This window comes from Aquabacterium sp. OR-4 (genome assembly GCF_025290835.2).
Taxonomy (GTDB): Bacteria; Pseudomonadota; Gammaproteobacteria; order Burkholderiales; family Burkholderiaceae_C; genus Pseudaquabacterium.
Window position 1 is genome coordinate 340,361 of sequence record NZ_JAOCQD020000003.1, and the last position, 57,671, is coordinate 398,031.

A 57,671-nucleotide genomic window follows, 5' to 3' on the forward strand; every position below is an offset into this window, starting at 1 on the left:
GCGGTAGGCCTGCATGGCGCGCACGTCGTGGCGGTAGATGCGGCCGTTCTCCACGTCGCACCACTTGGTCTGGTGGAAGGTGAGGTTGAAGCGGATGTCCTCGCTCACCGGGCCGTCGTTCTTCTGCGAGGCCCCCACCTTGCGCAGCAGGTCCGACGGCTGGCGAAAGACATAGTGCCGGGCAATGGTGTCGGCGCGGCGGCGGCGGCGGCGCGCCGGGATGTGCGGGCCCACGTCGTTGAGGATCAGCCGCTCCACCAGGCCGGGATGCTTGGCCATCATCGCGATGGTGGCGCTGCCGCCCATCGACGAGCCCAGCACCGTGACCGGCCGGTCGCCCAGGTGGGCGATCATCTGGCGGATCTGCTCGGCATAGGTGGCCAGCGAGTAGTCGCCCTCGGCCGCCAGCCAGCCCGAGCGGCCGCGGCCCAGCCAGTCCATGCACACCACGCGCCAGCGGTCGCTCAGATCGCTGGCCAGGTAGCTGAAGCGCATGGCCACGTTGGCCACGCCGCCGCAGCACAGCAGCACCGGCGCATCGGCCGGGCCCCAGGCGGTGTAGGCCACGTTCACCGGGTAGGGCTTGCGCAGCCGCCGCGGCGTGGCCGGCTGCAGCTTGACCGGATGCACATATTCGAACTGCTCGAGCGCGAACTGGCCATGGAAGCGGCCGACCACCCGGCTGGCCAGCGCCATGTAGTCGTTCCAGTCCGACAGCTCGCGGGCACGCTGGCGCACCGGCGGCTCCCAGGCCACGTCGATCAGCTCGCCGGGCACGGTGTCGCCGGCGCTGTCATCGCGCGGAACAATGGAGAACGCGTGTTTCATGTCAGGCGATCTCCGGCGCCTGGTCAGGCGTGCAAGGGTTGAAGGAGGCGAGGGTGCCGCCGGTGTTCAGGTGGCTGGCACCTGAGGGCGTGCAGGGGCGAGCCAAGGCACCAGCCCTGGACAAGCCGTGTGGAGGGCAAGACGGCAGCAGTTGCGGCATGTGGACGACAGCAGGTACGGCAGGGTGCTGCAGCGGGCTGCAGGGGGTGGGGAAGGCCTGGCGGATGACGCCGGGGCCGTCCGAGGTCGTCATTTCTGACAGCCTGTGTGGCGCATATCGGCCGGCGTTGGCCGCTTCTTTAGCGGTTTCAGCCCTGCTTTTCAGTGCATCGGCCCATTCGTGACGGTGTTCAAGTTGCTGTTGCGGGCGTCGATAACCTCGCACCGAGGCTTTGCCCTTTCTGCCCCGGGCCCCGGGCCTGGTCGTGGAGATGTAGGAATCACATGGAATCAACCCAACGCCGGATGTTCGTGGTGGCTGTGCTGGTCTGCGGCTTTGCCGTCGGCATGGCCGGGCTGCTGAACTTCTTCAAGTACCGCAGCACGGCGCTGAACATCGTCAAGGAGCGCCTGCTGGTCACCGGCCGCAGCGTGGAGAACAGCGTCAACTCCTCGCTGGCGCTGGGCATGCAGTTCGGCGACATCGGCACGCTGCAGGCCACGCTGGAGCGCGAACGCGCCACCGACGACCTGATCGAGGGCATCGACGTGTTCGACACCGATGGCCGCATGCTCTACAGCACCGACCGCCTGCGGGCCAACCGGCCGGTGCCCGCCGCCTGGCTGCGCACTGCGCGCAAGTCGGGCGCGGTGGACTGGTTTGTCGACGATGACCGCGCCGCCGCGGCCGGCATGTCGATCGAGAACTCCTTCGGCCTGACGCTGGGCTATCTGGCGGTGCGCTTCGACGCCGACCGCGTGCGCGACGGCGCCTGGTCGGTGGGCCGCGACATCGCGCTGGCCTCGCTGGGCGTGTTTGTGGTGGCCGCCGCGCTGGCCTCGGCGCTGCTGATGCGGGTGATGCGCGGCCTGGGCCGCGATGTCGAGGGTGTGGAGGCGGCACTGCGCTCGGGCGACGCCGGCCGGGCCTCGGCCAGTGCGGCGCGCGGGCATTTCGGGCCGGCGCTGCGCAAGTTCTTCGACACCGTGCGCCACGCCGAAACCGAGATTGCCGACCTGCAGGCCCGCTTGCAGCGCGGGAGCCAGCCATGAACGCGACCTACCTGCGGCGCATCTACCTCAAGCTGGCCGGCGTGGTGACGCTGGTGGTGCTGCTGGCCCTGCTGGCCAATGCCGCACTCACCCAGCGCACCTTCGAGCAGGCCCTGGCGCCCGAGGTGGCCAAGAAGGCCATGAGCGTGGGCGCCTCGATCCGCGCCCTGGTGCTCAAGGCGGCCGAGAACGGCATCGGCTTTGCCGAGCTGTATGGCGTGGAGCAGCGCTTTGCCGACGTCAAGAACGAGGCCCCCGAGGTGGCCTACCTGGCGCTGACCGATGCCAGCGGCCAGGTGCTGTACCAGCATGCCCGCGCGCCCGAGGGCGCCGAGCGCTACTTCAGCAGCCCGGCTGTGCTGCGCCTGCTGGCCGCGCCCGAGGGCAATTCGCCGCCGATGCGCCTGGGCAACCAGTACATGGTGTCGCTGCCCATCGTGGGCCAGGACGGGCCGCTGGGCCTGCTGCACCTGGGCGTGGACGCGCGCTTCGTCAACGATCTGGTGCTGGACATGCTGTTCGATGTGCTGGTGGTGCTGGTGGTCTCGCTGTTCTTCACGCTGGAGCTGCTGCACTTCATGGCCGGCGCACGCCTGGACGCATCGCTGAAGGCGCTGGGCGAGGCCTTCGAGCGCGGTGCGTCGGGCAACTTCCTGACCCGCCGCGACCGCCGCAACGAGCTGGCCTTTGGCGGCCTGCTGCGCCTGATGGACGCCACGCTGGAGCGCGTCAACGGCGCCTATGCCGCGCTGGGCCGTGCGGTGGACGCCGGCCGCCGCGTGCCGGCACACGAGCGCCAGCCCGGCCTGGCCAAGGCCCAGGCCGGCCTGCAGGCACTGGGCGAGCGCTACCGCTTCGGCACCGAGCCGCCCAGCAACCGGCTGGAAGAGGGCGACCTGGCCAAGATCCGCGCGCCGCTGTTCATGTTCATCCTGGCCGAGGAGCTCACGCGGCCCTTCCTGCCGGGCTATGTGAAAGAGCTGCTGGTGCCGGTGTCGTGGATCTCGCCGCAGATGATGGTGGGCCTGCCGATCGCGCTGTTCATGCTGATCGTGGCCATCGGCCAGCCCTTCTTCGGCGTGTACTGCGAGCGCGTGGGCCACCGCCGCACCATGATGCTGGGCGCCGGCATTGCCGCGGCCGGCTTCGTGGCCAGCGCCATGGCCCACAACGTGCTGGATCTGCTGCTGTGGCGCAGCCTGTGCGCGCTGGGCTACGGCCTGGTGTTCGTGGCCGGCCAGGCCTTCGTGCTCGACCACGCCACCTCGGCCAACCGGGCGCGCAGCTTTGCGCTGTTTGTCGGCGCGATCATGGCCGCCACGGTGTGCGGGCCGTCGATCGGCGGCATCCTGGCCGACAACGTGGGCACGCGCGCGTCCTTCGTGGTGGCCGCGGTGCTGGCGGCGGCCTCGATGATGGTGATCCGCCTGCTGCCCGACTCGCGCGAGGTGCCCAGCAACCGCGGCCCGGCGCGCCTGCCCAGGCTGGTGGACATTGCGGCCCTGGCCACCAATCGCCGCTTCATGACCGTCACCGGCCTGGCCGCGATGCCGGCCAAGATCCTGCTGACCGGCCTGTGCTTCTACCTGGTGCCGCTGTATGTGCTGTCGATCGGCGACAGCCAGGCCATGGCCGGGCGCATCGTCATGATCTACGGCGTGGTGATGGTGGTGATGGCGCCGGTGACGGCCGCGCTGGCCAGCTCGCGCGATCGCATGAACTGGCTGGTGGGTGGCGGCCTGGTGCTGTCGGGCCTGGGCGGCACGCTGATGCTGGCCGGCCAGGACGTGGGCTGGGTGTTTGCCGCCGTGATCCTGGTGGGCCTGGGCCAGTCGCTGTCGATCTCGGCGCAAAGCGCGCTGGTCACCGAGAACTGCGAGGCCGAGATCGAGCGCCTGGGCGACGGCACCGTGTACGGCGTCTACCGCCTGCTCGAACGCCTGGGCAATGCGCTGGGCCCGCTGATCGCCGCCGCGCTGGTCTCCAGCATCGGCTTCCGCCACAGCTTCGTGGCCATCGGTGCCGGCGTGCTGCTGTGCGGCCTGGTGTTTCTGGTGGCCACCCGCCGCAGCCCGCAGCCGCAGCTGGTGCCGGCCTGACCGTCACCCGATCAAGGAGTTTTTCGTGTCGCTCAACAACACCCGCCGCCAATGGCTGACCACCGCGGCCGGCAGCGCCGGCGCGCTGGCCCTGCCGGCCTGGGCCAAGCCGGCCGCCAACCAGGCGCGGCCCTTGCGCATCTACGCCATCACCTTTCGCGGCATGACCGACGTGGAAAAGGGCTTCGAAGACTACTTCGCCACGCGCAAGGTGCCGGTCGACATCACCTACCGCGACCTCAACCGCGAGGCCGGCCGCATGCCGGGCTTTCTGGACGAGATCCGCAGCACCCGGCCCGACCTGGTGTACGCCTGGGGCACCTCGGTCACGCTGGGCGTGGTGGGGCCTTTCGACGCACCCGCGCGCGGGTCGTTCATCCACGACATCCCGGTGGTGTTCACGCTGGTGGCCGCGCCGGTGCTGGCCAAGATCGTGGCCGACACCAAGCTGCCGGGGCGCAACGTCACCGGCGTCACCCATGTGGCGCCCACCGAGGCGCAGATCCGCGCGATGGCCGCGTACCGGCCGTTCCAGACCCTGGGCGTGCTGTACACGCCCACCGAGAAGAACTCGGTGGTGGTGCTGGAAGAAATCCGCCGCCTGGGCCGCGAGCGCGGCTTCCACACGGTGGAGCGCACCTTCCGGCTCGACGCGGGCCGCAAGCCCACGCCCGATGGCGCAGCCGAGCTGGTGCACGAGCTCAAGGAGGCCGGCGCGCAATGGCTGTACCTGCCGCCCGACAGCTTTCTGGGCACGCTGGCCGAGGGGGTGATCATCCCCGCGGCCATGGAGGCCGGCCTGCCCACCTTTGCCTCCACCGAGCAGCTGATGCAGGCTGGTGCCTTGTCGGGCCTGGTCAGCCGCTACTACAACGTGGGCCAGTTCACCGCCTACAAGGCCGAGCAGATCCTGGTGGGCAAGCAGTCGGCCGGCAGCGTGCCGGTGGAAACGCTCAAGCGCTTCTCGTACCAGATCCGCATGCCCGCCGCCCGCCGCCTGAAGCTGCCACCGCCGCTGCCGATGATGGCCTACGCCGAGCTGATCGGGTCGGACACGATCGTTTCGCAGTAGCTGGGGCACCCGGCCTCGCGGGTACGCGAGACCACCCGCCGGGCGGGTTGGCGGGCCGGCTTGGGAGCGGCCCGGCGCTCGGCCCGCTGGGCACCCGGCCTTGCGGGACCGCAGGGCCACCCGCCGGGCGGGTACAGGCCCGCTTAGGAGCGGCCCGGCGCTCGGCCCGCTGGGCACCCGGCCCTGCTGAATCGCAGGTCCACCCGCCGGGCGGGTACGGGCCGGCTTGGGAGCGGCCCGGCGCTCGGCCCGCTGGGCACCCGGACCTGCGGAACCGCAGGGCTGCCCGCCCAGCACAGGCGCGGGCCGGCCAGCCGCATCAATCGGCCAGGTTGACGACGATCTTGCCGGCCACGGTGCGGTCGCGCATGGCCTTCAGCGCAGCCACCGCCTGATCGAAGGCAAACACCGCGCCCACCGGCGGGCGCAGCACACCGGCCTCGGCCAGGCGGGTGACGGCCTGGCGGTGCTGCAGCGCATGTTCGGGGTGCTGGCGGCCGTATTCGCCGGCGCGCACACCGTGCAGCGTGAGGCCCTTGTTCAGCACGCGCTGCAGCTTGACCCGCGGCAACTGGCCGCTGGCAAAGCCCAGTACCAGCAGGCGCGCGCCATAGGCACAGCAGCGCAGCGAGGCGTCGAACACATCGCCGCCCACTGGATCGGCCACCGCATCCACGCCGCGGCCCGCGGTGGCGGCCAGCACGGCCTCGGCCATCGTGTCGTCGCTGCGCAGCACGGTCACGCCTTGCGCTGCCAGGTCGCCCAGGCGCTCAGGCTGGCTGGCACTGGCGATCACCCGCGCGCCCAGGTGCAGGCCCAGCTGCACGCAGGCCATGCCCACGCCGCCGCGTGCGCCGTGCACCAGCAGGGTTTCGCCTGGCAGCAGCCGGCCCACGCGGGCCAGCGCCACCCAGGCGGTGAGGCCGGTGACCATGTGCGCGGCCGCCTCGTCCAGCGACAGGCCGGCCGGGCAGGGCGCCAGTGCGCTGGCCGGCAGCACGGTTTCCTGCGCCAGGCCGCCGGTCTTGCTGCCAAAGCACAGGCGCTGGCCGGGCTGCAGGCCGGGCGCGCCGGGGCCGGTTTCCAGCACCTCGGCCACGCCCTCCATGCCGGGCACGAAGGGCAGGGGCGGGCGCAGGTGGTACAGGCCCTGAGTCATCAGCAGATCAGGAAAGTTCAGCGCCACGCGCAGCACGCGCAGGCGCACCTCGCCCGGCGCCAGTGGCCGGCGCGGCTGCGGCGCCAGGCTCAGGCCCGACAGATCGTCGGCCAGTTGGTGGCACACCAGGGCCTGCGGCAGGCCGGCACCGGCATGGGCGGCGGCAACGGCGGTGGGGCTTGCAGCAGCAGGGGCGGTGGGCTCGGCGGGCATGGGCCAGTCTAGCCAGCCCCCCTGGCCCGGCCTGCGACACCTGCGCGACACCCGGCCTGGGCACTTGCCCCATGGCGGGCAACACCCGGGCCGCGCAGTATCGCGAGCGCTGTCTCGCGTCACTGCCACGCCTGCCCGGCGCCGCACGCACAACCGCACCGCCCACGCCGCCCACGCCGCTCACGCCGCCCACCCCCATGACCCCACCGCCCGCCCTGGCCGCCACCGATCTGCATCCGTTCACCGGCATGGACGTGCCCACGCTGCTGGCCCAGCGCGCGGCCACCCGCGGTGAGCATGCGTTCATCGTCTGGGAGCCCTTCACCGACCAGGGCGCGCTACCCGGCGAGACCTGGAGCTACCGCCGCTTCCACGACCAGGTGGGCCGCATCGCCGGCGGCCTGGCGCGGCGCGGCGTGGTGGCCGGCGAGCGTGTGCTGATCCACCTGGACAACGGCCCCGAGGCCCTGCTGGCCTGGTATGCCTGCACCTGGCTGGGCGCGGTGGCCGTGACCACCAATGCCCGCGCAGCCGACGACGAGCTGGCCTACTACGCCGCGCACTGCGGCGCGGTGGCGGCCATCACCCAGCCGAAATTTGCCGAGCGCGTGGCGGCGAACTGCCGCGCCATCCGCTGGATGGTGGTGACGGCCACCGACAACGGCCTGCCGCCCGCGCAGCCGGTGGAGCCCGGCCAGCGCTTCGACACCCTGATCGCCGCCGAGCCCGCGCCGCGCCGCGCGCCCGACCCGCTCAGCGCCTGCAGCGTGCAGTACACCAGCGGCACCACCAGCCGGCCCAAGGCCGTGCTGTGGACGCATGCCAATGCGCTGTGGGGTGCGCGCATCAACGCCGTGCACGAGGATCTGCAGCCCGGTGACGTGCACCTGGTGCATCTGCCGCTGTTCCACACCAATGCCCAGGCCTACTCGGTGCTGGCCACGCTGTGGGCCGGCGGCACGGCGGTGGTGCTGCCGCGCTTCTCGGCCAGCCGCTTCTGGCCCGTCAGCCTGAAATACCGCTGCACCTGGGTGTCGATGATCCCGTTCTGCATCAAGGCGCTGATGGCGCACGAGGTGCCGGCCGCACACGCCTATCGCCTGTGGGGCGCGGCCGCCAACGAGCTGCCAACCGACCCGCACTTTCGCGTCAAGACCATGGGCTGGTGGGGCATGACCGAGACCATCAGCCACGGCATCGTCAGCAGCCTGCATGTGCCCAGCCCGCCGCCGGCCATCGGCCGCCCGGCGCCCGAGTACGGCATCGCCATCGTCGATGACGATGAAAAGCCGATGGCCCAGGCCCAAGCCATCGGCCCCGGCGGCTCGGGCCAGCTGCTGGTGCGTGGCATCCGGGGCTTGAGCCTGTTCCAGGCATACCTGGGCAATGACGCGGCCACGGCCGCCAGCTACACCGCCGACGGCTGGTTTCGCACCGGCGACCGGGTGGATCTGCTGGAAGACGGCTCGATCCGCTTTGGCGATCGCAGCAAAGGCATGCTGAAGGTTGGCGGCGAAAACGTGGCCGCCAGCGAGATCGAGCGCGTGATCGCCGCCGTGCCCGGCGTGCATGAATGCGCCGTGGTGGCGCAGCGCCACCGCATGCTGGATGAGGTGCCGGTGGCCTTCGTCATCGCCACCGGCCAGGTGCCGCCCGATGCGCTGCGCGCCGCCATCACCGCCGCCTGCACCGCCCAGCTGGCCGACTTCAAGCGCCCGCACGGGCTGCGCCTGGTCGACAGCCTGCCGCGCAGCACGCTGGAGAAGGTGGCCAAGGCGCAGCTGCGGGCGCTGCTGGAAGGCGAGGGGGCTTGAGGACCGCCCCAGCGGGTCACGTGCCCCCCCTACTTGCTCGGTCCTGGCGGCTGGCGCCCGGCATCGGGCAGTGACATGCTGCCGCTCCTTCAGGGGTGACGCGAAGAAGGCGGGGATGCCATGGCTTATGGAAAGATCACATCCGACCGACAAGGCGGCCGCGCTGTGTTGGCCCTGGTGGTGACGGTGATATTGGGCGTGCTGGCTGCGGTTTGCCTGGACCAGTTGCCCAGCCCCGCGTTGGGCATCATCTTCTTGTTCGCCACGTGCTCACAGGCCTTTACCGTGGTGCGCTGCCTCAAGCGTCGCAGCGCCCACCAGTTCAGCGACGAAGATCTGGATCAGGACACGCGTCCGCCCATCCTGTACCTGCGCCCGTTCACGCAGGACAGTGCCGTGCTCAGTTCGGGCCCGCGCATCTTCAACATCATGAACCCCTTTTCGTGGGGCAAGGTGCGGCGCTGGCGCGGGCTGCTGTCGTCCTGGGGCGCGTTCTGGCGCTTCAAGTGGACCTTCGAGCAACTGCTGGAAGACAGGACGCGCGAACTGGGCCCCTTGGTGGCCATCGGCCAGCCCGGCACGCCACCCATCCTGGGTGCGCACAACCTGTTCGTGGGTGACGAGTGGCAGGAGCGCGTGGCCGACCTGGCACGCCGGTCCCAGTTGGTGGTGCTGGCCGCGGGCGACACGCCCGGCATCCTGTGGGAGGTGAAGTTCATGCTCGAGCACCTGGACCCCAGCAAGTGCCTCATCTACGTGGAGAGCGGCCGCTACCGCCTGTGGTGGCCCATGTGGCGCAAGGGCAGCCGCGCCAAGCTGTGGAAGCAGTTTCGCGCGCTCAGCCAGGACCTGTTTCCCGTGCCTTTGCCGGCAGCCCTGGGCCGCGCCTCCTTCGTCGCCTTCGAGGCCGGCTGGGTGCCCAAGCTGATGGACCCTCCGCCACCACCGCCCGAGGCGGCGCCCCGCGAGCGCGTGGCATACCAGCTGACGCAGATGATGTGAGCTGCGCCGCGGCAGCAAGCCGGGCCCGCCGCCACCGCATCCACATGGGTGCCAGCCAGCGCCAGCGGCACCGCGGCCACATGCCAGGCTAGAAGCCTTCGAGCACGATCTTGCCGCGCGCCTTGCCGCTTTCCAGTAGCGCATGGGCGCGGCGCAGATTGGCGGCATTGATGCGCCCGAAGTGCTCGCCCTGGGTGCTGCGCAGGCGGCGGGCATCGACCAGGCGAGCCACCTTGCTGAGCAGCAGGTGCTGCTCGATCATGTCAGGCGTCTCGTACATCGAGCGCGTGAACATCAGCTCCCAGTGCAGCGACACGCTCTTGCGCTTGAGCTTGCCGATGTCGATGCTGCCGGGCGCGGGGTCGTCGATCAGGCCGTAGCGGCCCTGCGGCGCGATCAGCTCGGCCACCTGCGCAAAGTGCTGCGCGCTCTGGGTCAGGCTCACCACGTACTGCGGCGGTGCCAGCCCGGCTTGGTGCCAGGCCTCGGCCAGCGGCTGGCCGTGGTCGAGCACATGGTGCGCGCCCATGCTGCGTGCCCAGGCGGCCGTTTCGGGCCGCGACGCGGTGCCGATCACGGTCAGGCCGGTGAGCTCGCGCGCCAGCTGCGTGAGGATCGAGCCCACGCCGCCGGCCGCGCCGATGATCAGCAGCGACTGCTCGCTGGAGCTCTCGCCCAAGCCCACGCCCAGGCGGTGGAACAGCAGCTCCCAGGCGGTGATGGCGGTCAGCGGCAGGGCGGCCGCATCGGCATTCGACAAGGACTGCGGCGCGTGCGCCGCGATGCGCTCGTCCACCACCTGCTGTTCGGCATTGCTGCCCTGGCGATCGATGGCGCCGGCGTACCACACGCGGTCGCCGCGCTTGAACAGCGTGACCAGCGAGCCGATCGCGCGCACTGTGCCCACGGCATCCCAGCCCAGCACCCGCCACTGGCCTTCTGCGGGTTCGGCGTTGGCGCGGATCTTGGTGTCCACCGGGTTCACCGACACAGCCTGCACATCCACCAGCAGATCGTGCGGGCCGAGCTCGGGTGCGGGCAGCTCCACGTCCTGCAGCGATTCGGTGTGGTGGATCGGCAGGGCCTTGCGGTAGGCAACGGCTTTCATCGTGAGAATTCAGTCTTTCAGCGGTAGAGCCGGCAGTGTGCGCAAGCGCTCGCCTGGAAAACAGGCTTTGCCCGGCGAATCTTTTTCAAAGAAAATCGAACAATGACCCGGCTGGCCGACCTGGAACTGCTGCTGCGCACCGCCGATCTGGGCAGCCTCACGGCCGCCGCACGGGCGCTCGACTGGTCACCTGCCGCGGCCAGCGCCGCCGTCAAGCGGCTGGAAGCGCAGTGGGGTGTGGCGGTGTTCGTGCGCACCACGCGCAGCCTGCGCCTGTCGGCCGAGGGCGAGCGCCTGCTGCCGCATCTGCGCCAGGCGCTGCAGTGCATCGGCGAGGCGCAGGCCGAGGTGGCGGCCCAGCGCAGCACGCTGCGCGGCGGGCTGCAGGTGGCCATGCCGTCCGACCTGGGGCGCAACGTGCTGCTGCCCTGGCTCGAGGCTTTCCAGCAGCGCCATCCCGAGCTGGCCTTGCGCGTGCACCTGTCTGACCGCAACACCGATCTGATGCGCGCGCCCATCGATGCCGCCATCCGCTACGGCACGCCGGCCGATGCCAGCCTGGTGGCGCTGCCGCTGGCACCCGACAGCGCGCGGGTGCTGGTGGCATCGCCGGCCTATGTGGCGGCACATGGTGCGCCCGAGACGCTGGCGCAGCTGTGCCAGCACGAGGCACTGCGCTTCATGCTCAACGGCGAGGTGCCGCGCTGCTGGCGCTTTTGCATCGATGGCCAGTGGCACGAGGCACCGGTGTCGGGCCGGCATTCGGCCAACGATGGCGAGGTGGTCAAGCGCTGGGCGCTGGCCGGCCTGGGCATCGCCTACAAGTCGCGGCTGGATGTGGCCGCCGAGCTTGATTCGGGCCGCCTGCTGCACCTGCGCCCCGACTGGGGCGGCGAGCCTTCGCCGCTGTACATGGTGGTGCCGGGCCGCCGCCAGCTCACGCCCGCGGCACGGGCCTTGCGTGAGTGCTTGCTGCAGCAGCTGGCACCGCTGCAGCCTGCCGCCACGCCCCGCCGCCACGCACCAGGTCGATCATGAGCTACCGCGCCACCGTGGGCACCCAGGTGCACCGCTTCGACACGCTGGCCCAGCTGCTGGCCAAGGCCTCGCCCGAGCGCTCGGGCGACCAACTGGCCGGCCTGGCCGCCAACAGCGCGGCCGAGCGCGTGGCCGCCCGCGCCGCGCTGGCCGATCTGTCGCTGGCCACCTTTGTGCAGCAGCCGCTGCTGCCGGCCGATACCGACGAGGTCTCGCGCCTGATCGCCGAGAGCCACGCCGCCACGGCCTTCGCGCCGGTGGCCCACCTCACCGTGGGCGCGTTCCGCGACTGGCTGCTGTCAGATGCCGCCGACGGTGCCACGCTGGCCGCGCTGGCGCCGGGCCTGATGCCCGAGATGGTGGCCGCGGTGAGCAAGCTGATGCGCAATCAAGACCTGATGCTGGTGGCGCGCCGCATCAGCGTGGTCACGCGCTTTCGCAACACGCTGGGCCTGCCGGGGCATCTGGCCGTGCGGCTGCAGCCCAACCATCCGGCCGACAGCCCGGCGGGCATCCTGGCCAGCATCGTGGATGGGCTGATGTACGGTGCCGGCGATGCGGTGATCGGCGTCAACCCGGCCGGTGACAACGTCGACGCGCTGGTGCGCCTGCTGGCCGAGCTGGACGGCCTGATCCAGCAGCACGCCATCCCCACCCAGGCCTGCGTATTGACCCACGTGACCAACACGCTGCAGGCCATGGCACGTGGCGCGCCGGTGGATCTGGTGTTCCAGTCGATCGCCGGCACCGAGGCCGCCAACCGCAGCTTCGGCATCAGCCTGGCGCTGCTCGATGAAGCCCATGCTGCCGCACTGGCACTGCGCCGCGGCACGCTGGGCGACAACGTGATGTATTTCGAGACCGGGCAGGGCAGTGCGCTGTCGGCCAACGCCCACCATGGCGTGGATCAGCAGACGCTCGAGGCCCGCGCCTACGCCGTGGCGCGCCGCTACCGGCCGCTGCTGGTCAACACCGTGGTCGGCTTCATCGGCCCCGAGTACCTGGCCGATGGCAAGCAGATCATCCGCGCCGGGCTCGAAGACCATTTCTGCGGCAAGCTGCTGGGCCTGCCGATGGGCTGCGACATCTGCTACACCAACCATGCCGACGCCGACAGCGACGACATGGACAACCTGATGGTGCTGCTGGCCACCGCCGGCCTGAACTTCATGATGGGCGTGCCCGGCGCCGATGACGTGATGCTCAACTACCAGAGCACCTCGTTCCACGACGCGCTGGTGCTGCGCCAGCTGCTGGGCCTGAAGCGTGCGCCCGAGTTCGAGGCCTGGCTGCGCCGCCAGCGCATCACCGGCGCCAAGGGCGCGCTGCGCCCGGTAGGCCCCGAGGGGCTGCTGGGGGCCGGTGCACCCGCGCTGGCCCGCGCCATCGGCCTGCGGCTGGGGGCGTCAACCGGCGCGTCGGGTTCGGGGCACTGACGGGCGGGCAGCCGCGGCGATCCACCGAAAACGAGCCCAACATGCCAGATACGCGACCATCCGACCTATCCGCCAGACCTGCGCCGCCCGCGGATGCCGCTGCGGGCACCGCTGCGAAAGCCGCGGTGGACATCGCCGCAGACCACGCCGTAGACCAGGCCGCTCAGCACGCCGCGCAGGTGCCGGTGGTGCCGGTGGTGCCGGTGGTGCCGGCCGGCGCGGGTTCCACCATGGCGGCGGCGGTGCCGGCCGATCCCTGGTTGGCCCTGCGTGCGCACACGCCGGCCCGCATTGCCCTGGGCCGTAGCGGCGCCAGCCTGCCCACACGCGAATGGCTGGGCTTTGCCGCCGCACATGCGCTGGCGCGCGACGCGGTGCAGGTGCCGCTCGACACCGCCGCACTGCGCCGCCAATTGAGTGCCGATGGCTGGCCGCTGCTGCCCACGCTGCGCAGCCGCGCCCCCGACCGCGCCAGCTACCTGCGACGGCCCGACTGGGGCCGCCGGCTGCAGCCAGACAGTGCCGCGCTGCTGCAGCCGGCGCCGGCCCGGGCTGGCGACCCGGCGGCGCTGCCGCCCGCGCCCGATCTGGCCATCGTGCTGGGTGACGGGCCGTCGGCTCTGGCCCTGCAAAGCCACGCGGCGCCCTTGCTGGCGGCGTTGCGCGAGGCCCTGGGGGTCATGCCCGGCCGGCCGGCGCCGGTGCTGGCGCCGCTGGCCATTGCCGAGCAGGCACGGGTGGCGCTGGCCGACGAAGTGGGCGCCCTGCTGAACGCCCGCCTGGTGCTGATGCTGCTGGGTGAGCGACCGGGGCTGAGCTCACCCGACAGCCTGGGCGCCTACCTGACCCACGCCCCGGCCATCGGCTGCACCGACGCGCAGCGCAACTGCGTCAGCAACATCCGGCCCGAGGGCCTGGCCATCGGGCCCGCCGCGCAGCGCATCGCCTGGCTGGTGCACGAGGCACTGCGCCGCCGCGTCACCGGCATCGCGCTGAAGGACGACAGCGGCACCCCGCTGCTGGCGCCCGACGTGGCGGCAGGTGGGCCGGCTGGTGATGCGGGTGCTGCGGGTGCTGCAGTGTCAGGCGCCGACGCGGTTGCGGGCGTTGATGGCGCTGGGGCCATGCCAGGCCAGAACGGCAACGCGTGAGTCGTTTCGGGTAACGGGCATGGGGCATCGGGCATCCGCTCGAGCGCGCAGCATGGCGCCCGCATGGCGCCCGCATGGCGCCCGCGTGGCGCACCTGCTGCCGCGCTGCGCTGCTGTTTGCAGCCGTGACGACATCTATTATGTAAACAATAAGACGAGCCGAGCCCGCACCGGCATCGGCTGTCACTAGGTGTATCCAAGACCCAGTGCGTTTGTTAGCGTGCCGCCACGGCCCGATCACAGGGCGATGACCAGGAGATCCTGCATGGCCACCCAGACCGGCAAGCGCGGCACGCCCACGGCACGCACGTCCAAGCCAGGCCCGTCCGGGCGGGCGCCGTCAGCGCGGCAGCTGACCTGTTTTGTCGTCACCGGCTTCGGCAACAAGACCGACTACGCCACCGGGCGCGTGCTGAACCTGGACAAGACCTTCGAGCTGCTGGTGCGGCCAGCCTGCGACCTGGCCCAGGTGAACGGCTTCCGGGCCATCGATGCCAATCTCACCGGCAGCATCGACTCGATCATGTACCGCTGGATCTACCACGCGGACATCGTCATCGCCGACCTGTCGACGCTGAACGCCAATGTCTTCTACGAGCTGGGCGTGCGCCATGCGCAGCGGCCCAACACCACCATCATCATCGCCGAGTCGGTGCTGGTGCAGCGCATACCGTTCGACCTGGGCTCGTTCGTGGTGCACAAGTACGAGCACGGCGGCGAGTCGATCAGCGAGTCCGAGCAGCAGCGGTTTGTGGCCCACCTGGCCGCCGTGCTGCGCAAGCTGGGTGCCATCGAGCAGCGGCGCCAGCACGACGCGCCGCAGCTGATGGCCGAGTCCGACAGCCCGGTCTACAAGCACCTGCAGGGCATGCTGCCGCCGGCCTACCAGGCGCCAAGCTACATCGAGCCACCGGCCTACATTGCGCCGGCCGACCGGCACCCGCCCGATGCGCCCAGCGGCGACACGCTGGCCAGCATCATCGACGCGGCCGAGGCGGCCAAGAAGACCAAGGACTTCGGCGAGGCGATCCGCCTGTTCAGGCTGGCCATCGAGCGCCAGACCGGTGGCGAGCCGGGCCGCAAGGCCGACCTGTTTCTGGCCCAGCGTCTGGCCCTGGTGACCTACAAGCACGGCGAGCGCAAGGGCGCCGATGGCCGGCTCGACCCGGCGCAGGCCACCGAGGCGCTGCTGGCAGCCGAGGAGATCCTGGCCCGGCACTGCGAGCCCAAGATCTCGAACTGCCCCGAGACACTGGGCCTGTCGGGCGCCATCAACAAGCGCCTGTTCGAGCTGAGCGCCGACCGCGCCTACCTCGACCGCGCCATCCGCTTCTACGAGCGCGGCTTCTACGTCAAGCGCGACTACTACAACGGCATCAACGTGGCCTACATGTACACGCTGCGCGCCAATCTGGCCGAAGACCGCTTCGAGGCCATCGTCAACCACGGCCACGCCAACATGATCCGCCGGCTGGTGGTCGAGATCTGCGAGGAGCTGATGGCCGACGAGGCGGCCTTTGCCCGCCGCGGCGACCAGGAGTGGGTGCTGCTGAGCCTGGCCGAGGCCTTTCATGGCCTGGGCCGCAATGCCGACGAGTTGCGACTGGCGCCGCAGATCGAGCGGGTGGCCAGCGCCTTTGGCAAGGCTGCCTACCAGGACCAGCGCGCCAAGCTGCAGGCGGCGATGGACCGCTTCAGGCAGCAGGTGCGGCCCGAAGAACTGGGCTCGGCGCCACCGGCGGCAAGCCCTGCGGCAGGCCCCGCCGCGCCGCAGGCACCGGGCGCTCCCGGCCCGGTCATGCCTGGCCAGCCAGCCGACGCAACGGCCGGCGCCCGGCCCGGCGGCCGGCGGCCGATCGTCATCGATGCCGACATCATTGAAGGCCGTCAGGTCAAGTCGGTGGAGGTGAGCTGCCGCATCGAGTACTTCTGAGCGGGTACTTCTGAGCGGGTACGTTCGAGCGAGTACTTCTGAGCCGCGCCCTGCCCTGGCCGCGGTTCGCCATCGAAGCCCCGCTACGATCCGGGGCATGCACAGCGAACTGAACCCCGACGATGACAACGCGCCCATCTGCGAGCCGCGCCTGTGGCGCGACGATGGCTGGACGGCGCGGGTGATCAAGAACAACGACGACGAGGGCTGGGCCGTCGAGATGACGCGCCACGGCGACGCCGAACCCGCCCTGACCGGCCCCTGGACCATGGGCCGCGACAAGAAGAACCCCAAGCCGCTGGACACCAGCGCCTTTCACACCCTGGTGAAGACCGCCTCCGAGGTGCTGCGCCGGCACGAGCAGCAACTGCATGCCCGCCTGCACAAGAGCCTGGCGGTCTTGACGCCCGGCGGGCGCATCACCGTCACGCTGGACATCGTGCCCGACGACGACGACCCGCACGCCCTGCTGACCGCCACCGACGCCGGCAGCGAGCGCCTGGCCCAGGTGCGCGTCAATGCCGACTTTCGTTTCACCAGCGCCAGTGCCGAGGCCTGGGTCGAGAACGGCTTTCGGCGCTTTGGCTGACCCGGGCCGGCGGACGGCCTGATGGCCTGATGGCCTGAACGTTGTCGCGGGCTTCAGTCTGGCGCGTGGTGGCAGGCCACGCACAGCTTGTTGCCGTCGGGGTCGCGAAAGTAGGCGCCGTAGTAGTGCGCGTGGTAGTGGGGCCGCAGGCCCGGCGCACCTTCGCAGCGGCCGCCATGGGCCAGCGCCGCCGCGTGGGCCCGGTTCACCGTGGCCCGGTCGCCGGCCGCAAAGGCCACCATCTGGCCATTGCCGGGCGCATGGGCCTGGCCGTCGAAGGGCCGGCCGATCAAAAACAGCGGCCGGGGATCGGGGGCCGACTGCCAGCCCGCCCAGGGCTTGGTGTCGTCGCAAAAACGGGCCTGCACGCCCAGCGCGTCCATCAGTGGGCGGTAGAAGGACAAAGCCCGCTCAAAGTCACTGGCGCCGACGAAGATGTGGGAAAACATGGCGGTGGATGGTGTGGGTTGACGGCACAGGCGAACCAGGCGGCGCACCCGGCCCATGGGCCAAGCCCGCCTTGATCGAGTGTAGGCCCGCGTCGCGCCGCCCGCCGCTCCAGCGGCGCCGGCCGCCTATCGGCCGATGCGGGCGGTCGCCACGGATGCGCGTGTCGGCCTGGTGCTGCAGATGGCCACGGTCTGGCAGTGCCCCCGGACCGGCCGCGTCACGTCAGGCCTCCGCGGGGCCTGGCGCCGCCGCCGAACCGCGCTGCCGGCGTGCCAGCACCACCCCCAGGCCCATCAGCAGCAGGCCCAGGCTGGCCGGCTCGGGCACCGCCGAGGTGAGTGCGAAGTTGCCGGCCGTGAAGCTGCCCAGGCCCTGCAGCGCCTGGGCGCCAAACGGCGACTCGATGCGCGCCAGCACCGCCAGGTCGGCCGTGTTCAGGTTCAGGTTGGTCGAGTAGACGAGGCGGTTCAGGCCCAGCAGTGCGTTGTGATAAACGAAGAAGCCCGCGCCATCGGTGCTCACGGCATTGGCAATCGCGTTGGCGGCCTGGCCGGCATTGAAGCTGGCGCTGGTGTCGTGCACGACGATGAGGTTGGCGCCGCTGCCGGGCAGGCTGCTCGACAGGCCGCTGGCAAAGCTGAGCCCGCCGCCGCCCAGCGCGAAGGCGCTGGGGTCGAAGACGAAGCGGTCGCTGTTGACATCGAAGGCCGGCAGGCTGAGCTGCTGGCTGCTGACGATGGTGCGGATGCCGTCGTTGGCGTTGGCGCTCGAGCCGGCGAAGGGGTTGGTGCTGAACGTGGTGTCGGTGGCCGATGCGGCCAGCGGGGCCAGCAGCAGGGCCAGCGCGAGGGGGTGGTGGCGGGACATGGGAACTCCTTGAAGAACACGGGTTGACGAACGCAATGGCAGTGCGCCGCGGCGCAGGCCCCAGGGCCGGCCGCAGCACCGGCGGCCATCAGCCCAGCAGGCAGCCGTCAAAGGCCTTGCGATCGCCGTTGGCCCGGACGAAGATCTTTTCCGTCATGCGGCCGTCGTTCTTCCAGTTCGCCTCGGTCATGTGATGGGCCTTGATGCACATCTTCTCGACCTGGGCAGGGTCGAAGTTGATGCGCCAGATGACGCGGCCGTTCTGCGCATGCGCGTCCCGCGGCGGGTTGCCGCCGGTGTTCTCCACGGCGGGGGCGAACTTCTTCGCCAGCACCGAGTAGCGCACCGAGCAGTTGGTGATCTCGACGATGGTGCCGGGCTGGCCGCGCAGTTGCAGGAAGGGGTAGTCGCCATTGTTGCGGCCGAGCTCGATCTGGCGGTCGGGGCCGCCAAAGTGGTCGATCAGCGCCTTCTCGATCTGGGTGCGGTGGTCGGCGATGAAACTCTTGCAGGCGTTGTCGGCAGCCGAGGCAGCCGAGGCGCTGCCGGCAGAGGCCAGCAAGACCGTGGCGGCCACGGCGGCCAGGCGGTGTTGGGTGAGGCGGTTCATGGTGGTTTCCTTGGTTTCGGGTCAGGCCCGGTGGGTGGCGAGGTGGGTTGAAGCAGCTTTCCTGCTGGCTTCACTGGTTTGGTCGTTTGAGCCGGGGTGCCGGTTCAAACGAGCCGTCGAAAACTTCGCTGTCGGGATCGCGGCGCTGAACAGGGCGCTGAACACGGCACAGCACTGGGCGCGGCACTGGGCGCGGCTCACGGCTGCTCGGCGCCCAGGATGGCGCCGGCAAACTGCTGCGGCTGCTGCTGCGGCGCAGGCCAGGCCAGGCCCACATCGCCGGCCTGCATGCGCGAGAACAGCCGCATCTGCGACAGGCGCTGCACCACGCTGCCGGCATTGGTGGCGGGGTCGACCACCTTCTCCCACAGCGCGATGAGCTGCTGCAGCTTGTCGCTGCGCACCCAGCTGGCGCTCTGGAAGCTGGTGGTGCGCGAGGGCGTCACCAGGATCAGCACGGCGTCGCGGCGCTGATCGGTGCTGCGCTGGTTGAAGGCCAGGCCCAGCACCGGGGCGTCGCCGAGCAGCGGCGTCGATGAGCTGGTGGTGTTGGACACCGTCTCCGACAGGCCCGACAGCAGCAGCGTCTGCCCGAACTCCACACGCGCCGTGGCCGAGACCGACTGGCGGAAGGTGGAGATCGACTGCTTGAAGGTGCCGGCGCTGGCGTCCTGCAGAAAGGAGCGCTCGGCAGTGATCTGGATCTTGGCGCCCGACTCGTCGATCTCCAGCGGCAGGGCCTTCAGCCGCACGCCCACATCGATGTCCTTCAGCTCGCCCGAATTGATGCCGCTCACTTCCACCGATAAGGAGCGTCCGACAAAAAACTCCGAAGGCTCGTTGAGCAGCGCCGACAGCGTGGGTCGCGCCGCGACCTCGTAGTAGTCGCCCTGGCGATTGAAGAGGTTGAGGTTGTAGCTCAGGTCGGGCAGCGAGATGGCGCGCGTGATGGTGCGCACGAAGTCGCTGCTGCCGCTGTCGCTGCGCGTGCCGTTGCTGGTGCGCGTGGCGCTGTACTGCAGTCGCAGCCCGTCGAGCAGGTTCAGGCCGACGCGGTCGCTGCGCTTGTATTGGGCCAGCAGAATGGCCACGTCCACCGTGACCTGGCGGTTCTCGCCGGCGGAAGATCGCGCGCGGGGCGCGTCTTCGTCGTCCTCCCGGCTGTCGGCGGCCGGTGACTTCGCATCGTCGATGGGGGCCGTGCGCAGCAACTGCCTGGTGCGGCCGCGCACGGCCTCGGCGCCCTTGCTGTCGGCAACGGCCAGGCGTTGCAGCGTGCCTTCGGCTGCTGCCTGCTCGCCCAGTGCGGCATGCGCCAGCGCGCTCACCCGCAGCGCCGTGGCCAGGGTCAGCGCCGCGGGGGGCAGGCTGGCGCCCGGCGTTGCATTCAAGCCCGGTGACGGGGGCGGGCCGGCGCTGTCGGCCGGTGCGTCGCGCACCAGCACTTCGGCCCGCTGGGCGGCCAGCAGTGCCAGGCCCGGGTCGCCCGCGTGGTAGGCCGCCACCGCCAGCGCGGCCAAGGCTTCGGCGCGGTGCGGGTGGTGCAGCACCAGCCTGCCGAAGTGGTTGCTGGCGCCCTGGTAGTCGCCCAGATCAAAGGCGGCGCGGCCGGCCAAGGCACCGGCCCAGAAGTCGTGCGGCGCGGCACGCAACGCCGCCTCGTAGCCCACACGCGCCATGCGCACGCCGTCGGGGCCACCGCCGGCTTCGGCGTGGTAGGCCAGGCCCAGCAGGGTCTGCCGCCTGGGGTCGGTGACGTCTTGCGCGGCGGCGTCGGCAAACACCTCGCGCGCGGCCCTGGCCTCACCCTGGCCGAGCAGTTGTGCGCCGGCCTGCAGGCGCTGCATCAGCGGCGTGCCCGCCGCGGCCTGCGGCGCCAAGGGGCTGGCGGCAGGGTGGATCGATGCGCAGCCGCTGAGGCCGCAGATGGCGGCCAGTGCGACGGCAGACAGGGCAAGGCGTTTCAAGAGCGTTCCTTCAGGCACGAGGCGGTGGCGGGCAGCGCTGGTCATCTGGCCCACCGCGTTGGCCGCAGTGTTGGCCGCCGGGGGGCCGGCTGTCGTGGGGCCTGGGCCCCGGCACGGGCGGCCGAGGCCGGCTGCGCCGGGCGGCGCGCTGGGGCCGCCGCCCCAGTGCCGGCCGCAGCCCGTGCCGCCAAGATCGGGCCTGTGCCGCAAGCCAGGCCGAGCGGGCCATGTGCACGCGCTGGTGCGTGTCGGGGTGAAAGGTTTTGAACCAGCGCAGGCCCGTGGCCGACCAAGCCTCGGACGGCCACGCCTCGGATGGCCGCACCCCGGATGGCCACGCCTTGGCGGCCTTGGCGGCCATGGCGCGCCGGTGGGCGGCGCGCCGGGCCTGGCTTTTTGTCCTTCACCCCACCGGCAGCAGCACCATGTCCCGTGACGACGCGCAGATCGAAACACGCATCCAGGCCCATGCCCTGGGCCGGCTCTCGGCCCAAGACAGCGCCGATCTCGCGGCCCAGGCGCGCGACGACCCGCCGCTGCACGCCGAACTGGCGCTGGCCGAGGCGCTGGTGCGGGCCCGGGCCGACGACCCGGCACGCCAGCAGTCTGTGGCGTTTGGCTGGGCGCGCCTGTCGCGGGCCATTGACGCCGACCGCGCGACGCTGCCGCGCGCCGGGCGCTGGCCCACACCGCTCACGCGCTGGCAGGCCGCGGCGGCGGCGCTGCTGGCCGTGGCGGTGTGGCAGTTCGCGGCCGAGAGGCCGTGGCCGGGCGATGCCGGTTACGGCATGGCCGGCGCGCCCGCGGCGCAGGCCTTTGTCGCGCAGGTGGCCTTCAAGCCCCAGGCCACTGAGCTGCAGAGGCGCGCGGCCCTGCTCGCCGCGGGTGCCCGTGTGGTGGGCGGGCCCAGCGCGCTGGGCCTGTACCGGCTGGCCTTTGCCGATGCCGCTGCGCTGCAGGCCGGTGTGGCGCGGCTGCGTGCCGAAACGGCGGTGGTCGAGAGCATCCAGGCCGACGAGCCGGCCGCCGGCCGCGCCGTGCCGCCCTGATGCGCGGCCGCGTGGCCCCAAATTTGGGGCTACAGCAAAACCCGGCCGAACCGAAGAATGCAGCGAGCGTCAGAGCAGGGCCGCATCGCTGTGCGCACCCCCTGCGCGGACATTCAGCAGCCCTACCGATGCAGGAACCACCACCATGTCCAGGGGGAACGAGGGCGCTGCGCCGTCCCGGCCGCCGCCGCCGCGGCCATGCCACGGGGGCGTCGCCAGGCGGGATCGGCCAGCGTGCCGGTGTGCCATCGCCGGCCCGCGCGTCGCATGAGCAGCCTGACCCAATCCATCCGCTTTGCGCGCAGCCAGGAAGGCGTGCGCCTGGCCTACGCCAGCAGCGGGCACGGACACACCCTGGTCAAGACGGCAACCTGGCTGTCGCACCTGGAGTACGACTGGGAAAGCCCGGTCTGGCGGCACTGGCTCGAGGAGCTGTCGGCGCGCTATCGCCTGCTGCGCTATGACGAGCGCGGCTGCGGCCTGTCGGACTGGAACGTGGCCGACCTCAGCTTCGAGAGCTGGCTGCGCGACTTCGAGTCGCTGGTCGACGCCGCCGGTCTCGAGCGCTTTGCCATCCTCGGCATCTCGCAGGGCGCACCGGTGGCCATTGCCTATGCGGCCCGGCACCCCGAGCGGGTCAGCCACCTGGTGCTGCATGGCGGCTATGCACGCGGCCGCCTGGTGCGCGCCGCCCGGCCCGAGCAGGTGGAAGAGGCCGAGATGATGTGCCGCCTGGCCGAGATCGGCTGGGGCAAGACCGACCCGTCCTTCCGGCAGTTCTTCACCACCCAGTTCATCCCGGGCGGGTCGCCGCAGCAGCACGCCTGGTTCAACGAGCTGGAGCGCATCTCCACCTCGCCAGGCAATGCCGCGCGCTTCATGCAGGCGTTCAACACCATCGATGTCACCGCCCTGCTGCCCCGGGTGCGCTGCCCCACGCTGGTCTTGCACAGCCAGCGCGACGCGCGCGTGCCCTTCGACGAGGGTCGCCTGATTGCCGGTGGCATCCCCAACGCCCAGTTCGTCTCCATCGACAGCGACAACCACCTGCTGCTGGACCACGAGCCGGGCTGGCGGCGGGCGCTGGCGGCCATCCAGGCCTTCCTGCCCGCGGCCAAGGCGTCGGGCACCGATCCCCGCATCGGCGCCCTCACCTCGCGCCTGCTGGGCTTGCTGGACCTGATGGCACAGGGCCGCGACAACGCGCAGATTGCTGCCGTGTTGGGCTTGTCGGAAAAGACGGTGCGCAACCACATCACCCAGCTGTTCGACCGGCTGGAAGTGGACTCACGCGCACGCGCCATCGTGCTGGCGCGCGAGAACGGGCTGGGCCAGGCCGGGCGCTGAGCCTGCAGCACCGGGGCACCGGGGCACTGGGGCACAGGCCCCAGCCATCCGCCCAAGCCGGGCCGGCCGGGGCCGCGACTGGGGCCGCAGACCGCTGCGGCGAAACGGCCCGCGCGACACACTGGCCGCATGCCGTCAGCCACACACCTGCAGTTCTGCCGCTTCGCCACCGCCATCGCTGCCAGCTGGGGCGGTACGCTGCTGCTGTGGCCGGCTGCGAGCACCTGGCTGCCCACCGGCGAGTTGCCGGCGCTGCATGCGCGCTGTGTTGGCGTGCTGCACCTGGCCCTGGCCAGTGGCCTGTGGTCGGCGCTGCGGCTTCTGGACGAGGCCGCCGCGCGCTTGCCGCTGCTGCTGCTCAGCACCTGGGGGGCGGCGGCCGTTGCCGCGGCACTGATGGGCCCGCCAAGCGGCGCCGGCCGGGCCTGGTTGGTCTGCCTGGCGCTGGCCGCTGCCGGCGCGGTCTGGCTGCTGGCCAGCGACGAGGCTGTGCTGGCACCGGCCGAACGCCTGGCCCTGGGCTGGGCCGCCCTGGGCCTGGGCGCGGGCGCGCTGGGTGCCACGCTGCTGCTGCTGCCCGACCTGGCCGCGAGCCAGTGGCCCTGGCGCATGAACCCGACCCAAGCCAGCGCCTACGGGCCGCCGCTGCTGGGCTTTGGCATTGCGGCGTGCGCCGCCGCCCGGGAGCGCCGCCGCTATGCGCGCGCACCCGCCATGCAGGCGTGGCTGGCGCTGAGCGCGGGCTTGCTGCTCGTGTCGCTGCTGCACCTGGAGCTGTTTGCGGCGCAGCGCAGCGCCACGTGGATCTGGTTCGGGCTCCTGGCGGTGATCGCCACCTGGGCGGTGGCGCACCAAGGCGGCCTGCAAAGGCCTTCGCGCGCCGCGGCGGCTGGCCGATCTTGATCGCCTGCGTGCGGCCAGGCAGCGGGACCACGGCCCCGCGACAGCTGGCCACCACGCAGGCACAGTGGCCACAGTGGCCACAGTGGCCACAGTGGCCACGGTGGCCACGGTGGCTGCCTGGCGCGCAAGCGGGGCGTCCACGCGCCAGGCTGAGCCCGGATCGGCCGTGCGCCCAAGCCGCATGCCCATGCCCCGGCAAGCACCCATCAACAAGCACCCATCGACAAGCACCCATCGACAAGCACCCATCGACAAGCACTTTGAACCCGCCGCCGAGCCCGGCCGACCCACTGTGTGCCGCCCGCAGCCAGGCGGCTGCAAAGCGCTGATCACCCCAACGGCGGCCACCGGGCCGCCATTCAACCGGACCTATCCCATGTCGACAACCGAGCGGCGACTGTGGCGCCTGGCCGCCTGGCTGCTGGCCACGCTGACACCGGCCATCGGGCCGGCGCAGCCCTTGCGGCTGCAGCTGCCGCCCGCAGCGCAGATCCAGGCCGACGCCAACGAGGTGGTTGATGCGCGGCAGATCGTGGTGCTGGCCTTGTCGGCCGCCGATGCGGACCGGCTGCTCGCGCAGGCGCTGCCCAGGTCCTACCGGCTGCAACGGCGCGAAACGCTGCAGGCCCTGAGCCTGCACCTGCTGGTGCTGCAGATGCCGCCCGGCATGGGCGGCGCCGCGGCCATCCGCGAGCTGGAGCAGCTGGTGCCCGGCGTCACCGCCGGCGTCAACCATGCGTTCACGCCCGCGCCCATCGCCGTGACGCCCAGGGGCCGCAGCTATGCCAACGCCATGATCGGCTGGCCGGCGCAGGGTTGCCAGGCCGAGCTGGCCGTCGGCGTGATCGACGCCGCCCTGGGCCCGTCGGGCAGCGGGCTGGCGGGGGCCGATCTGGTGGTCAAGGATTTCACCGGCGGCCGCCAGGCGCAGACCGGCCATGCGCGCATGCTGGCGCAGCTCATCGCCGGGCCGGGGCGCCTGGGCGGTGTGCGCATGTTCCATGCCGCGGTGGTGGCCGACCATGCCGACCGGCCGGCCGTGGCCAGTGCCGATGCCATGGTCAGTGCCCTGAACTGGCTGGCGGCATCGGCCGTGCGCCTGGTCAACGTCTCGCTCGCCGGCCCCTACAACAAGCTGCTCGACCAGGCCCTGCAGGGCGCCGTGGCGCAGGGCATGGTCGTGGTCGCATCGGCCGGCAATGACGGGGCCGACAGCCCGCCGCGCTACCCGGCCGCGTTTGCGGGCGTGCTGGCCGTCACCGCGGTGGATGCCGCCGGCCAGGTGTATGCCAACGCCGTGCGCGGCACCCACATCGACTACGCCGCACCCGGCGTGGAGGTGCTGATCGACCAGGGGGCGCGGTCGATCTATGTCTCCGGCACCTCGGTGGCCGCACCGTTCGTCACGGCGCGGCTGGCCGCCGACCCCGGCATTCGCCGCGCCCGAACCGTGGACGACGCCAGGGCCCTGCTGGATCTGTCGGTGCGCGACCTGGGCCTGGCCGGGCCCGACCCGGTGTTTGGCGCCGGCCTGATCCACATGGCCGAACCCTGCCGGCCGGCGCCCCGCCAGCCGGCCACCCCCGCGCCCACCCCCGCGGCCCGCGCGCCGGGCTGACCCCCTGCTCATTTGAAACCGCGACGCCGGGCGCCGCAGCGCAAGCCTGCGCGCGCGCATTCGCTCACTGAAGGCCAGAACCCCATGAACCATCGATCTGCACACCCCACCCCGCCCATCGGCGCCCGACACCGCGGCCGCCGGCCCCGTGGCGCGACCGCCCGGCTGTCGGCTGCCATCGGCCTGCTGCTGTCGGGCATGGGCGCCGCGCAGGCGCAGGACGCCGGGCAGCTGCTGCGGCAAAGCCAGGGCGCCCCGACGCCCGCACTGCCCGAGCGCGCTGATTCGAAGACCGTGGTGCCGGCGCCTGCCGCCCTGGGCCTGCCGGGGGATGCCCGCGTCAGGGTCCAGCGCTTCGAGCTGCGGGGGCAGCAGCTGATCGACGAGGCCACGCTGCAGGCGGTGCTCAACAGCTACCTGGGCCGTGAGCTGCGCTACCAGGATCTGCAGGACGCGATGGCCGCGCTGATGCGCCAGTACCGCGATGCCGGCCGCCTGGCGCGCGCCTACCTGCCCGCGCAGGACGTCACCGCCGGCGTGGTGAAGGTGGTGATCGTCGAGGCACGCTACGGCGGCACGCGGGTCGAGCAGCGTGGCGAGCGCCTGAACGCCGCCCTGCCCCAGGCCATGGTCGAGGCCGGCCAGACCCTTGGCGAGGCGATCGACCTGGTGGCGCTGGACCGCGCGCTGCTGCTGGTGGCCGATCTGCCCGGCGTGCGCGCCAGCGCCAGCCTGACGCCGGGCGATGTGGCCGGCCAGACCCGTGTGGCCCTGCGCCTGCAGGACGCGCCGCGGCTGACCGGCCAGGCCGGCCTGGCCAATGCGGGCAGCCGTGCCACGGGCGAGGCGCAAGCGCAGGCCGCGCTGTCGCTGCCGGGCCTGTTCGGGCGCGGTGATCTGCTCACGGCCCAGTGGAGCCAGAGCCGGGGCAGCAGCATTCTGGGCGCCAGTGCCGGGCTGCCGTTGGGGCCGCATGGCCTGCGCATGGGCGCCCATGTCTCGGCGCTGCGCTACCGGCTGGTGGCCGACGAGTTCCAGGCGCTGCAGGCGCGCGGCAGCTCGTCGGTGCTGGGCGCAGACCTCCACTACCCGCTGCTGCGCAGCCGGGATGCCAACCTGCTGGTCAGCGGCAGTGCCGAGCACAAGCGTTTCGAGAACGAGGCCAACGGCGCCACGGTGTCCGACTACAGCACGCAGACGCTGGCACTCACGCTGGCCGGCAACCGCCACGACGCGCTGGGCGGTGTCAACACCGGGTCGGTCGACCTGGTTGCCGGGCGGCTGAAGCTGGGTGGCTCGCCCCACCGCGAGGCCGATGCGGCAGGCCCCGGCACCGAAGGCCGATTCACGCTGCTGCGCCTGGCGGCGGCGCGCGAGCAAGGCCTGGCGGCGGGCTGGTCGGCACGGGCCGCGCTGCGCGGGCAGTGGTCCAGCCGCAACCTCGACAGCTCGGAAAAGTTCTACCTGGGCGGCATGCAGGGTGTGCGCGCCTATCCCAGTGGCGAGGCCGGGGGCAGCCAGGGCCAGCTGCTGAGCCTGGAGCTGCGCCAGCGCCTGGGCGCCTGGCGCTGGGCCGGCTTTGTGGATTGGGGCCAGGTGCGCATCCACGTCGACAACGGCTTTGCCGGTGCCGCGGCGGTCAACGGCGTCACGCTCAAGGGGCTCGGCCTGTCCCTGGGCTATGCCGCGCCCGCCGGCCTGGATCTGGCCCTGATCTGGGCGCGGCGCATCGGCCACAACCCCCTGGCCGATGCGCAAGGCCGCGACCTCGACGGCTCGCGCCGCGCCAACCGCCTGTGGCTGCAGGCCACGCTGCCGTTCCAGCTCTGAGCGCAGGCCTGACACCCACCACGACCTCATCGGACACCACACCATGCACGACCACGCCAGCATCAACCGATCCTTCCGCCTTGTCTGGAGCGCCGTGCGGCGCTGCTGGGTGGCGGTGCACGAGCGCGCCCGCGGCCACGGCCGCGGCGGCGCGGCACGCCGCCGAAGCGCCAGCGCGAGCCGGCCGCAGCTCTTCGCCATGACGCTGCTCGGGGCGGCCCTGGCGGCGGCCCACGCGGCGCCGCAGCCTGATGCACTGCCCAGCGGCGCCACCCTGGTGGCCGGCCAGGCCAGCTGGCAGCAGCAGGGCAGCACGCTGCAGATCACGCAGGGCAGCGCCCGCGCCGCGATCGACTGGCAGAGCTTCCACATCGGCAGCGGCGCCAGCGTGGTCTTCCGCCAACCCGACGTGCACAGCGTGGCGCTGAACCGCGTGACCGGCGCGCAGCCCAGCCAGATCTTCGGCCAGCTGTCGGCCAACGGCCAGGTGTTCCTGCTCAATCCGGCCGGCGTCTACTTCTCACCCACGGCCAGCGCCAACGTGGGTGCGCTGGTGGCCGGCACCCACGCCATCGCGCTGGACGACTTCATGGCCGGCCGCCTGAACTTCTCGCGCAACGGCAGCACCGCCAGCGTGGTCAACGAGGGCCGGCTGACGGCGGCCGACGGCGGCTACATCGCGCTGCTGGCGCCCGAGGTGCGCAATGCCGGCGTCATCACCGCGCGGGCCGGCACGGTGGCCCTGGCCGCCGGCGAGGTGATCGAGCTGCAGTTCACCAACGGCACGCTGGCCGCGCTGCGCGTGAGCCCCTCCGAGCTGGCGGCGCTGGTCGAGAACCGCCAGGCCGTGCTGGCCCCGGACGGGCAGATCCTGATGTCGGCACGCGCCGCCGAGGCCCTGGCGGGCGGCGTCATCCGCCAGGACGGCCAGGCCGCGGCCAGCAGCCTGACGGCCCGCGGCGGCCGCATCGTGCTCGAGGCCGACCAGGTGCAGCTGGGCGCCGGCTCGCGCACCGAGGCCACCGGGGCCACCGGCGGCGGCGAGATCCACATCGGCGGCAACGCCCAGGGGCAGGGCCCGCTGCACAACGCCAGGCGCACCACGGTGGCCGAGGGCGCCACGCTGGACGCCAGCGCCACCGTGCAGGGCGATGGCGGCAAGGTCATCGTCTGGGCCGATGAGCGCACGGTCTTTGACGGGCACATCGCCGCACGCGGCGGCGCGCTGGGCGGCAAGGGCGGCTTTGTCGAGACCTCGGGCAAGCGGCTGCTGCAGGTCAACACCGGCCGCGTGGATGCGGGCGCGGCGGCTGGCCAGGGCGGCACCTGGCTGCTCGATCCGAACGACCTGCTCATCTCCAACGGCGCCAGCACGCAGGTTTCTGAACTGGACGGCAGCTTCAACGCCATCGGCACCGGCTCGGTGCTCAATGCGGCGGCGCTGGCCGCCGCGCTGACCGATGGCAGCCATGTCGAGGTGCTCACCACCACGGCAGGCGCCAACGCCGGCACCGGCAGCATCACGATTGCCAGCGACATCATCGCCCCGCTGCAGGCCGGGCAGACGGCCACGCTGACGCTGCAGGCGCACGGCGACATCGTGTTGGCCCACAACGCCACCATCGCCGCAGCGAGCAGCGGCGCCGCGCTCTCGAACCGCGGCCTGAACCTGAACCTGTTCGCGGGCAAGACCAGCGACGTCAGCGGCACGGGCAACCTGCGCTCGCAAGACGGCAGCTTGATCAACACCGGCACCGGCCACCTGAACATCGTGGCCGCCGATGTGAACCTGAATGCGCTGGACGTGGGCGGCTCGCTCAACGTGAATGCCAACGCCTTTGTCGTCAACTCGATCGCCCGGGTGCTGGGCAGCAGCACGCTGAACATGCATGGCGGGCAGGTCAGCACGCCAGACAACAGCGAGAGCAGCCTGGAAGGGCCGATCCGCATCAGCGGCGCCGGCGCGGTGGATCTGAATCTGCACCAGGACGCCGTGAACATCAGCTTGACCGACATCGGCGACCTGCGCTTGAACGCGCCGTTCTCGCCCACGAACGCCACGCTGTCCAACACCGGCTCGGCCTTGTTGATCGTCAGCGCTCCGCATCTGCAGGGCAGCAACACGGGCAACCTGAGCCTCTTGGCCCAGGGCCAGGTGCAGCTGCACGGGCTGCAGGTTGGCGGCGACTTGACGGTGGCTGCGCAGGCCGTCTCGGCCGGCCTGGACGTGACGCAAACCGGCGCGCTTCTGGTGGGCGGCAACAGCGCGTTCAACCTGAAGAACGGCTCGCTGACCCTGCTGGACGCCGGCAACCGCCTGAGCGGCGCGATCAGCGCCACCGGCACCGGCGCCGGCAGCGTCCAGCTGCACAACACGGTCGATACCGTGCTGGGCGGCATGGCGCTGGGTGGCGACCTGAGCCTGACGACGGACAACAAGCCGGTCCGGCAGACGCAAGCGATCGTTGCGCAGGATGTCACCATCGACGCCGGCAGTGCCGAGGTGACGCTCGACCATGGCGACAACCGCATCCAGGGCCACTTCGGCTCGCTGGGCAGCGGCGCCGTGTTCGTGCGCAACAGCACCGACCTCCGCTTGCAAAACATCGGCAGCGCGGCCGCGCCTGCAGCCAGTCTGCTGTTGCAGGTGAGCGACTCCGCCAGCGTGTTCCAGGCCAGCGACAGTGCCTTGTCCGTGAGCGGCAGCACCGTGATCATCGGCACCGACGCCGGCGCCGCCCGCATCGACATCGGCCGCAACGAGAACCGCTTCGATGGCCCGGTGCGCCTGCAAAGCGGCGGCCAGATCATCGTCCGGGCCACCGGCAATCTGGACCTGCACATGAGCGGTGGCGCCGACAACGCCCTGGCACAAAGCGACGGCACGCTCACCGCCACGCTCGACGGTATGGGCACCACCGTGCTCGAGGCACCTGCGGTTCTGGCCTCGGGACGCGCGAGCTTCCTGTCGATCACGGCCGGCACCGTGGAACTGGGCCGCGTCGAATTGACCAACGACCTGGCCCTCCATGCCAGCACCGCCGCCACGCAGATCGGCCCGCTGACCGTGGAGCGACTCACCCTCTCCGGCAACGGCGACTTCACGCTGACGCATGAACAGAACAGCGCGGACAGACTGTCCATCGCCGGTGGCGAAGGGGCCATTCGCTACGTCAATGCCGGAGAGCTGACGCTGCAAAGCACCGGCGAACGCGGCGGCGTCATCAGCGTGGCGGCGATGGACGGCGACCTGCTGCTGGCGAACACCCTGAGCACCCGCAGCAGCGCGGCCGACGCCATCACGCTGAATGCGGGTCAGGTCAGCGAGGCCGGTGACGGCGGCGGCGGCAACATCCAGATCCTCAACGGCAGCCGCCTGCTCACCGGAACCGGCGGCCGCGCCACGCTCTACACCGGTTCGGTGGCCAACAGCAGCGGGCTGACGGCTCTTGTGGGCAGCGGCAGCGGCCGCTTCCGCTACGGCAGCGACGAAAGCAGCACGGCCTTCACGGCGGCGCTGGGCGAGGGCCTGTTCGCGGTGTACCGCGAATCGCCCACGCTGACCGGTTTCATCCCCGACCGAACCCAGACCTATGGCGACAACAGCGTCAACAGCGTCGACGTGGTCTCGCTGACCGGCGCGACGAACGGCGACCTGCTGGCGCAGATCTATCCGAACGGCCTGAGCGTGGCGGTGGGCGGCGCGCTGTCGAACGCGGGCCACCCGGTGGTGGGCACGCACACGCAGTCCGTTGGCAGCGCCGGCGAGGCGCTGGGCTACACCATCGACGCCAGCCGCAGCACCACGCTGACGGTCACGCCGGCCACCATCGCGTCGATTGGTGGCCTGAGCGCCGACAAGGTCTACGACGGCAGCACCATCGCCACGCTGGGCACGGCAGACGCCGTGTTCAGCGGCCTCGTGGCCGGCGACGTGCTCAGCGTCACCGGCGGCAGCGCCCGCTTTGCCGACAAGAACGCGGGCACAGGCAAGGCCGTGGCGGTCAGCGGGCTCGGCCTGGGCGGCGCCGATGCCGGCAACTATGTGCTGGCCGACAGCAGCGCCAACTTCGGCGCCACCATCACGCCGCGCACGCTGGCCGCGATCACCGGCCTGGCGGTGGCCGACAAGGTGTATGACGCAACGACCGCGGCCACGCTGAACACCAGCGGCGCGGTGCTTGAAGGCGTTGTCGCCGGTGACGCCGTCGGCGTGGCCAGCGCCAGCGCCAGCTTTGCCGACAAGAACGTCGGCAGCGGCAAGGCCGTCAGCGTGCTGCTGAGCCTGGGCGGCGCTGATGCCGGCAACTATGTGCTGGCCGACAGCAGCGCCAGCCTTACCGCCAGCATCACGCCGCGCGCGCTGGGCACCGTGTCGGGCATCGCCGCGGCAGGCAAGGTCTATGACGCCACCACGGCGGTCACGCTGAACACCAGCGCTGCGGCCTTCAGCGGCGTTCTGGCCGGCGACGTGGTCAACGTGAGCACGGCCAGCGGCAGCTTTGCCGACAAGAACGTGGGCACCGACAAGACGGTCAACGTGGCGCTCAGTGTGGGCGGCGCAGACGCCGGCAACTACCTGCTGCCTTCAGGCCTGGCCGTCACCGCCAGCATCACACCGGCCAGCATCAGCATCGGGGGCCTCAGCGCCCAGACCAAGGTGTATGACGCCACAACCGCGGCCACGCTCGACCTCTCGCAGGCGGTGCTGCGCGGCGCTGTTGCCGGCGACGTGCTGGCCCTGGCAGGCGGCAGCGGCGTGTTCGCGGACAAGAACGTCGGCACCGGCAAGGCCGTGCGGGTCAGCGGCCTGCGCCTGGGCGGCGCCGATGCCGGCAACTACCTGCTGGCCACCACCACCGGTCAGGCTGCAGCCGACATCACGCCCGCCACGCTGAGCCGGGTGACCGGCATCGTGGCCGCCGACAAGCTTGAAGACGGCACGGCGACCGCGGTGCTGCGCACCGGCCAGGCAGCGTTCATCGGCATCCTGTCCGGTGACGACTTGCGGGTGGCCGAGGCACAAGGCCGCTTCGACGATGCCCGGCCGGGTGCAGCCAAGCGGGTGCAGATCTCCGGCATCCGCCTGGGCGGCGCCGACGCCGGCAACTACCAGCTGGCCGACGACAGCGCCCTCGCCCAGGCCACCATCGCCGCGGCCCAGGCCGACATCGCCGCGCTGCCGGTCACGCTGAGCAGCCTGTTGCGGCCGCGGTCGCCGTTCAGCACGGGGCCGGCGCCACTGGGCGGTGGCGAGGCCTTGCAAGTGCCGGCTGACGCGGAGGGATTGATCGCCGGCGCGCCACAGGTCCTCGAGGCCGACCGCATCGCGATGGCGCGCGCGCCCGGCAGCGTGCCGGTGGCGCAGCGTTTGACGCGCTTGCTGACGGCCGACGAACAGCGCCTGGGCCTGCGCCTGCAACTGCCGGCCAGCCTGCGCGAGGCCATCCTCGGCAGCGGCCAGGCGGCCCGCCTGCGGGTGCCGCAGGGCAGCGACTGCTGCACGGTCGACGCGCAGACCGCCGAGCTGGTCGTTGAGCCCGGCCTGCACCTGGACACGGGCGGCATCACGCTGGAGATCCGGGTGGGCGGCCAGCTGGCCCTCATCACGCTGCTGCGCGGCTGAGCGGCTGAGCGGCCCCGGGCGCCCTGCCGGCCGGGCGGGGCGCCCTCTACCCTCTACTCTCTACGCAGGGCGCTGGCTGTCGGCGTGCAGCCGCCGGGTGAGGCACTGCGCCAGGATCTTCTTGGCGTGGAAGATGCGGGTCTTCACCGTGCCTTCGGGGATGTCTTCGACCGCGGCGATCTCGCCGTAACTCAGCTCGTCGTAGAAGGCCAGGCGCACGGCCCGCGCCTGTGCACGCGGCAGCTTGTCGATGCACACGCGCACCTGGTGGGCATCGCTGGCGGCCTCGGCCAGGGCCTGTGGCTGTGGCGCGATGTCGGGGGCCTCGAAGTCTTCGTCCAGCGGCTCCTCGCGGCCGCGTTTGCGCAGGCGGTCGATGTGGTTGAAGCGTGCGATGGCGAAGATCCAGGTCTTCACCGACGAGCGCCCTTCGTAGCGGTCTGCCGTGCGCCAGACCGCCATGAAGGCGTCCTGCACCACGTCGGCGGCTTCCGCGGCGTCGTCGGTGCGGGCGCGGATGAACTGCAGCAGGCCGGGCGCGACCTGTTCGTACAACTGCTTCATCGCCTGCTTGTCGCCGCCGCGGATGCGGGCCAGCAGGTCACGCAGATGCTGCTCATGCGGCGGCACCACGGCGCCGACGCTGTTCATGGTGGGCACCGCGGCCGGGCCGGGCAGCGTGTGCAGACGGGGCAGCCGTGTGTCATCGGTGGGTCTCGGCGTTCATGGGTGCCATGCAGGTGGGCAGGCCCGCACTGTGCTGCGGCCACCGGTCGGCTGTCATGGGGCCAGGGCCCCAAGGACAGCGGGATGGCTCATCCCATTCGTCCGGGCCCATGCCGATAGCCCCAGATTTGGGGCCAAGCCGGCGCCCGCGCCCGCTTGTCAAGCGTGGCCACCCCCCTTACCCTCGTTGGCATGGTTTCTTCGAGCTCCGTTCCTCCCGCCGCCAGCCCGGTCGGCACAAGCCGGCCCATCGCCGTGGCGGTGGTGGAGGACGAAACCCATGTGCGCCAGATGTTCGAGGTGGCCATCGCCGCCGATCCGGGCTTGCAGCTGGCCTTCAGCGCGCAGTCGGTGGCGCAGGCCAAGGCCTTGGCGCAAACCCACGCGGCGCAGGTCTACCTGGTGGACCTGGGGCTGCCCGATGCCGACGGGCGCGAGTTCATCCGCTGGGTGTCCGATCACCAGCCCGGCGCAGCGGTGATGGTGGTCACGGTCTTTGGCGACGATGAGCACATCGTCAGCAGCATTGCCGCGGGGGCGGTGGGCTACCTGCTGAAAGACGCCCCCGCCGATGAGATCACCCAGCACATCGCCGAGCTTGTGGGCGGCGGCTCGCCGATCAGCCCCAGCGTTGCCCGCCGCATGCTGCGGCACTTCAAGGCGCAGCACCCGGCGCTGGCAGGCCTTGGCGGGCCGCCCGCCGCGGCGCAGGTGCCGGCGGGGCAGGCGCTGAGCCCGCGCGAGCACGAGGTGCTGTGCCTCATCGAGAAGGGCCTGACCTACGAGGAGATCGCGCAGGCGCTGGGCATCACCTGGCACACCGTGACCGGCTACCTGCGCCGGGTGTACCGCAAGCTCGAAGTGAACTCGCGTGGCGAGGCCGTGTTCGAGGCGCGGCAGCGCGGCATGCTGTGACCGCGGTTTGAGCGTGCGCCGCTTTGCAGCCCATGGCCGCCTGCTGCTGGTTATGGGCCTGGTGCTGCTGGTGCTGGCGGCCGTGCGCCTGGTCGAGTTTCGGCCGCTGGATGGCGATGAGACGGGGCTGATCGCGATCGAGTCCGCATGGGTCTTCGACGCCAGCCAGCCGGAGCAGGCGTCGCGGCTGTCGCTGCCGGTGCGCAGCCTGCGGGCCCGACGCGACCTGGTGCAACTGCGGGCCGTGTCCGAGTTTGAACTGGCCGCGCCGCCGCCAGACGTGCCCTGGATGCTGTATGTCGAGGATCTGCACGACGGCGGGCGCCTCAAGGTCAACGGCAGCGTGGTGGCCGACCTGCCGGTGACCGATGCCCGCACCACGGTGCGGCAGTTGCACCCGTCGCGATTCAGCCTGCCGCCCGGGCTGCTGCGTGCCGGCACCAACGTCATCGAGCGCGAGTGGGCCATTCACGAGAACATGCTGCTGATGCCGCGCATGGTGGTGGGCGAGGCGGCCAGCGTGAACCGGGTCTACGCGCCGCGCGACATCGCCTACCGGGTCTTGCCCGCGATCAGCCTGGTGGTTTCTGCGGTGCTGGCGCTGATCATGTTCAGCATCTACCTGGGCAACCGCGAACTCAGCGCCTACCTGTGGGTGGCGCTGAGTGGTGCCGGCTTTTGCGTGGTGGACCTGATCTTCTTCGTCAATGCCATCCCCGCGGGCCTGTTTGCCTACTGGCGCCTGGCGCTGTTTGTCGCCGGCTGTGCCCTGACCCTGGGCAGCTACTACTTTCTGCTCGAGGTCAGCGGCGTCGACGCGCCGCGTTACCGGTACTGGACCGTGCGCCTGTCGGTGCTGTTGTGCGCGGCCTACCTGATCTACCACCTGTGGACGGGCAACACCTTCGAGCCGGTGTTCTCGCGGGCGATCCTGCTGCTGTCGGCCTGCTTCGCGCCGTTGCCGCTGGTGGCGCTGGTGCGCCGGCTGATGCAGCAGTTCCAGTGGCGCACGGCCGTGCTGCTGCTGGTGGTGTTGACCGGCATCTGGGTCAATCTGATGGACTTGTCGGCCATCAACTCCAGCCGCAGTGCGGCGCAGAGCGGCTACCTGCTCCAGCTCTTTGCGCTGGTGTGGTTCTCGTCGATTGCCGCGTTCCTGATCGCCGATCACTCACGCTCGCTGGCGGCCCAGCGCGCGCAGTCGGCCACCATGGCGCGCGAACTGGCGGCGCAGAAGGCCGAGTTGTCGCGGCTGCACGCGCTCGAGCGGGCCGCCCGCGAAGCCGAGGCGGCCGCACTGGAGCGCAGCCGCATCATGCAGGACATGCACGACGGCCTGGGCTCGCAGCTGGTGAGCTCGCTGGTGATGGCCCGGTCCGGAGCGCTGAGCAGCCAGCAGACCTACGAACTGCTGCGCAGCTGCATCGACGATCTGCGGCTGGCCATCGACTCGTCGCATGGCAGCGACGACTCGCTGCTGCTGGCCCTGGGCAACCTGCGCTTTCGCATGCAGCCGCGCCTGAAGGCGGCGGGCATCGCCCTGCAATGGGAAACCCAGGCCCTGGGCGATGCCCTGCCGCTGCGCGCCCAGCACCAGCTGCCGGTGCTGCGCATCGTGCAGGAGTGCCTGACCAATGCGCTCAAGCACGCCGGCGCCAAGACCATCACCCTGACCGCCAGCCAGACCGACACCGCACTGAGCATCCGCATCGAAGACGACGGCCAGGGCTACGACGTGGAGGCCGCACGCGCCAGGGCCACCGGCAAGGGGCTCAACAGCATGAGCAAGCGGGCACGCATGCTGGGCGGGCAGCTGCAGATCGGCAGCTCCGGGCAGGGCACTGCGGTGCGGCTGCTGGTGCCGTTTGACGCGCCACTGGACTAGCTTCCGGACGATGTGCTTCGCGCTGGAGGCTGCCAGGCCGCCGCTCAGGTCACCGGCGCGGGGTTGAACAGCACCAGCGCGTTGTGCAGCTGGTGCTGCTCGGCCCAGGTCTTGCGGCCGCTGGCCACGTCGAGCAGGGTCTGGAACATCTGCCGGCCCAGCGATTCGACCGTGGCCTCGCCGTCGGCAATGGTGCCGGCGTTCACGTCCATCAGGTCGTGCCAGCGGCGGGCCAGATCGCTGCGCGTGGCCACCTTGACCACCGGGCACTCGGCCAGGCCGTAGGGCGTGCCGCGGCCGGTGGTGAAGATGTGCAGGTTCATGCCCGCGGCCAGCTGCAGCGTGCCGCAAATGAAATCACTGGCCGGCGTGGCGGCGTAGACCAGGCCGCGCTGATCGGGCTTCAACTTCTCGCCCGGCGCCAGCACGTGCGAGATCGGCATAGAGCCGCTCTTGATGATCGAGCCCATCGCCTTCTCGACGATGTTGCTCAGGCCGCCGGCCTTGTTGCCCGGCGTGGTGTTGGCGCTGCGGTCGACGCGGCCGCGCTCCAGGTACTGGTCGTACCAGCCCAGCTCGCGCACGATGTCCTGCGCCACCTCGGGCGTGGCGGCGCGGGCGGTGAGCTGCTCGACCGCGTCGCGCACCTCGGTGTTCTCGCTGAACATCACGGTGGCACCGGCGCGCACCAGCAGGTCGGCGCAGTAGCCCACGGCCGGGTTGGCGGTGACGCCCGAGAAGGCGTCCGAGCCGCCGCACTGCACGCCCACCACCAGCTCGCTGGCCGGAATGGCTTGGCGCTGGCGGCGGTTCAGACGCTCGAGGTGCACCTGGGCGCGCGCCAGGATGTGGTCGAGCATGGCCTGGTAGCCGATGTGCGCCTCGTCCTGCAGGCACACGGTGTCGGGGCCGTCCTGCGGCGAGCGCTCATCGCTGATCGGAAAGCTGCCCGGCGGCAGCAGGCGCTGCGGCGGCAGCTTCTCGCAGCCCAGGCTCACCACCAGCACTTCGCCGCCGAAGTTCGGGTTCAGGCTGATGTGGCGCAGCGTGCGGATGGGGATCACCGCATCGGGCGCGTCGATGGCCACGCCGCAGCCGTAAGCGTGCTCCAGCGCCACCACGCCGTCCACGTTGGGGTAGTGCGGCAGCAGCTCGGCGCGGATGCGCTGGGCGGCCTGCGCCACCACGCCGGCCACGCACTGCACCGTGGTGGTGATGGCCAGCAGGTTGCGCGTGCCCACCGAGCCATCGGCATTGCGGTAGCCCTGGAAGCTGTGGCCGGCCAGCGGCTCGGCGGGTGCGGGCTTCACCGTGGCCATCGGCAGGCCTTGCAGCGCGCGGGCGCCGGGCATCTGCAGGCGCTTTTCGTGCACCCAGCTGCCCTGCGCGATGTCGTGCAGCGCATAGCCGATGGCCACGCCGTAGCGCAGCACCGCGTCACCGGCCTTCAGGTCCACCAGGGCCAGCTTGTGGCCCTGCGGCACCTGCTCGCACAGCGTGAGGCCGTCGTCGAACCGGGTGCCGGCCGGCAGGCCGCCATCGTTGGCGACGATGGCCACGTTGTCGCGCGCATCCATCACGATGCGCAGCGGGGCCTTCCTGGGTGCTCCAGTCATGATGCGGGATCAGTCTGCGGTGATCTTGCCGGTCTCGATCACCTTCTTCCAGCGCGCAAACTCGGCGGCCTGGAAGGCGGTGAACTGCTCGGGCGTGTTGCCCACGATCTCGAAACCCAGCTCCAGCAGCTTGGGCTTGACCGTGGCGTCGTTCAAGGCGGCCACGATGCCCTCGCGCAGCCGGGCCCTGGTGTCGGCGGCCAGGCCCTTGGGCGCGGCAAAGGCCTGCCACGAGTACACGGTGACATCCTTCAGGCCCAGCTCGTCCATCGTGGGCACCTCGGGCAGCAGCGGCGAGCGGGTGGCGCTGGTGACGGCCAGCGCGCGCAGCTTGCCGCCCTTGATGTTGGGCAGGCCGGTGTTGATGTTCATGAACGAGGCATCGACCACGGCGCCGATCAGGTCGCTCATGGCCGGCGCGCCGCCCTTGTAGGGCACATGCACGGCGCGGGTGCCGGTGGCCTGCCAGAACAGCTCGGCCGTCAGGTGGTCGGACGTGCCGTTGCCGGCCGAGGCGAAGCTCATCTTGTCGGGGTTGGCCTTGATGTGCTTGAGCAGGTCGGCAAAGCTCTTGTGCGGCGAGTTGGCCGGCACGGCCAGCACATTGGGCGCCTGCACGGCCACGGTGATGTAGTCAAAGTCCTTCAGCGGGTCGTAGGCCACGCCCTTGATCAGGTGCGGGCCGATCACGAACGGGCCCAGCGACGAGACGAAGATGGTGGCGCCATCGGGCGCCGCGCGCTTGGCCAGGCCGGCGCCCAGCGTGCCGCCGGCACCGGCCTTGTTGTCGACGATGAAGCTGGCGCCAAAGCGCTCCTGCAGCTTGGCGCCCACGGTGCGGGCAATCATGTCGGTGGAGCCGCCGGGCGGAAACGGCACCAGCAGCGTCACCGGCTTGCCGGCCGGCCAGGCCTGGGCGGCCGCCGGCAGCGCGGCGGTGATGGCCAGCAGCGCCGCGCTGGCGCCGATCAGGGCGCCGCGCAAGGTCTTGGTCTTGAACATGTCTGTCTCCGTTGGGTCTGGGTGTGGTGATGGGCAGGGAAACAAGCTGGGCAGGAATGCCCCTCAGGCGCGCTGGCCGAACTCGGCGCGCTCGCGCGTCCAGGCGCGGGCCTGTTCGCTCAGGCTCACGCCCAGGCCGGGGCGGGTGGGCACCCGCATGCGGCCGTTGCTGATGTCGAGCCGCTCGTTGAACAGCGGCTCCAGCCAGTCGAAGTGCTCGACCCAGGTCTCGGTGGGATAGGCCGCGCCCAGGTGCACATGCAGCTCCATCGCGAAGTGCGGCGCCAGCATCAGGCCCGCGGCCTCGGCTTGCGCGGCGATCTTCAGAAAGGGCGTGATGCCGCCCACGCGCGGCGCGTCGGGCATCAGGACGTCGGCCGCGCGGTGGCGGATCAGGTCGCCGTGCTCCATCGCGCTGGTCAGCATCTCGCCGGTGGCGATGGGGGTGTCGAAGGCCTGGGCCAGCGCGGCATGGCCTTCGTGGTCGTAGGCGTCCAGCGGCTCCTCGATCCACACCAGGTTGAAGTCTTCGAAGCGGCGGCACATGCGCTGCGCGGTGGGCCGGTCCCACTGCTGGTTGGCGTCCACCATCAGCGCCACGCCCTCGCCCAGATGGCGGCGCACGGCCGAGACGCGCTCGATGTCTTTTGCGCGGTCGGGCTGGCCCACCTTGAGCTTGATGCCGCCAATGCCGCGCGCAACCGACTTCTCGGCGTTGACCAGCAACTGCTCGAGCGGCGTGTGCAGAAAGCCGCCCGAGGTGTTGTAGCAGGCCACCGAATCGCGGTGCGCGCCCAGCAGCTTGGCCAGCGACAGGCCGGCGCGCCGGGCCTTGAGGTCGTACAGCGCCACATCGAAGGCACCGATGGCCTGGGCCGACAGGCCGCTGCGGCCCACCGAGGCGCCGGCCCAGCACAGCTTGGTCCACAGCCGGGCGATGTCGTTGGCGTCTTCGCCGATCAGTGCCGGGGCCACCTCGCGGGCATGGGCAAACTGCCCCGGCCCGCCGGCACGCTTGCTGTAGGTGAAGCCCAGGCCGCGGTGGCCGCCGGCGGTCTCGATCTCGGCGAACAGCATCGCGATCTCGGTCATCGGCTTTTGCCGGCCGGTGAGCACCTTGGCGTCGCTGATCGGGTTGGCCAGCGGCAGGTAGCACGACGACAGCGCGATGTGGGCAATGCGGTCGTCGACAGCCGGCGTGCCGGCGGCGGGGGCGGAACTCATGGGCAATCCTGTGGCAACGGGGCAGGCGCAGGGCCGTGCAGGCTGACAGCGCACGGTAGCGCTACCAGATCGGCGCGAATGGTAGCGCTACCTGTTTGCCTTGAGAAGGTCAGACAACCTGGGAATTACCCGTAGCCTTGGCGCGCGACCCGCGCCGCGTGCCGGCTCAGCTGCTGTGGCGTTCGATCAGCCGGAAGCCGATGTCGACCACGCGCTCGGCCACCGCCCGGCCCTCGGCCCGCTCGATCAGAAAGCGGGCCGCCTGCACGCCGATGCCGGCGCCGTTGACGCTGACCGAGCTGATCGCCGGTGCCGCCTGGGCCGCCATCTCGAGGTCGCCAAAGCCCACCACGGCCAGATCGTCCGGCACGGCGAGGCCCTGCATGCGGGCCTCGGTGAGCAGGCCCAGGGCCAGCAGGTCGGAGCTGCAGAACACCGCATCCACCGGCGGGCCGGCCATCCGGCCCCGCCCGCGGCGGGTGGCCGGCAGCGTGGTGGGCGCGTCGTGTTCAGCCATCAGCGCCGTCAGCGCGCCGCGCCCGGCCTGCAGCGTGGTGGGCGCCTTCACCACCACCGCGCGCACCGGCGGCAGGCCCAGGGCCTCGGCCGCCCGCGCAAAGGCCTGCGCACGCTGGGTGGCGCGTGGGTCGTCGCCCGACAAGGTGGCCAGGCGCCGCCGGCCGCGGCCGTGCAGGTAGCGCGCCACCGCCTCGCCCACCGCCTGGTGCGAGAAGCCCACCAGCATGTCCAGCGGCGTGGGCGTGAGATCCCAGGTCTCGACCACCGGAATGCCCGAGGCCAGCAGCCGCCGCCGGCTGGCATCGGAGTGCAGGATGCCGGTGAGCACGATGCCATCGGGCCGGCGGCCGATGATGGCCTCGAGCAGCGCATCCTCGCGCCGGCCCTCGTAGCCGGCCTGGCCCACCATCAGCTGGTAGCCGGCGGCGTCCAGCGTCTCGGTGAGGGCCTGGATGGTGTCGAGAAACACCGGCCCCGACACCGTGGGCACCACCAGCGCCACCAGCCGGCTGCGCGTGGAGGCCAGACCGCCGGCCAGGCGGTTGGGCACATAACCCGTGCGCGCCACGGCCTCGCTGACCTTCCTGAGCACCTCGGCCGACACCTGGGCGGGCGTGTTGAGCGCGCGCGAGGCGGTGATGGGCGCCACGCCGGCCAGGCGCGCCACGTCGTGCAGCGTGACCGCGCCGCTGCTGCGGCGCGATCGCTTGGCGGGGGGCGCGGCGTCGCTCATGCCCCGCATTCTAGGTTTGGCAGCGCTACCAGCCGCCGCTTGCCGCCGGTCTCAGCCGCTCAGCCGCCGGCCCACACGTCCAGCAGGTAGCGCTGCCCGCGCTGCAGGCCGGCCAGCCAGTCATCGGGCGCGCCGTGCTGGCGCGCCATGGCCTGCAGCGCGGCGCGCACCGCGGGCTCCATCTGCGCGCCGTCGCCGCACACATACACGCGGGCATCGGCGTGCTGCAGCAGGGCCCACACGGCCTGCGCCTGCCGGGCCAGCAGGTGCTGCACGTACACCGGCTCGGGGCCCAGGCGCGAGTGGGCGTACAGCACCTGCAGCACGCCGAGATCGGCCCAGGCCTGCAGTTCGTCGGCATACAGCGCATCCACCTGCGGCTGCCGGCAGCCGAACAGCAGCAGCGCCGGCCCCAGCCGCGCGCCGGCGGCCTGCAGCGCCGCGCGCTGCTGCGCAAAGCCGCGAAACGGCGCGATGCCGCTGCCGGCGGCCACCATCAGCAGTGGCACGGCGGGGTCGTCGGGCAGCGTGAAGCCTGGCGCACCACGCTGCAGCCTGCCCCACCACCGCTCACCCGGCTGGGCCTGCTGCAACTGGCCCGAGCACACGCCGCGGTGGCGCTGGGCCGGATCGTGACGCGACGGCGCATCCACCACCGACACGGTGAGCGCCACGCGCTGCGCATCGACCACCGGCGACGAGGCCACCGAGTACAGCCGCGGCGCCAAAGCCGGCCACAGCGGCAGCAGCGCGGCCAGCGGTGCCTCGCAGGCCGGCCAGCGCTCGAGCAGCTGCAGCAGGCTGGGGCGTGGTGCGTCGGGCGCGGCCTGCCAGGCGGCGGCCAGCGCGGCCATCTGCGCACCGGTGTGCGGGCAGCGGGTGTGGGCGGCCAGCAGCTGCAGCTGGCGGCGCGTGGCCGGCGCCTGCAGCTCCAGCGCCTCGGCCAGCAGCTGGTGCAGCGGCAGGGCCTGGCCGGCAGCGGCGCCCTGATCGGCATAGGGCAAGTGCGGCCACCGCCGCGCGCCGGGCGCCGGTGGAGCCAGCTGCAGCCGCGCATCGCCATCCAGGCCCAGGCGCTGCAGCACGCGCTGCACCAGCGCATCGGGGTTGCGCGGCATCAGCGCCAGGTGGTCGCCCACCTGCCAGGGCGCTGCGGCGCCGGGCGGCAGCGCAAACTCGATGTGGCGGGTGCTGCGCGCCGGGGGCTGGCCCTGTGCGCCGGGCTGCTGCAGCTCGCGGTTGACATGCAGGGTGAGCGGCAGCGCGCCGGGCAGGCGGCTGGCGGCCGGCGCGGCAGCCGCCGGCAGCCAGTGCAGCACCAGTGGATCGGGCAGCGGCGCGGTGGTGTGATCGGCGCCGGGCGCTGCGCCGGACCCCTCGCCGGACGCCTCGCCGGACACCCCACCGCCACAGGCCGCCGCCACGGCCGGCCACAGCGCGGCGGCCCATGCCTGGAAGTCGGCCTCCAGATCTTCGCGCGCATCGCCCTCGCCGCGCGGCAGCAGGCGCTGTGCACCGCGGGCTGCCAGGGCCTCGTCGATCTGGCGCGGCACGGCCTGGTAGGTACTGGACCAGTCGCGGTTGCCGCAGCCGAACACGGCGTAGCGCAGGCCGGTCAGCGCATCGGCCGCGGCCGGCCGGGCCAGCGCGGCGCAGAAGGCGCGGGCGTTGTCGGGCGGCGTGCCGTTGTACGAGGCGCTCACCAGCAGCAACAGGCCGCCCTGGGCCAGCGTGCCGGGCAACGCGCTGGCGTGGGTGTCCAGCGGCGCCACCGTCACCGCCAGGCCACGCGCGCGGCCGGCATCGGCCAGCTGACCGGCGATGTCTTCGGCCGTGCCGCCGTTGGAGCCGTGCAGCACCAGCAGCGCCGTGCCCGCCGGGGCCACCGGGGCCACCGGGTGCACAGGCGCATGGGGTGCGACCGATGTCGCCCCGGCCGCCGCGGCGCCGGCGCCCATGGCACCGCCCGGCCCCAGCGCATCGGCGCGCACCACCGGCGCCACCACCGGCTGCACCGCCCGCCGCGCCCGCACGCGGATGCGCAGGCCCTCGGGCTTGATGGTCAAGGCCTCGCGGATGCGCAGCTGGTAGTGGCCCGGGTCGATCAGTTCGAAGCGCTGCAGGATCAGGCCCAGCACCAGCGTGGCCTCCTGCATCGCAAACTGGCGGCCGATGCAGGCCCGCTGGCCGTTGCCAAAGGGCTTCCAGGCATGGGCCGGGCGCGCGGCCTCGGCGGCGCGGGTGAAGCGGCCGGGGTCGAAGGCCTCTGGATCGGGGCCCCACACCGCGCGGTCGCGGTGCAGCGCCAGCGTGTTCAGGATCACCAGGCTGCGGCGCGGCACCGGGTAGGCCATGGCGCCGCCAATGGTGGTGTCGGCCCGCGCCTGCAGGCCGATGCCCGGCGCCGGCGGGTACAGGCGCAGCGTCTCCTTGAGCACCTGCTGCACATAGGGCAGCTGGTTGACCTGGGCGTGGTCGGGCCACGCGGCGGTGTCGGTGCCGAACACCTCGTCGACCTCGGCGCGGGCGCGGGCCAGCACCTCGGGGTGGCGCATCAGTTCCACCAGCGCAAAGCTCAGCAGGTTGCTGGTGGTCTCGTGGCCGGCGATCAGGAACTCGATGCACTCGTCGCGGATCTCGCGGTCGTCCAGGCGCTCGCCGCTGGCCTTGTCCTCGCCGGCCAGCATGTAGCTCAGCAGGTCGGGCATCTCGGCGAGCCCCAGGCCGCTGGCGCGGCGCTCGCGCACGATGGCTTCCACCATGCCGTGCATGTAGGCCACGTCGCGGTCCATCTGCGCCATCTGGCGGCGCAGGCGCCAGTGCTCCAGCGGAATGCCGCGACGGCGCTGCACGGTCTCGAGCGAGCGGGTCAGCGCATCGACGAAAGGGTGGAAGCCCTCTCGGTAGAAGCTGTTGAAGCGGTAGCCAAAGCCGCACAGGCCGATGGTGTCGAGCGTCAGCGCGGTCATGTCGCGCACCACGTCGACCTCGTCGTCGGCGTTCAAGCGTGCCCACTTGGCCACCAGCTGCTGGGCGATGTCCAGCATCATCGGGTGGTAGCCGCGCATCGCCTTCTGCGTGAAGTTGGGCATCAGGATGCCGTGCGGCTTGGCCCAGGTGCGCTCCTTGGTGTCCGACGTGAACAGCCCGTGCGACAGCGGCCGCAGCCGGCGCAGCGTGCCGATGGTGCATTTGTCGAAGCGCGTGGTGTCGCACACCTCCTCGGCCAGCGCGGCGCTGGTCACCACCACCAGCTTGGTGCCGGGCATCTTGAGCCAGTAGATCGGGCCCAGCTGCTGCGCCAGCGCCTGCATGCTCTGCATCGGCCGGCTCGCGTCCAGCGACAGCAGGTTGCCCAGCAGCGGCAGCTGGGGCGGATGCGGGATCGGATGCAGCGGGTTGCGTGAAGACATGCGCGGGCCAGGCCAGCCAGAGGGGGCGACCGGCCATTGTGGGCCGCCGCGCCTGCGCTGCCCACTGAAGCCTGGTCATGCCCGGCCATGAGCCACGCGCATGACCCAAGGGCAATCCCTCAGAGCGGCGCCAGGCTGGCGGGCACGACACTGTCGCCCTGCCCCATGAACACCACGCATGACACCAGCGCCCTGCAGCGCCTGGACCTGAACCTGTTCCGCGTCTTCGAGGCGGTGTGGACCGAGCGCAATCTCACCCGCGCCGCCGAGCTGCTGTGCGTGAGCCAGCCGGCCGTGAGCCACGCGCTGGCCCGGCTGCGCCGCCAGCTCGACGACCCGTTGTTCGTGCGCGAGGGCAATGGCGTGCGCCCCACCGCCCTGGCCACCCAGCTGTGGCCCGAGGTGCAGCAGGCGCTGCAGCTGCTGCGCCAGGCACTGCGGCGCTCGCAGCATTTCGAGCCGGTGCGCGACGTGGGCGAGCTCACGCTGGCCATCAACGACGAGGGCGAGCCGCTGGTGCTGCCGCCGCTGCTGGCCCAGGTGGCGCGCAGCGCCCCGCAGGCCGTGGTGCACAGCGTGCGCCTGGGCCGCAAGACCTTGCGCAGCGATCTGGCCAGCGGCCGCATCGACTGCGCCATCGACATCGCCCAGCCCACGGCCCACGATGTGCTGCACCGGCCACTGACCCGCGAGACCTATGTGCTGCTGAGCCACCTGCCCCAGCCGCCCAGCGAGGCCCAGTACCGCAGCGCCCGCCATGTGCAGGTGAGCACGCTGCGCACCGGCCGCGCGGTGGAAGACCTGGCCCTGGCCCAGGTCGGCCTGCAGCGCCAGATCGGCGCGCGCTGCCAGCGCTACGACAGCGCCGCCCGCCTGGTGATGCAGGCCGGCCTGCTGCTGACCCTGCCCCACCGCCTGGCCCTGCCGCTGGCCACCGAGCTGGGTGCCCATCTGCACCCGCTGCCCATCGCCCTGCCCGCAGTGGAGATGCACCTGTACTGGCACCAGCAGCGCGACGCCGATCCGCTGAACGCCTGGTTGCGCGAGTGCATCGTGGCGGCGGCGCGCTGAGGGCGGCCCCGGCCCCGCGTCAGCGCTAGCCGCAGCCGCAGGGCGCTGTGCTCACCGCCCCGTCCAAACCGGCCTGCGCTTTTCGTTGAACGACGCCAGGCCTTCCTTCGCATCCTCGGTCTGCGCCACCAGCGTGATCTGGCCTTCCATGTAGGCGATGGCCTGTTCGAAGCCCATGGCTTCGATGGCCGCTTCGGCGTACTTGCCGCGGCGGATGGCGGTGGGGCTCTTGTCGACCAGGCGGGCCAGCAGCCAGTCGACCCTGGCATCCAGTTCGGCCGCGGGCACCGCATGGTTCAGCAGGCCGTTGGCGCGCGCCTCGGCGGCGCTGAAGGGCTCGCCGGTCAGGCACCACTCGCGCAGGATGCGCGGCGCCACCAGGCGCTTCATCAGCGTCAGCACCTGCATCGGGTACAGGCCCACCTTCACCTCGGGCAGGCCGAACAGCGCATGGTCGGCGGCCACGGCCAGGTCGGCCATGCACAGCAGGCCCATGCCGCCGGCCATGCAGGTGCCGTTGATGCGCGCCACGATGGGCAGCGTGGCGGCGTGGGCCTCGCGCAGCAGGTTGGCGTAGTCGCTGTCGGGGCGCGCGAAGTCGAAGACGAAGCCCTGGCCGGGCTGCAGGTCGCCACCGGCGCAAAAGGCCTTGTCGCCCGCGCCGGTGATGACGATGGCGCGCACCGCCCCATCCTTCTCAGCCTGAGCCTGCGCCTGGCGGATGCCGGCGCGCAGGCCCTCGATCACGCTGGCGCGCAGCGCGTTGCGCTTGTCGGGGCGGTTGATGGTGAGCCACAGCGCCTGGCCGCGGGTCTCGATCAGCACATCGCTCGGGTTCTCGCTCATGGCGCGTGGCTCCTGCGGATCAAGCGGCTGGGGCGGCTTGGGCGGCTTGGGGGGGCGTGGCGGCCTCGGCCGTCACCTCGATCACCACGCGCTGCGCGGCCACCTGCTCACCCACGCCCACGGCCAGCAGCGTGATGCGACCGGCCACCGGGGCCACGTGCACATGTTCCATCTTCATGGCCTCCAGCGTCAGCAGCGGCTGGCCGGCCTGCACGCTGTCGCCTTCGGTCACCAGCACGGCCACCACGCGGCCGTTCATCGAGGCGCGCACCTTGCCATCACCCCCCGCCCCGCCCTGGCGCTGGGCCACCGCGCGGGTGTGGTCGGCCACGTCATACGGCTGGCCGCGAAAGTGCATCAGCAGGCGTGCGCCGTCGCGGTGATAGGCCACCGCCTCCACCACGCCGTCGAGTGACACGCGCAGCCGGTGCGGGGCGCTGTCCACCCGCTGCAGCGCGCGTTCGGTGCCGTCGATCTGGGCGGTGAACTCGTTGGGGCCCAGCTGGGTGAGTGCCGCGGCATGCGTGGCCCCACCCAGGCTGTAGCGCAGGCCCAGCGGCAGCGTGTGCGTGAGGCGGCGCTCGCTGTGGCGGCGCGTGCCGTCGTGCGCGGTTTCGGCCAGCAGCAGCGCGGCCACGGCCGCGGCATCGCGCAGCGTGGCGGGCTCAGTGCGCAGCAGTTCGGCCTGGTGGCTGCCGATGAAGGCGGTGGTGGCGCCGCCCGCCGCAAACACCGGGTGCGCCAGGCAGCGCGCCAGAAACACCTGGTTGGTGGTGACGCCCAGTGCCACCAGATCGTGCAGGCCGTTGATCAGCCGGCGGCGCGCTTCATCCCGCGTGCGGCCGTGGGCCACCAGCTTGGCGATCATCGAGTCGTAGAACGGTGGCACCTCCACGCCCGACACCAGCGCATGCTCCACGCGCAGCGCCTCGGGCGCATGCCACAGCGCCATGTGCCCGCTTTGCGGCATGAAGCCGGCATCCACATCCTCGGCACACAGCCGCACCTCGATGGCATGGCCTGAGAAGCGCACATCGGCCTGGGTGAGCGGCAGCGGCTCGCCGGCAGCCACGCGCAGCTGCAGTTCCACCAGATCGAGCCCGGTGATGGCCTCGGTGACCGGGTGCTCCACCTGCAGCCGGGTGTTCATCTCCATGAAGAAGAAGTTGCCGTCGCGGTCGAGCAGAAACTCCAGCGTGCCGGCGCCCTCGTAGGCGATGGCTTTCACGGCCTTCACCGCCACCTCGCCCATGCGCGCACGCAGCCCGGCGTTCACGGCCGGGCTGGGGGCTTCTTCCACCACCTTCTGGTGGCGGCGCTGCACCGAGCAATCACGCTCGCCCAGGTGGATGGCCTGGCCATGGCGGTCGGCAAAGATCTGGATCTCGATGTGGCGCGGCTCGAGGATGGCGCGCTCCAGGATCACCTCGGGGTCGCCGAAGGCGTTTTGCGCCTCGCTCTGCGCGCTGGCCAGCGCGGCGGCAAAGTCGGCCGCGCTGCTCACCAGGCGCATGCCGCGGCCGCCACCGCCGGCCGTGGCCTTGATCATCACCGGATAGCCGATGCGGCCGGCCTCGGCGGCCAGGCGCTCGGGGCTCTGGTCTTCACCCTGATAGCCGGGGATGCAGGGCACACCGGCATCCATCATCAGCTGCTTGGCGCCGGCCTTGTGGCCCATGGCGCGGATGGCATCGGGCGAGGGGCCGATGAACCTCAGGCCGGCGTCGCGGCAGGCCTGTGCGAAACCTTCGTTCTCGGCCAGGAAGCCGTAGCCGGGGTGCACGGCATCGGCGCCGGTGCGCTGGGCGGCTTCAATGATCGCCTCGATGCGCAGATAGCTCTGGCGCGGCAGTGGCGCGCCGATGCACACCGCCTGGTCGGCCTCGCGCACATGGCGGCTGTGGGCGTCGGCGGTGGAATACACCGCCACCGTGCGATAGCCCAGCGCCCGCGCGCTGCGGATCACGCGCAGCGCGATCTCGCCGCGGTTGGCGATCAGGATCTTGTGGAAGGGCGTGGCGGTGGTCATGGGCGGTCTCGTCGTCTTGGCGCGGGCGGTTTACTTGGGGAACGTGCCCATGTATTTGCACAAAATTTGGAGCATGACTTCGTCAGCCCCGCCGCCAATGCTGGCCAGGCGCGTGTCGCGGTAGAAGCGCGAGATCAGGCTGTCGTTCATGTAGCCCATGCCGCCCCAGAACTGCAGGCAGCCGCTCACCACCTCGCGCACCACGCGGCCAGCCTTGAGCTTGGCCACGGTGGCCAGGCGCGTGGCGTCGCGGCCGGCCACCACGTCTTCCACGCAGTTCCAGGCCAGGGCGCGCACGCATTCCACGTCGGCGTGCATCTCGGCCAGCTTGTAGTGGATCCACTGGTTGTCGAGCAGGGCGCGGCCGAAGGCCTTGCGCTCGCGGGTGTACTCGATGGTCATGTCGATGCAGCGCTGGGCACCGCCCATCGCGTTGAGCGCACCCCACAGGCGCTCGATCTGGAACTGCTCCATCTGGTAGCTGAAGCCCAGGCCCTCGTCGCCGATGCGGTGGTGCTGCGGCACGCGCACCTCGTCGAAGAACAGCTGCGCGGTGTCGGACGAGTCCATGCCCATCTTGCGCAGCTTGCGCGCCACCGAGACACCGGGCGTGTCCATCGGCACGATGATCAGGCTCTTGTTGCGGTGCGGTGCGCCGTCGCTGGTATTGGCCAGCACGCAGCACCAGTCGGCCTGCGTGCCATTGGTGGTCCACATCTTGCCGCCGTTGATGATGTAGTCGCCACCGTCCTTGCGTGCGGTGGTCTTGACCGAGGCCACATCCGAGCCGCTGCCCACCTCGGAGACCCCCAGGCAACCCACCCGGTCGCCGGCAATGGCCGGGGCCAGGAACTCGCGGCGCAGGGCGTCGCTGCCGCGGCGGGCCAGGGCCGGCGTGCACATGTCGGTCTGCACGCCGATGGCCATCGGAATGCCGCCGCAGTTGATGCCCGACAGCGCCTCGGCCAGCACCGCGGCGTAGCTGTAGTCGAGCCCTGCGCCGCCAAACTCCACCGGCTTGTCCAGGCCCAGCAGGCCCAGCTCGCCCATCTGCTTGAACAGCTGGTGCGCCGGAAACGTCTCGGCCTCTTCCCACGCGTCCACATGCGGGTTCACCTGCTCGGTGATCCAGCGCTGGATGGTGGCGCGCAGCTGCTCGTGTTCGTGGGTGAGTTGCATGGGGGTCTCCGATCAGGTTCAGGGGCGCGCCACGGCAAACTGCATGGCTTGCGGCCGGCGGGCTTCGGCCTCGCGGCAGGTGGCCAGCACCTTGCTGAGCACGGCGCGGGTGTCGCGCGGGTCGATCACGCCATCGTCGAGCAGGCGCGCGCTGGTGGTGAACACGCTCATCTGGCTGTCGAAGCGGTCGATGATCTGCTTGCTCAGCGCCTCGAGCTTGGCGGTGTCGACCTCGCCCTTGCGGCGCATGGCGGCCTCGGTGACCATCACCATGGTGCCGGCGGCCTGCTCGCCGCCCATCACCGCCGTCTTGGCATTGGGCCAGCTGAAGCAAAAGCGCGGCGCAAACCCGCGGCCACACATGCCGTAGTTGCCGGCACCGAACGAGGCGCCGCAGTAGATCGTGATCTGCGGCACCGTGGCATTGGTCACCGCCTGGATCATCTTGCTGCCGTGCTTGATGATGCCGTTCTCCTCGTAGCTCTTGCCCACCATGAAGCCGGTGGTGTTGTTGAGGTAGACGATGGGCGTCTTGCTCTGGCAGCAGGCCTGGATGAAGTGGGTGGCCTTGGTGGCGCCGGCGGGGTCGATGGGGCCGTTGTTGGTGATGATGCCCACCGGCCAGCCTTCGATCTTGATGTGGCCGCACACGGTGGCGCTGCCGTAGTTCTCACCAAACTCCAGGAACTCGGAGTCATCAGCAATGCGCGCGATCACCTGCTTCATGTCCACCGGGCGCTTGTGGTCGGCGGGCATGATGCCCAGCAGCTCTTCGGCGTCGTGGCGCGGCGGCTTGTAGCGGCGCTGGGGCGCCACGATCTCGGCCGGCAGATCGCGGTTCCAGTCGATCTGGCCCATGATCTCGCGCGCAATGCGGATGCCGTCGCGGTCGTCCTCGGCCAGATAGTCGCCCAGGCCCGAGATGTGGGTGTGCATCTCGGCGCCGCCCAGTTCTTCTTCGGTGGCAATCTCGCCGGTGGCCGCCTTCAGCAGCGGCGGGCCGGCCAGAAAGGCGCGTGAACGGCCGCGGATCAGGATGATGTAGTCGGACAGGCCGGTTTGATAGGCGCCACCGGCGGTGGACGAGCCGTGCGTGACGGTGATCACCGGCAGGCCGGCGGCCGACATGCGCGCCAGGTTGCGAAAGCTGGCGCCACCGCGGACGAAGTCTTCCACGCGGTAGGCCAGCAGGTTGGCGCCGGCGCTTTCCACCAGCTGCACCAGGGGCAGCTTGTTCTCCAGCACCAGCTCCTGCACGCGCAGGGTCTTGTCCAGGCCCATGGGCTGCAGCGCGCCGGCATCGATGCCCGAATCCGACGCCACCACCATGCAGCGGATGTCGCTGACAAAGCCGATGCCCGCCACCATGCCGCCGCCGGGCGCGGTCTTGTCAGGATCGGGATGGTCCATGCCGTAGCCGGCCAGCGTGGCCAGCTCCAGGAACGGCGTGCCAGGATCGAGCAGCAGCGAGACGCGCTCGCGCGGCAGCAGCTGGCCGCGCTTTTCAAATCGCTCACGCGAGGCGGCTGACTTGGCCCGGGTGCGCGCCTCGGCCGCCCGCACACGGCCCAGCAGGGCCAGCATGGATTCGCGATTGGCCTGGAAGCTCTCGCTCGTGGTGGACAGGGTGGACTCGATGTGGGCCATGGGTGCCGATGCCGGTGTGGATTGCCGGTGGCAGGTTATGGGCGCTGCGGCTGTGCGTCTTGCGGAGAGTGGCTGATGGTTGTGCGTCTTGCTTGTGCCTCTTTGCTTGCGCTGATTTGTGCCCGCCGGCCGAGGCCGCCGGGTGGCATGCGCGACCGGCCGAGGCCGCCGGGTGGCCGGTCGGCTCCATGTCCCCCGCCGGCGTGCTCCCGCACACCGGCTCCTCCTTTACTTACGCCGACCGGCCACCCGACGTCCTCGGCCTACTCCACCGTTTCCGCATGCTGCGGGCATGCCAAGGTGTTGGCAGCTATGGGCATCGCCGCCTACGGGGGATTTGGGACCGAGAACGTGTTCGGTGATTCGGCCAGGCCGTGCGCGGGCATTGGGCTCAGATCCAGCAGACCAAGGCCGACGCGCCGTACCTGATGTACGACGCGGTCGGCGATGCGGACACGCGGCCCGAGCACGCGGCCTGGGACGGCCTGGTGCTGCCGGCCGATGCCCCGTGGTGGAGCACGCACTACCCGCCCAACGACTGGGGCTGCCGGTGCGGTGTGATCCAGCTCAGCGCCGACCAGGTGCAGCGCCTGGGCAAGGACGGGCCTGACACCGCGCCGGCGGACAAGCTGCGTGAGTGGACGAATCCGCGCACCGGTGCCATCGAGATGGTGCCGGCCGGCGTGGGCCCGGGCTGGGCGTATGCACCTGGTGCTAGCCGTGGCGACGAATTGCGCGATCAGCTGGCGCAGAAGGAGCAGGCGTTCCGAGATGGCCGGTGATGGCGCGAGCGTGAAGGTCACCGACGACGGCGTGCGGCGTGCGATGGAGCGCATGCGCCTGGGCATGCCGCTGGGCGGCAGCATGCTGCCGGCCATGCAGCAGATCGCGCGGGCAATGGTGACCGGCGCACAGATGCGGTTTCGCATGCAGACGGCGCCGAATGGCCAGCCGTGGTCGAAGAGCTACCGCGCGCGCACTGAGGGCGGCCAGACGTTGAGCATGTCGCGCCGGCTGCGCAACTCGATCAACGGTCAAGCCACGGGCCACTCGGCCACGGTGGGCACCAACGTGGTCTATGCCGCGATCCACCAGTTTGGGGGAGTGATCCGCGCAAAGGCGGGGCCCTTCCTGGCGATTCCGGTGACGCCCGCAGCACGGGCCGCGGGCAGCCCGCGGAGCATGGAGGGACTGCATGTGGCGCAGACGCTGAAGGGCCAGTTCATCTTGGTGGACAGCAAAGGACAGACCCACTTTCTGCTGCGCCGCCAAGTGAAGATCCCGGCGCGGCCGTTCCTGGGTGTGAGCGGGAGCGATGCGGCCGAAATCATCCGCATTGGCGAACAGCACTTGATGAAGCGGTGGAAGGGGTGACGGCCTCGGCCACGAAAAGAACAGGGCGACCGCCACGGTGTGCGACCACCGGGACGGCCACCTTGCCGCAGCGCATGCCTGCAGCTCAGCCAAGGCCCTGCCACCTCTGCAGAGGCGGGCCGATTCTGGATTGCAATGGCTACTCCGATGATCCCTTGGATAGGTGGCAAGCGCCGCCTGGCAGACAAGATCCTGCCCCTGCTCGCTGACCACGAGCATTCCTGCTACGTCGAGCCCTTCTGTGGCGCGGCAGCACTGTTCTTTTTGAGAGAGCGCCGCACAAAGGTCGAGGTGCTCAATGACATCAATGGCGATTTGGTGAATCTCTATCGGGTGGTGCAGCACCACCTCGAGGAGTTCGTTCGGCAATTCAAATGGGCGCTTTCTTCTCGGCAGGTGTACGAGTGGGCCCAAATGACCAGCCCGGAGACGCTGACCGACATCCAGCGAGCGGCGCGGTTCTTTCTCCTGCAGAAGCTGGGCTTCGGCGGCAAGGTAGAGGGGCGCTCGTTTGGCACCGCCACCACGACGCCGGCCCGGCTCAACCTGCTGCGCATCGAGGAGGATCTGAGCCAGGTGCACCTGAGGCTCAACGGCGTGTTCATCGAGCACCAGCCGTGGGACGTGTGCATCGAGCGCTACGACCGGGCGCACACCATGTTTTTCCTCGACCCGCCCTACTGGGCCGTGGAGGGCTACGGCGTGCCGTTCGGCATCGAGCAATACGAGCGGATGGCGGCGCTGATGCGGTCGATCAAGGGCCGCGCGGTGGTGACCGTCAACGACGTGCCGGAGATGCGCCGGGTGTTCGACGGCCTGGCCATGACCAAGACGGCGATCACCTACTCGGTGGCGGCGGATCCGGGCAAGCGCAAGCCGACCGGGGAACTGATCATCCGCAGCTGGCGTTAGCCTGCGGGGTGTACCAGCGGGCGCGAATAGAGGCCCTAGGCGCGTCGATCAGGATTCGGGCGGGGATGGTATCTCCCGCCCGGAGATCGGGGCGCCTGCGGCCATCTGGCGGGCCGGTCTGGGCCGCTGGAAGTGTTGCGCGGGGTCACACTTCGGTTTTTCGGCCGGGGAGGGGCCCTCATAGGTGGAGGGGGTGGGGCGCCGCAACACTTCGGCGCAACACTTCGGCGGCGCATGGATTGGGGCTCAAGGGCCCGTCACCCTGGCGTCACAGGTGGATCACAGGATTTCGGCGCAACACCTCGTCCGCCACACTTCCCGCAGATCAAGCGCCGGTCGAAGTGTGGCGGCGCCCGATCCCCCGATCCGGACTAAGTGCCTGATTCTTCAGGCCTTCCCGCCCCATCCCACCCATTCCCGCCCGTTCCCGGTTCTCCCCCAGAGCAGGTGCGGGTTCACACATGGCCTGGCTTGCACCCAACCCAGCAAGCCAAAGCCAAAGCCAAAGCCAAAGCCAAAGCCAAGGCCAAAGCCAAAGCCAAAGCCAAAGCCAAGGCTAAAACCAGTCAATGCCGAAGCGAAGCCCGGAACTTCGGCAACAGAGAAGAAGGCTGATAACTCAGCTTCGTCCGCCGGAAGTTCTCCAACCCCAGGTCCTGCTCGAAGTTCATCCAGTCCACCGGCCAGGGCGATTGCACCGCAAAGTGATGGAACAGCAGCTGCGAGATGCCCTTGAAGCGCGCCAGCCCCTTGGCAAAGCGGATCACCGCCACGCCCGGCTGCAGCAGCTCACCCAGCACAAAACCGGCCGGCTCGCCATCGGCCCAGGCGATGTGGCCGGCCAGGCCCAGCTCGGCCGCCAGAGACAAGGCCTCGCGGCAGGGCAGATCGTCGGCATCACCCGGGGCCTTGCCCTTGTCGGCGGTCCAGCCCGCCAGCACGGCCAGCGCCGCCTGCTGATGGCGCGCATCGGCAGCGTCATACGCCACCACCTGCAGCGCATGCGCCGCACGGCACTGCTTCATCAGGTTGCGCTTCTTCTGCAGCGCCGTGCCGCGGTAGTGGCGGAAGTGCTCGGCCGGGTAGAGGTAGTCGGCATCGTCGCGGTGGGCGTCGATGGTCCAGTGCAGAGGATCGAGCGAACGCGCCTCGGCTTCCGTCAATGGAAACAAGGCCGCATGCCCCGCCATCAGGTCGCGCAACACCTCGGCCGGCGCAGCTTGCGGCGCAAACAGCGGCAGCAGATGGCGTTGGCCGTCGTAGGTGAGCCCGCTGATGGCCGGCCAGTCGCCATCCACAAAGCGGTAGTCATGCACCCGGCGGAACAGCCACAGGTTGGCATAGGACAGATCGGCAATCGCCCGCTCGCCCAGGCCTGCCAAGCGCGCAGCCAGCAGCGGGGCCAGGCGCGGCGCCAGCGCCAGCGTCAGCGGCACGCCGATGCCGGCGGCCGGCACGGCAGCGCCCTGCCCGCTCCGGCTCACGCCCTGGCCCGCTGGACGCTCACTCGGCAGGCTGGGTTCTCGCCCGCGTGCGCACGCCGGCGGCCGGGCCATCGGCCGGCGGGCCGGCAAAACACTGGGCAATGGCGGTCCAGGCCTCGGCGCCAGCCCCCGCCCATTGCAGCGCGGTGTCGTGGCGGTGGCGGCGCTGGGTGACCAGCAGCGCAAAATCCATCGCCGGGCCGCGCACAAAGTCGGTGGCCGAGGGCTCGCCCCAGGCCCACAGGCTGCCATCCGGCGCGGCAAGTTCCACATAGGGCACCGGCTGCGGCACCTCGCGCTTGCGGTTCACGAAGGTCCAGCCATAGGTGGTGACGCCCAGGTGGCAGATGTGCTTGAGCCCCGGGCTGGCGCCGCGAGAACGTCCCACCAGAGGGCCCAGCGCATCCCAGATGTCCTGGCCATGGGCCCAGGTTTCCATCAGGCGCGCGGTGGCAAAGCTGCGCGCGCTCATCGGCGGGCCATACCAGGGCAGGCGGGCCTTGGGGTCCAGCGGGCGCAACTGGGCCACCAGGGCTTCGAAGCGCTGTCGCCACTGGGCCAGCAGCGCGGCGCCGTCCAGGTGGCCGAAGGTCTCGCGCGCGATGGTGCTGATCTCCTTGCCCTGGGCCTGCTCGGCCATCAACGTCTTGACGCCGGCCAAAAAGGCCTCGGCATCGGTGCAGCTCTGCAGCGCGGTGTGGTCAAAGTAGGCCAGGTGGGCGATTTCGTCCCACGGCGTCCAGCCGTAGAAATCGGTCACCACGCGCCATTGCGCGGGGCTCAGCGTGGCGCAGAAGTCGGCCAGTGCGCGGTACTCGCCCAGCAGGTCGTCGCAGGTGTGTTGCATGGTTCAAAAGCCCCGATCACAAGCCAAGCTGCTTGGCGGCCAGATCCTTCATGATCTCCTCGCTGCCGCCGCCGATCATCATCACCTTCACCTCGCGGTAGATGCGCTCGCTCTTGGTGCCGCGCATGAAGCCCATGCCACCCAGGATCTGCACCGCCTGGTCGGCGCAGAACTGCATGGCCTGCGTGGCCAGGATCTTGGCCATGCAGATGCGCGCCACCATCTGCGCGGGCTCGCCCACCTTGTGCTCGAGCCGCCAGCTCAGCTCGTAGATCTGGCTGCGCGCGGCGTCGATCTTCATGGCCATGTCCACCAGCTTGTGGCGGATCACCTGGCGCTGCACCAGCGGCTGGCCGAAGGTGTGGCGCTCGCGCGCCCAGGCCACGGCTTCTTCGAGGCACACCTGGGCATAGGCGCAGGCCTGCGCGGCCATGCCCAGGCGCTCGCTGTTGAAGTTGTTCATGAAGACCATGAAGCCGCGGTTCTCCTGCCCCAGCAGCTGGCCCACCGGCACACGCACGTTGTCAAAGCGCAGGTGGGCGGTGTCGCTGGCCCACCAGCCCATCTTCTGGAGCGCGGTGCGCGACAGGCCCGGTGAATCGCCGGCAATGGCCAGGGCCGAGACACCGCCGGCGCCGGGGTTGGTCGGATCGGTGCGCACCGCCACAGTGAACCAGTCGGCGCGCATGCCCGAGGTGATGAACACCTTCTCGCCATTCACCACGTAATGCTCGCCATCGCGGATGGCGGTGGTCTTGAGCGCCGCCACGTCCGAGCCGCCGCCGGGCTCGGTGACGGCCAGCGCGGCGATCTGCTGGCCGGCCAGCACCGGCGGGATCACGCGGGCCTTGAGCGCCTCGCTGCCCCAGGCGGCGATGGGCGGCAGGCCGATGCTGTGCGACATCAGCGACGCACTCACGCCGCCGCAGCCCGAGCGCGCCAGTTCTTCGCTGGCTACCAGGTGGTAGAAGATGTCGGTGGGCGTGCCGCCGTACTGCTCGGGGTAGCCCATGCCCAGCAGGCCCAGCGCGGCGGCCTTCTGGTAGAGCGCGCGCGGAAAGCTCTCGGCCTCGTCCCAGTCGTTGCAGAAGGGCGTGATCTCGCGCGCCACGAACTCGCGCAGCGTGGCGCGAAAACTCTCGTGCTCGGGCGTGAAGCAGTGCGGCAGCGGGGTGAAGTCGAGCATCGGGGTCGGTCGGGGCTGGCGTAGGGGCAGGCGGCAGGGTCGGGCCACCGGGTCGGAAAAAACGGGTCGCGTGGGGTTGGCCACCGGTGCGGGCCGCGGGCCGCGGGCAATCGATGATGGTTCAGCGCTTGGCGCAGCGTCT

42 protein-coding genes (1 of these 42 cut by a window edge) are annotated in these 57,671 nt (G+C 71.1%); 22 read left to right on the forward strand and 20 right to left on the reverse strand.

Going from position 1 to position 57,671, the window contains the following annotated elements:
- A protein-coding gene (locus N4G63_RS23530; protein ID WP_260790054.1) for an alpha/beta fold hydrolase crosses the window boundary here: on the reverse strand, positions 1 to 828 show its 5' portion. It extends 324 nt beyond the left edge of the window; 828 of the gene's 1,152 nt are visible here — the first part of the coding sequence; the start codon lies at positions 826 to 828; its stop codon lies beyond the left edge, outside the window.
- Between the two features lie 444 nt (positions 829 to 1,272).
- On the opposite strand from N4G63_RS23530, the gene N4G63_RS23535 reads away from it, so the two are divergent.
- From N4G63_RS23535 to N4G63_RS23545, 3 genes are read left to right on the forward strand one after another with little or no spacing between them, the layout of a single operon-like run.
- A complete protein-coding gene (locus tag N4G63_RS23535) occupies positions 1,273 to 2,040 on the forward strand; it encodes a hypothetical protein (protein WP_260790055.1) in 768 nt (255 codons plus the stop codon).
- Complete coding sequence (locus N4G63_RS23540) at positions 2,037 to 4,139, forward strand: MFS transporter (protein ID WP_260790056.1); 2,103 nt, start codon at positions 2,037 to 2,039, stop codon at positions 4,137 to 4,139. Before N4G63_RS23535 ends, N4G63_RS23540 begins: the two co-directional genes overlap by 4 nt.
- A gap of 25 nt (positions 4,140 to 4,164) precedes the next feature.
- A complete protein-coding gene (locus N4G63_RS23545; RefSeq protein WP_260790057.1) occupies positions 4,165 to 5,211 on the forward strand; it encodes an ABC transporter substrate-binding protein in 1,047 nt (348 codons plus the stop codon).
- A gap of 319 nt (positions 5,212 to 5,530) precedes the next feature.
- Here N4G63_RS23545 and N4G63_RS23550 read toward each other — a convergent pair whose 3' ends face one another.
- Complete coding sequence (locus N4G63_RS23550; RefSeq protein WP_260790058.1) at positions 5,531 to 6,583, reverse strand: NADPH:quinone oxidoreductase family protein; 1,053 nt, start codon at positions 6,581 to 6,583, stop codon at positions 5,531 to 5,533.
- Between the two features lie 197 nt (positions 6,584 to 6,780).
- Between N4G63_RS23550 and N4G63_RS23555 the strand changes: the two genes are divergently transcribed.
- Together N4G63_RS23555 and N4G63_RS23560 are read left to right on the forward strand one after the other, a co-directional pair.
- A complete protein-coding gene (locus tag N4G63_RS23555) occupies positions 6,781 to 8,397 on the forward strand; it encodes an AMP-binding protein (RefSeq protein WP_314600388.1) in 1,617 nt (538 codons plus the stop codon).
- A 198-nt stretch (positions 8,398 to 8,595) separates the two neighbouring features.
- Positions 8,596 to 9,399, forward strand: coding sequence for a hypothetical protein (locus tag N4G63_RS23560; RefSeq protein ID WP_314600389.1), 804 nt, complete (start codon positions 8,596 to 8,598; stop codon positions 9,397 to 9,399).
- Between the two features lie 88 nt (positions 9,400 to 9,487).
- Here the strand turns inward: N4G63_RS23560 and N4G63_RS23565 are convergent, their stop codons facing one another.
- Positions 9,488 to 10,507, reverse strand: a complete 1,020-nt coding sequence (locus tag N4G63_RS23565; protein ID WP_260790062.1) for a zinc-binding alcohol dehydrogenase family protein — start codon at positions 10,505 to 10,507, stop codon at positions 9,488 to 9,490.
- Positions 10,508 to 10,609: 102 nt separating this feature from the next.
- Between N4G63_RS23565 and N4G63_RS23570 the strand changes: the two genes are divergently transcribed.
- From N4G63_RS23570 to N4G63_RS23590, 5 genes are all read left to right on the forward strand, one after another.
- On the forward strand, positions 10,610 to 11,545 hold the full coding sequence (locus tag N4G63_RS23570; RefSeq protein ID WP_260790063.1) for a LysR family transcriptional regulator: 936 nt from the start codon (positions 10,610 to 10,612) through the stop codon (positions 11,543 to 11,545).
- Positions 11,542 to 12,981 (forward strand): ethanolamine ammonia-lyase subunit EutB, encoded by a 1,440-nt coding sequence (locus N4G63_RS23575; RefSeq protein ID WP_260790064.1) that lies wholly within the window; start codon positions 11,542 to 11,544, stop codon positions 12,979 to 12,981. Before N4G63_RS23570 ends, N4G63_RS23575 begins: the two co-directional genes overlap by 4 nt.
- A 230-nt stretch (positions 12,982 to 13,211) precedes the next feature.
- Entirely contained in the window at positions 13,212 to 14,132 is a 921-nt protein-coding gene (gene eutC / locus N4G63_RS23580; protein ID WP_260790220.1) for an ethanolamine ammonia-lyase subunit EutC, read from the forward strand.
- Between the two features lie 265 nt (positions 14,133 to 14,397).
- Entirely contained in the window at positions 14,398 to 16,065 is a 1,668-nt protein-coding gene (locus tag N4G63_RS23585; protein WP_260790065.1) for a TRAFs-binding domain-containing protein, read from the forward strand.
- A gap of 97 nt (positions 16,066 to 16,162) precedes the next feature.
- Positions 16,163 to 16,654, forward strand: a complete 492-nt coding sequence (locus N4G63_RS23590) for a hypothetical protein (protein WP_260790066.1) — start codon at positions 16,163 to 16,165, stop codon at positions 16,652 to 16,654.
- Positions 16,655 to 16,707: 53 nt separating this feature from the next.
- On the opposite strand, the gene N4G63_RS23595 is transcribed toward N4G63_RS23590, so the two are convergent.
- The 4 genes from N4G63_RS23595 to N4G63_RS23610 form a co-directional block, all read right to left on the reverse strand.
- Positions 16,708 to 17,103: a VOC family protein gene (locus tag N4G63_RS23595; protein WP_260790067.1), complete on the reverse strand. Its 396-nt coding sequence runs from the start codon at positions 17,101 to 17,103 to the stop codon at positions 16,708 to 16,710.
- A gap of 223 nt (positions 17,104 to 17,326) precedes the next feature.
- Complete coding sequence (locus N4G63_RS23600) at positions 17,327 to 17,971, reverse strand: PEP-CTERM sorting domain-containing protein (protein ID WP_260790068.1); 645 nt, start codon at positions 17,969 to 17,971, stop codon at positions 17,327 to 17,329.
- An 88-nt stretch (positions 17,972 to 18,059) separates the two neighbouring features.
- Positions 18,060 to 18,581 carry a hypothetical protein gene (locus N4G63_RS23605; protein WP_260790069.1) on the reverse strand — a complete coding sequence of 174 codons (522 nt, stop codon included), beginning with the start codon at positions 18,579 to 18,581 and terminating at the stop codon, positions 18,060 to 18,062.
- 197 nt (positions 18,582 to 18,778) lie between these two features.
- The gene (locus N4G63_RS23610) at positions 18,779 to 20,548 is read right to left on the reverse strand and encodes a secretin GspD/PilQ domain-containing protein (RefSeq protein WP_260790070.1); all 1,770 of its coding nucleotides are present in this window, start codon (positions 20,546 to 20,548) and stop codon (positions 18,779 to 18,781) included.
- 425 nt (positions 20,549 to 20,973) lie between these two features.
- Here N4G63_RS23610 and N4G63_RS23615 point away from each other — a divergent pair, with 425 nt between their 5' ends.
- The 6 genes from N4G63_RS23615 (at position 20,974) to N4G63_RS23640 (ending at position 32,921) form a co-directional block, all read left to right on the forward strand.
- On the forward strand, positions 20,974 to 21,597 hold the full coding sequence (locus N4G63_RS23615; RefSeq protein ID WP_260790071.1) for a hypothetical protein: 624 nt from the start codon (positions 20,974 to 20,976) through the stop codon (positions 21,595 to 21,597).
- Between the two features lie 267 nt (positions 21,598 to 21,864).
- Positions 21,865 to 22,944 carry an alpha/beta fold hydrolase gene (locus N4G63_RS23620; RefSeq protein WP_260790072.1) on the forward strand — a complete coding sequence of 360 codons (1,080 nt, stop codon included), beginning with the start codon at positions 21,865 to 21,867 and terminating at the stop codon, positions 22,942 to 22,944.
- Positions 22,945 to 23,073: 129 nt separating this feature from the next.
- Positions 23,074 to 23,847, forward strand: coding sequence for a hypothetical protein (locus tag N4G63_RS23625; RefSeq protein ID WP_260790073.1), 774 nt, complete (start codon positions 23,074 to 23,076; stop codon positions 23,845 to 23,847).
- A 376-nt stretch (positions 23,848 to 24,223) separates the two neighbouring features.
- Positions 24,224 to 25,465: a S8 family serine peptidase gene (locus N4G63_RS23630; RefSeq protein WP_314600390.1), complete on the forward strand. Its 1,242-nt coding sequence runs from the start codon at positions 24,224 to 24,226 to the stop codon at positions 25,463 to 25,465.
- A gap of 84 nt (positions 25,466 to 25,549) precedes the next feature.
- Positions 25,550 to 27,295 (forward strand): ShlB/FhaC/HecB family hemolysin secretion/activation protein, encoded by a 1,746-nt coding sequence (locus N4G63_RS23635; RefSeq protein ID WP_314600391.1) that lies wholly within the window; start codon positions 25,550 to 25,552, stop codon positions 27,293 to 27,295.
- A 43-nt stretch (positions 27,296 to 27,338) separates the two neighbouring features.
- The gene (locus tag N4G63_RS23640) at positions 27,339 to 32,921 is read left to right on the forward strand and encodes a YDG domain-containing protein (protein WP_314600392.1); all 5,583 of its coding nucleotides are present in this window, start codon (positions 27,339 to 27,341) and stop codon (positions 32,919 to 32,921) included.
- Between the two features lie 60 nt (positions 32,922 to 32,981).
- On the opposite strand, the gene N4G63_RS23645 is transcribed toward N4G63_RS23640, so the two are convergent.
- Complete coding sequence (locus N4G63_RS23645) at positions 32,982 to 33,572, reverse strand: RNA polymerase sigma factor (protein WP_260790077.1); 591 nt, start codon at positions 33,570 to 33,572, stop codon at positions 32,982 to 32,984.
- A gap of 267 nt (positions 33,573 to 33,839) precedes the next feature.
- On the opposite strand from N4G63_RS23645, the gene N4G63_RS23650 reads away from it, so the two are divergent.
- Positions 33,840 to 34,562 carry a response regulator gene (locus N4G63_RS23650; RefSeq protein ID WP_314600393.1) on the forward strand — a complete coding sequence of 241 codons (723 nt, stop codon included), beginning with the start codon at positions 33,840 to 33,842 and terminating at the stop codon, positions 34,560 to 34,562.
- 13 nt (positions 34,563 to 34,575) lie between these two features.
- Entirely contained in the window at positions 34,576 to 36,447 is a 1,872-nt protein-coding gene (locus N4G63_RS23655; RefSeq protein ID WP_314600394.1) for a sensor histidine kinase, read from the forward strand.
- Positions 36,448 to 36,491: 44 nt separating this feature from the next.
- Here the strand turns inward: N4G63_RS23655 and garD are convergent, their stop codons facing one another.
- From garD to N4G63_RS23680, 5 genes are all read right to left on the reverse strand, one after another.
- Positions 36,492 to 38,063, reverse strand: coding sequence for a galactarate dehydratase (gene garD, locus N4G63_RS23660; protein WP_260790080.1), 1,572 nt, complete (start codon positions 38,061 to 38,063; stop codon positions 36,492 to 36,494).
- A 9-nt stretch (positions 38,064 to 38,072) separates the two neighbouring features.
- Positions 38,073 to 39,065 carry a Bug family tripartite tricarboxylate transporter substrate binding protein gene (locus tag N4G63_RS23665; RefSeq protein WP_260790081.1) on the reverse strand — a complete coding sequence of 331 codons (993 nt, stop codon included), beginning with the start codon at positions 39,063 to 39,065 and terminating at the stop codon, positions 38,073 to 38,075.
- Positions 39,066 to 39,128: 63 nt separating this feature from the next.
- Positions 39,129 to 40,289 carry an L-talarate/galactarate dehydratase gene (locus N4G63_RS23670; protein WP_314600395.1) on the reverse strand — a complete coding sequence of 387 codons (1,161 nt, stop codon included), beginning with the start codon at positions 40,287 to 40,289 and terminating at the stop codon, positions 39,129 to 39,131.
- 166 nt (positions 40,290 to 40,455) lie between these two features.
- A complete protein-coding gene (locus N4G63_RS23675) occupies positions 40,456 to 41,541 on the reverse strand; it encodes a LacI family DNA-binding transcriptional regulator (RefSeq protein ID WP_260790083.1) in 1,086 nt (361 codons plus the stop codon).
- 59 nt (positions 41,542 to 41,600) lie between these two features.
- The gene (locus N4G63_RS23680) at positions 41,601 to 44,954 is read right to left on the reverse strand and encodes a bifunctional cytochrome P450/NADPH--P450 reductase (RefSeq protein ID WP_314600396.1); all 3,354 of its coding nucleotides are present in this window, start codon (positions 44,952 to 44,954) and stop codon (positions 41,601 to 41,603) included.
- A gap of 165 nt (positions 44,955 to 45,119) precedes the next feature.
- Between N4G63_RS23680 and N4G63_RS23685 the strand changes: the two genes are divergently transcribed.
- A complete protein-coding gene (locus N4G63_RS23685) occupies positions 45,120 to 46,025 on the forward strand; it encodes a LysR family transcriptional regulator (RefSeq protein ID WP_260790085.1) in 906 nt (301 codons plus the stop codon).
- 51 nt (positions 46,026 to 46,076) lie between these two features.
- On the opposite strand, the gene N4G63_RS23690 is transcribed toward N4G63_RS23685, so the two are convergent.
- From N4G63_RS23690 to N4G63_RS23705, 4 genes are read right to left on the reverse strand one after another with little or no spacing between them, the layout of a single operon-like run.
- A complete protein-coding gene (locus N4G63_RS23690) occupies positions 46,077 to 46,871 on the reverse strand; it encodes an enoyl-CoA hydratase/isomerase family protein (protein WP_260790223.1) in 795 nt (264 codons plus the stop codon).
- Between the two features lie 19 nt (positions 46,872 to 46,890).
- A complete protein-coding gene (locus tag N4G63_RS23695; RefSeq protein ID WP_314600397.1) occupies positions 46,891 to 48,900 on the reverse strand; it encodes an acetyl-CoA carboxylase biotin carboxylase subunit in 2,010 nt (669 codons plus the stop codon).
- Between the two features lie 30 nt (positions 48,901 to 48,930).
- Positions 48,931 to 50,079, reverse strand: a complete 1,149-nt coding sequence (locus N4G63_RS23700; RefSeq protein WP_260790086.1) for an acyl-CoA dehydrogenase family protein — start codon at positions 50,077 to 50,079, stop codon at positions 48,931 to 48,933.
- Between the two features lie 18 nt (positions 50,080 to 50,097).
- On the reverse strand, positions 50,098 to 51,726 hold the full coding sequence (locus N4G63_RS23705; RefSeq protein ID WP_314600398.1) for an acyl-CoA carboxylase subunit beta: 1,629 nt from the start codon (positions 51,724 to 51,726) through the stop codon (positions 50,098 to 50,100).
- Positions 51,727 to 52,100: 374 nt separating this feature from the next.
- On the opposite strand from N4G63_RS23705, the gene N4G63_RS23710 reads away from it, so the two are divergent.
- The 3 genes from N4G63_RS23710 to N4G63_RS23720 all read left to right on the forward strand — a co-directional run bounded on the left by N4G63_RS23710 (position 52,101) and on the right by N4G63_RS23720 (position 54,012).
- Positions 52,101 to 52,508 carry a phage head morphogenesis protein gene (locus tag N4G63_RS23710; protein ID WP_260790088.1) on the forward strand — a complete coding sequence of 136 codons (408 nt, stop codon included), beginning with the start codon at positions 52,101 to 52,103 and terminating at the stop codon, positions 52,506 to 52,508.
- Positions 52,509 to 52,518: 10 nt separating this feature from the next.
- Positions 52,519 to 53,100 carry a phage virion morphogenesis protein gene (locus tag N4G63_RS23715; RefSeq protein ID WP_260790089.1) on the forward strand — a complete coding sequence of 194 codons (582 nt, stop codon included), beginning with the start codon at positions 52,519 to 52,521 and terminating at the stop codon, positions 53,098 to 53,100.
- Between the two features lie 135 nt (positions 53,101 to 53,235).
- A complete protein-coding gene (locus tag N4G63_RS23720; RefSeq protein WP_260790090.1) occupies positions 53,236 to 54,012 on the forward strand; it encodes a DNA adenine methylase in 777 nt (258 codons plus the stop codon).
- 566 nt (positions 54,013 to 54,578) lie between these two features.
- Here N4G63_RS23720 and N4G63_RS23725 read toward each other — a convergent pair.
- From N4G63_RS23725 to N4G63_RS23735, 3 genes are read right to left on the reverse strand one after another with little or no spacing between them, the layout of a single operon-like run.
- On the reverse strand, positions 54,579 to 55,469 hold the full coding sequence (locus N4G63_RS23725) for a phosphatidylglycerol lysyltransferase domain-containing protein (protein WP_260790091.1): 891 nt from the start codon (positions 55,467 to 55,469) through the stop codon (positions 54,579 to 54,581).
- 46 nt (positions 55,470 to 55,515) lie between these two features.
- A complete protein-coding gene (locus N4G63_RS23730; protein WP_260790092.1) occupies positions 55,516 to 56,343 on the reverse strand; it encodes a TIGR03084 family metal-binding protein in 828 nt (275 codons plus the stop codon).
- Positions 56,344 to 56,359: 16 nt separating this feature from the next.
- Entirely contained in the window at positions 56,360 to 57,529 is a 1,170-nt protein-coding gene (locus N4G63_RS23735; RefSeq protein ID WP_260790093.1) for an acyl-CoA dehydrogenase family protein, read from the reverse strand.
- Between the last annotated feature and the right edge of the window lie 142 nt (positions 57,530 to 57,671).

Bases quoted from the DNA above. Each gene is read 5' to 3' on its own strand.
- N4G63_RS23535 (WP_260790055.1), top strand. From the start codon at position 1,273: ATGGAATCAACCCAACGCCGGATGTTCGTGGTGGCTGTGCTGGTCTGC.
- N4G63_RS23540 (WP_260790056.1), top strand. From the start codon at position 2,037: ATGAACGCGACCTACCTGCGGCGCATCTACCTCAAGCTGGCCGGCGTG.
- N4G63_RS23550 (WP_260790058.1), bottom strand. From the start codon at position 6,583: ATGCCCGCCGAGCCCACCGCCCCTGCTGCTGCAAGCCCCACCGCCGTT.
- N4G63_RS23555 (WP_314600388.1), top strand. From the start codon at position 6,781: ATGACCCCACCGCCCGCCCTGGCCGCCACCGATCTGCATCCGTTCACC.
- N4G63_RS23565 (WP_260790062.1), bottom strand. From the start codon at position 10,507: ATGAAAGCCGTTGCCTACCGCAAGGCCCTGCCGATCCACCACACCGAA.
- N4G63_RS23570 (WP_260790063.1), top strand. From the start codon at position 10,610: ATGACCCGGCTGGCCGACCTGGAACTGCTGCTGCGCACCGCCGATCTG.
- N4G63_RS23575 (WP_260790064.1), top strand. From the start codon at position 11,542: ATGAGCTACCGCGCCACCGTGGGCACCCAGGTGCACCGCTTCGACACG.
- eutC (WP_260790220.1), top strand. From the start codon at position 13,212: ATGGCGGCGGCGGTGCCGGCCGATCCCTGGTTGGCCCTGCGTGCGCAC.
- N4G63_RS23585 (WP_260790065.1), top strand. From the start codon at position 14,398: ATGGCCACCCAGACCGGCAAGCGCGGCACGCCCACGGCACGCACGTCC.
- N4G63_RS23590 (WP_260790066.1), top strand. From the start codon at position 16,163: ATGCACAGCGAACTGAACCCCGACGATGACAACGCGCCCATCTGCGAG.
- N4G63_RS23595 (WP_260790067.1), bottom strand. From the start codon at position 17,103: ATGTTTTCCCACATCTTCGTCGGCGCCAGTGACTTTGAGCGGGCTTTG.
- N4G63_RS23600 (WP_260790068.1), bottom strand. From the start codon at position 17,971: ATGTCCCGCCACCACCCCCTCGCGCTGGCCCTGCTGCTGGCCCCGCTG.
- N4G63_RS23605 (WP_260790069.1), bottom strand. From the start codon at position 18,581: ATGAACCGCCTCACCCAACACCGCCTGGCCGCCGTGGCCGCCACGGTC.
- N4G63_RS23615 (WP_260790071.1), top strand. From the start codon at position 20,974: ATGTCCCGTGACGACGCGCAGATCGAAACACGCATCCAGGCCCATGCC.
- N4G63_RS23620 (WP_260790072.1), top strand. From the start codon at position 21,865: ATGAGCAGCCTGACCCAATCCATCCGCTTTGCGCGCAGCCAGGAAGGC.
- N4G63_RS23625 (WP_260790073.1), top strand. From the start codon at position 23,074: ATGCCGTCAGCCACACACCTGCAGTTCTGCCGCTTCGCCACCGCCATC.
- N4G63_RS23630 (WP_314600390.1), top strand. From the start codon at position 24,224: ATGTCGACAACCGAGCGGCGACTGTGGCGCCTGGCCGCCTGGCTGCTG.
- N4G63_RS23635 (WP_314600391.1), top strand. From the start codon at position 25,550: ATGAACCATCGATCTGCACACCCCACCCCGCCCATCGGCGCCCGACAC.
- N4G63_RS23640 (WP_314600392.1), top strand. From the start codon at position 27,339: ATGCACGACCACGCCAGCATCAACCGATCCTTCCGCCTTGTCTGGAGC.
- N4G63_RS23645 (WP_260790077.1), bottom strand. From the start codon at position 33,572: ATGAACAGCGTCGGCGCCGTGGTGCCGCCGCATGAGCAGCATCTGCGT.
- N4G63_RS23650 (WP_314600393.1), top strand. From the start codon at position 33,840: ATGGTTTCTTCGAGCTCCGTTCCTCCCGCCGCCAGCCCGGTCGGCACA.
- garD (WP_260790080.1), bottom strand. From the start codon at position 38,063: ATGACTGGAGCACCCAGGAAGGCCCCGCTGCGCATCGTGATGGATGCG.
- N4G63_RS23665 (WP_260790081.1), bottom strand. From the start codon at position 39,065: ATGTTCAAGACCAAGACCTTGCGCGGCGCCCTGATCGGCGCCAGCGCG.
- N4G63_RS23670 (WP_314600395.1), bottom strand. From the start codon at position 40,289: ATGAGTTCCGCCCCCGCCGCCGGCACGCCGGCTGTCGACGACCGCATT.
- N4G63_RS23675 (WP_260790083.1), bottom strand. From the start codon at position 41,541: ATGAGCGACGCCGCGCCCCCCGCCAAGCGATCGCGCCGCAGCAGCGGC.
- N4G63_RS23680 (WP_314600396.1), bottom strand. From the start codon at position 44,954: ATGTCTTCACGCAACCCGCTGCATCCGATCCCGCATCCGCCCCAGCTG.
- N4G63_RS23685 (WP_260790085.1), top strand. From the start codon at position 45,120: ATGAACACCACGCATGACACCAGCGCCCTGCAGCGCCTGGACCTGAAC.
- N4G63_RS23690 (WP_260790223.1), bottom strand. From the start codon at position 46,871: ATGAGCGAGAACCCGAGCGATGTGCTGATCGAGACCCGCGGCCAGGCG.
- N4G63_RS23695 (WP_314600397.1), bottom strand. From the start codon at position 48,900: ATGACCACCGCCACGCCCTTCCACAAGATCCTGATCGCCAACCGCGGC.
- N4G63_RS23700 (WP_260790086.1), bottom strand. From the start codon at position 50,079: ATGCAACTCACCCACGAACACGAGCAGCTGCGCGCCACCATCCAGCGC.
- N4G63_RS23705 (WP_314600398.1), bottom strand. From the start codon at position 51,726: ATGGCCCACATCGAGTCCACCCTGTCCACCACGAGCGAGAGCTTCCAG.
- N4G63_RS23720 (WP_260790090.1), top strand. From the start codon at position 53,236: ATGGCTACTCCGATGATCCCTTGGATAGGTGGCAAGCGCCGCCTGGCA.
- N4G63_RS23730 (WP_260790092.1), bottom strand. From the start codon at position 56,343: ATGCAACACACCTGCGACGACCTGCTGGGCGAGTACCGCGCACTGGCC.
- N4G63_RS23735 (WP_260790093.1), bottom strand. From the start codon at position 57,529: ATGCTCGACTTCACCCCGCTGCCGCACTGCTTCACGCCCGAGCACGAG.